67 protein-coding genes (2 of these 67 running past the window's edge) are annotated in these 53,213 nt (G+C 70.7%); 58 read left to right on the plus strand and 9 right to left on the minus strand.

The features are described from left to right. Both rfbC and rfbA read right to left on the minus strand, forming a co-directional pair. A protein-coding gene (gene rfbC, locus ACGFSC_RS03295) for a dTDP-4-dehydrorhamnose 3,5-epimerase (protein WP_359897519.1) crosses the window boundary here: on the minus strand, positions 1–409 show its 5' portion. 191 nt of this gene lie to the left of the window's left edge; the window shows 409 of its 600 coding nt (coding positions 1–409); it begins with the start codon at positions 407–409; the stop codon falls past the left edge of the window. Beyond that, entirely contained in the window at positions 406–1,281 is an 876-nt protein-coding gene (gene rfbA / locus ACGFSC_RS03300; RefSeq protein ID WP_359897518.1) for a glucose-1-phosphate thymidylyltransferase RfbA, read from the minus strand. The genes rfbC and rfbA overlap by 4 nt, the downstream gene beginning before the upstream one ends. 81 nt (positions 1,282–1,362) lie before the next feature. Here rfbA and rfbB point away from each other — a divergent pair, with 81 nt between their 5' ends. From rfbB to ACGFSC_RS03330, 6 genes are all read left to right on the plus strand, one after another. After that, the gene (gene rfbB, locus ACGFSC_RS03305) at positions 1,363–2,340 is read left to right on the plus strand and encodes a dTDP-glucose 4,6-dehydratase (protein WP_359897517.1); all 978 of its coding nucleotides are present in this window, start codon (positions 1,363–1,365) and stop codon (positions 2,338–2,340) included. Continuing rightward, positions 2,337–3,272 (plus strand): dTDP-4-dehydrorhamnose reductase, encoded by a 936-nt coding sequence (gene rfbD, locus ACGFSC_RS03310; protein WP_380351760.1) that lies wholly within the window; start codon positions 2,337–2,339, stop codon positions 3,270–3,272. The genes rfbB and rfbD overlap by 4 nt, the downstream gene beginning before the upstream one ends. Beyond that, complete coding sequence (locus tag ACGFSC_RS03315) at positions 3,269–4,606, plus strand: lipopolysaccharide biosynthesis protein (RefSeq protein WP_392862281.1); 1,338 nt, start codon at positions 3,269–3,271, stop codon at positions 4,604–4,606. Before rfbD ends, ACGFSC_RS03315 begins: the two co-directional genes overlap by 4 nt. Before the next feature lie 68 nt (positions 4,607–4,674). Continuing rightward, positions 4,675–5,364: a glycosyltransferase family 2 protein gene (locus ACGFSC_RS03320; RefSeq protein ID WP_359897515.1), complete on the plus strand. Its 690-nt coding sequence runs from the start codon at positions 4,675–4,677 to the stop codon at positions 5,362–5,364. Next, positions 5,361–5,759 (plus strand): DUF2304 domain-containing protein, encoded by a 399-nt coding sequence (locus ACGFSC_RS03325; protein WP_359897514.1) that lies wholly within the window; start codon positions 5,361–5,363, stop codon positions 5,757–5,759. The genes ACGFSC_RS03320 and ACGFSC_RS03325 overlap by 4 nt, the downstream gene beginning before the upstream one ends. A 4-nt stretch (positions 5,760–5,763) precedes the next feature. Continuing rightward, positions 5,764–6,669 (plus strand): glycosyltransferase, encoded by a 906-nt coding sequence (locus tag ACGFSC_RS03330; RefSeq protein WP_359897513.1) that lies wholly within the window; start codon positions 5,764–5,766, stop codon positions 6,667–6,669. Between the two features lie 87 nt (positions 6,670–6,756). Here ACGFSC_RS03330 and ACGFSC_RS03335 read toward each other — a convergent pair whose 3' ends face one another. Then, a complete protein-coding gene (locus ACGFSC_RS03335; protein WP_359897512.1) occupies positions 6,757–8,373 on the minus strand; it encodes a hypothetical protein in 1,617 nt (538 codons plus the stop codon). Between the two features lie 432 nt (positions 8,374–8,805). On the opposite strand from ACGFSC_RS03335, the gene ACGFSC_RS03340 reads away from it, so the two are divergent. From ACGFSC_RS03340 to glmM, 37 genes are all read left to right on the plus strand, one after another. After that, positions 8,806–10,617 (plus strand): hypothetical protein, encoded by a 1,812-nt coding sequence (locus tag ACGFSC_RS03340; protein WP_359897511.1) that lies wholly within the window; start codon positions 8,806–8,808, stop codon positions 10,615–10,617. 392 nt (positions 10,618–11,009) lie between these two features. Then, a complete protein-coding gene (gene rpsJ, locus ACGFSC_RS03345) occupies positions 11,010–11,318 on the plus strand; it encodes a 30S ribosomal protein S10 (protein ID WP_012785157.1) in 309 nt (102 codons plus the stop codon). 14 nt (positions 11,319–11,332) lie between these two features. Further along, positions 11,333–11,980, plus strand: coding sequence for a 50S ribosomal protein L3 (rplC, locus tag ACGFSC_RS03350; protein ID WP_189916064.1), 648 nt, complete (start codon positions 11,333–11,335; stop codon positions 11,978–11,980). 5 nt (positions 11,981–11,985) lie between these two features. Continuing rightward, positions 11,986–12,663: a 50S ribosomal protein L4 gene (rplD, locus tag ACGFSC_RS03355; RefSeq protein ID WP_359897509.1), complete on the plus strand. Its 678-nt coding sequence runs from the start codon at positions 11,986–11,988 to the stop codon at positions 12,661–12,663. Further along, the gene (gene rplW / locus ACGFSC_RS03360) at positions 12,663–12,980 is read left to right on the plus strand and encodes a 50S ribosomal protein L23 (RefSeq protein ID WP_030280768.1); all 318 of its coding nucleotides are present in this window, start codon (positions 12,663–12,665) and stop codon (positions 12,978–12,980) included. The genes rplD and rplW overlap by 1 nt, the downstream gene beginning before the upstream one ends. 43 nt (positions 12,981–13,023) lie before the next feature. After that, positions 13,024–13,860, plus strand: a complete 837-nt coding sequence (gene rplB, locus ACGFSC_RS03365) for a 50S ribosomal protein L2 (protein WP_320440637.1) — start codon at positions 13,024–13,026, stop codon at positions 13,858–13,860. Positions 13,861–13,871: 11 nt separating this feature from the next. Further along, positions 13,872–14,153, plus strand: coding sequence for a 30S ribosomal protein S19 (gene rpsS, locus ACGFSC_RS03370; protein ID WP_030055821.1), 282 nt, complete (start codon positions 13,872–13,874; stop codon positions 14,151–14,153). A 57-nt stretch (positions 14,154–14,210) separates the two neighbouring features. After that, on the plus strand, positions 14,211–14,558 hold the full coding sequence (gene rplV / locus ACGFSC_RS03375; RefSeq protein ID WP_030055822.1) for a 50S ribosomal protein L22: 348 nt from the start codon (positions 14,211–14,213) through the stop codon (positions 14,556–14,558). Then, the gene (rpsC, locus tag ACGFSC_RS03380) at positions 14,558–15,382 is read left to right on the plus strand and encodes a 30S ribosomal protein S3 (RefSeq protein WP_359820416.1); all 825 of its coding nucleotides are present in this window, start codon (positions 14,558–14,560) and stop codon (positions 15,380–15,382) included. The genes rplV and rpsC overlap by 1 nt, the downstream gene beginning before the upstream one ends. Positions 15,383–15,387: 5 nt before the next feature. Next, a complete protein-coding gene (gene rplP / locus ACGFSC_RS03385) occupies positions 15,388–15,807 on the plus strand; it encodes a 50S ribosomal protein L16 (RefSeq protein WP_030055824.1) in 420 nt (139 codons plus the stop codon). After that, entirely contained in the window at positions 15,807–16,031 is a 225-nt protein-coding gene (gene rpmC, locus ACGFSC_RS03390; protein WP_063348970.1) for a 50S ribosomal protein L29, read from the plus strand. Before rplP ends, rpmC begins: the two co-directional genes overlap by 1 nt. Beyond that, positions 16,031–16,303 (plus strand): 30S ribosomal protein S17, encoded by a 273-nt coding sequence (gene rpsQ, locus ACGFSC_RS03395; RefSeq protein WP_030055826.1) that lies wholly within the window; start codon positions 16,031–16,033, stop codon positions 16,301–16,303. The genes rpmC and rpsQ overlap by 1 nt, the downstream gene beginning before the upstream one ends. 102 nt (positions 16,304–16,405) lie before the next feature. After that, complete coding sequence (gene rplN, locus ACGFSC_RS03400) at positions 16,406–16,777, plus strand: 50S ribosomal protein L14 (RefSeq protein WP_030393301.1); 372 nt, start codon at positions 16,406–16,408, stop codon at positions 16,775–16,777. 15 nt (positions 16,778–16,792) lie between these two features. Continuing rightward, positions 16,793–17,104, plus strand: a complete 312-nt coding sequence (gene rplX, locus ACGFSC_RS03405) for a 50S ribosomal protein L24 (RefSeq protein WP_030055828.1) — start codon at positions 16,793–16,795, stop codon at positions 17,102–17,104. Further along, a complete protein-coding gene (rplE, locus tag ACGFSC_RS03410) occupies positions 17,104–17,673 on the plus strand; it encodes a 50S ribosomal protein L5 (protein ID WP_030393302.1) in 570 nt (189 codons plus the stop codon). Before rplX ends, rplE begins: the two co-directional genes overlap by 1 nt. A 4-nt stretch (positions 17,674–17,677) precedes the next feature. Then, entirely contained in the window at positions 17,678–17,863 is a 186-nt protein-coding gene (locus ACGFSC_RS03415) for a type Z 30S ribosomal protein S14 (RefSeq protein WP_030393303.1), read from the plus strand. A 268-nt stretch (positions 17,864–18,131) separates the two neighbouring features. Beyond that, positions 18,132–18,539, plus strand: coding sequence for a 30S ribosomal protein S8 (rpsH, locus tag ACGFSC_RS03420; RefSeq protein WP_033824224.1), 408 nt, complete (start codon positions 18,132–18,134; stop codon positions 18,537–18,539). Between the two features lie 22 nt (positions 18,540–18,561). Further along, positions 18,562–19,101 (plus strand): 50S ribosomal protein L6, encoded by a 540-nt coding sequence (gene rplF / locus ACGFSC_RS03425; RefSeq protein ID WP_030393304.1) that lies wholly within the window; start codon positions 18,562–18,564, stop codon positions 19,099–19,101. 3 nt (positions 19,102–19,104) lie between these two features. After that, positions 19,105–19,488: a 50S ribosomal protein L18 gene (rplR, locus tag ACGFSC_RS03430; RefSeq protein ID WP_030280785.1), complete on the plus strand. Its 384-nt coding sequence runs from the start codon at positions 19,105–19,107 to the stop codon at positions 19,486–19,488. 48 nt (positions 19,489–19,536) lie between these two features. Further along, positions 19,537–20,160 carry a 30S ribosomal protein S5 gene (gene rpsE / locus ACGFSC_RS03435; protein ID WP_030055834.1) on the plus strand — a complete coding sequence of 208 codons (624 nt, stop codon included), beginning with the start codon at positions 19,537–19,539 and terminating at the stop codon, positions 20,158–20,160. Continuing rightward, on the plus strand, positions 20,160–20,342 hold the full coding sequence (gene rpmD, locus ACGFSC_RS03440) for a 50S ribosomal protein L30 (RefSeq protein ID WP_030055835.1): 183 nt from the start codon (positions 20,160–20,162) through the stop codon (positions 20,340–20,342). Before rpsE ends, rpmD begins: the two co-directional genes overlap by 1 nt. A gap of 2 nt (positions 20,343–20,344) precedes the next feature. Further along, the gene (gene rplO, locus ACGFSC_RS03445) at positions 20,345–20,797 is read left to right on the plus strand and encodes a 50S ribosomal protein L15 (protein WP_255752515.1); all 453 of its coding nucleotides are present in this window, start codon (positions 20,345–20,347) and stop codon (positions 20,795–20,797) included. 310 nt (positions 20,798–21,107) lie between these two features. Continuing rightward, positions 21,108–22,418 (plus strand): preprotein translocase subunit SecY, encoded by a 1,311-nt coding sequence (gene secY, locus ACGFSC_RS03450; RefSeq protein ID WP_359820423.1) that lies wholly within the window; start codon positions 21,108–21,110, stop codon positions 22,416–22,418. After that, entirely contained in the window at positions 22,418–23,071 is a 654-nt protein-coding gene (locus ACGFSC_RS03455; RefSeq protein WP_359897508.1) for an adenylate kinase, read from the plus strand. The genes secY and ACGFSC_RS03455 overlap by 1 nt, the downstream gene beginning before the upstream one ends. 117 nt (positions 23,072–23,188) lie before the next feature. After that, positions 23,189–24,028, plus strand: a complete 840-nt coding sequence (map, locus tag ACGFSC_RS03460; RefSeq protein ID WP_359897507.1) for a type I methionyl aminopeptidase — start codon at positions 23,189–23,191, stop codon at positions 24,026–24,028. A 131-nt stretch (positions 24,029–24,159) separates the two neighbouring features. Then, on the plus strand, positions 24,160–24,585 hold the full coding sequence (mscL, locus tag ACGFSC_RS03465) for a large conductance mechanosensitive channel protein MscL (protein WP_359897506.1): 426 nt from the start codon (positions 24,160–24,162) through the stop codon (positions 24,583–24,585). A 194-nt stretch (positions 24,586–24,779) separates the two neighbouring features. Continuing rightward, a complete protein-coding gene (gene infA, locus ACGFSC_RS03470; protein ID WP_003956442.1) occupies positions 24,780–25,001 on the plus strand; it encodes a translation initiation factor IF-1 in 222 nt (73 codons plus the stop codon). Between the two features lie 32 nt (positions 25,002–25,033). After that, positions 25,034–25,147, plus strand: coding sequence for a 50S ribosomal protein L36 (gene rpmJ, locus ACGFSC_RS03475; RefSeq protein ID WP_003956441.1), 114 nt, complete (start codon positions 25,034–25,036; stop codon positions 25,145–25,147). Between the two features lie 176 nt (positions 25,148–25,323). Further along, complete coding sequence (rpsM, locus tag ACGFSC_RS03480) at positions 25,324–25,704, plus strand: 30S ribosomal protein S13 (RefSeq protein WP_350511311.1); 381 nt, start codon at positions 25,324–25,326, stop codon at positions 25,702–25,704. A gap of 72 nt (positions 25,705–25,776) precedes the next feature. Beyond that, a complete protein-coding gene (gene rpsK, locus ACGFSC_RS03485; protein WP_030232513.1) occupies positions 25,777–26,184 on the plus strand; it encodes a 30S ribosomal protein S11 in 408 nt (135 codons plus the stop codon). Between the two features lie 129 nt (positions 26,185–26,313). After that, the gene (locus ACGFSC_RS03490) at positions 26,314–27,336 is read left to right on the plus strand and encodes a DNA-directed RNA polymerase subunit alpha (RefSeq protein WP_049649049.1); all 1,023 of its coding nucleotides are present in this window, start codon (positions 26,314–26,316) and stop codon (positions 27,334–27,336) included. Between the two features lie 127 nt (positions 27,337–27,463). Beyond that, on the plus strand, positions 27,464–27,943 hold the full coding sequence (rplQ, locus tag ACGFSC_RS03495) for a 50S ribosomal protein L17 (protein ID WP_359897505.1): 480 nt from the start codon (positions 27,464–27,466) through the stop codon (positions 27,941–27,943). An 82-nt stretch (positions 27,944–28,025) separates the two neighbouring features. Next, the gene (truA, locus tag ACGFSC_RS03500; RefSeq protein WP_359897504.1) at positions 28,026–28,937 is read left to right on the plus strand and encodes a tRNA pseudouridine(38-40) synthase TruA; all 912 of its coding nucleotides are present in this window, start codon (positions 28,026–28,028) and stop codon (positions 28,935–28,937) included. Positions 28,938–28,978: 41 nt separating this feature from the next. Then, positions 28,979–30,637: an ATP-binding cassette domain-containing protein gene (locus ACGFSC_RS03505; RefSeq protein WP_359897503.1), complete on the plus strand. Its 1,659-nt coding sequence runs from the start codon at positions 28,979–28,981 to the stop codon at positions 30,635–30,637. 241 nt (positions 30,638–30,878) lie between these two features. Further along, positions 30,879–31,322, plus strand: coding sequence for a 50S ribosomal protein L13 (gene rplM, locus ACGFSC_RS03510; protein ID WP_030055846.1), 444 nt, complete (start codon positions 30,879–30,881; stop codon positions 31,320–31,322). A 45-nt stretch (positions 31,323–31,367) separates the two neighbouring features. Then, positions 31,368–31,877: a 30S ribosomal protein S9 gene (gene rpsI / locus ACGFSC_RS03515; protein WP_350503556.1), complete on the plus strand. Its 510-nt coding sequence runs from the start codon at positions 31,368–31,370 to the stop codon at positions 31,875–31,877. Between the two features lie 165 nt (positions 31,878–32,042). Further along, positions 32,043–33,407 (plus strand): phosphoglucosamine mutase, encoded by a 1,365-nt coding sequence (glmM, locus tag ACGFSC_RS03520; RefSeq protein ID WP_359897502.1) that lies wholly within the window; start codon positions 32,043–32,045, stop codon positions 33,405–33,407. A gap of 65 nt (positions 33,408–33,472) precedes the next feature. Here glmM and coaA read toward each other — a convergent pair whose 3' ends face one another. Next, complete coding sequence (coaA, locus tag ACGFSC_RS03525; protein WP_359897501.1) at positions 33,473–34,468, minus strand: type I pantothenate kinase; 996 nt, start codon at positions 34,466–34,468, stop codon at positions 33,473–33,475. Positions 34,469–34,567: 99 nt separating this feature from the next. On the opposite strand from coaA, the gene glmS reads away from it, so the two are divergent. Continuing rightward, a complete protein-coding gene (gene glmS, locus ACGFSC_RS03530; protein ID WP_359897500.1) occupies positions 34,568–36,424 on the plus strand; it encodes a glutamine--fructose-6-phosphate transaminase (isomerizing) in 1,857 nt (618 codons plus the stop codon). 37 nt (positions 36,425–36,461) lie between these two features. On the opposite strand, the gene ACGFSC_RS03535 is transcribed toward glmS, so the two are convergent. Beyond that, a complete protein-coding gene (locus ACGFSC_RS03535) occupies positions 36,462–37,019 on the minus strand; it encodes a Uma2 family endonuclease (RefSeq protein ID WP_359897499.1) in 558 nt (185 codons plus the stop codon). Positions 37,020–37,190: 171 nt separating this feature from the next. On the opposite strand from ACGFSC_RS03535, the gene ACGFSC_RS03540 reads away from it, so the two are divergent. The 5 genes from ACGFSC_RS03540 (at position 37,191) to ACGFSC_RS03560 (ending at position 42,150) form a co-directional block, all read left to right on the plus strand. Then, positions 37,191–38,666 carry an NAD(P)H-hydrate dehydratase gene (locus tag ACGFSC_RS03540; RefSeq protein WP_359897498.1) on the plus strand — a complete coding sequence of 492 codons (1,476 nt, stop codon included), beginning with the start codon at positions 37,191–37,193 and terminating at the stop codon, positions 38,664–38,666. Positions 38,667–38,806: 140 nt separating this feature from the next. Then, positions 38,807–40,006, plus strand: a complete 1,200-nt coding sequence (gene alr, locus ACGFSC_RS03545) for an alanine racemase (protein WP_359897497.1) — start codon at positions 38,807–38,809, stop codon at positions 40,004–40,006. Then, positions 40,003–41,238: an alpha/beta hydrolase gene (locus ACGFSC_RS03550; RefSeq protein ID WP_359897496.1), complete on the plus strand. Its 1,236-nt coding sequence runs from the start codon at positions 40,003–40,005 to the stop codon at positions 41,236–41,238. Before alr ends, ACGFSC_RS03550 begins: the two co-directional genes overlap by 4 nt. Positions 41,239–41,323: 85 nt before the next feature. Then, positions 41,324–41,821: a tRNA (adenosine(37)-N6)-threonylcarbamoyltransferase complex ATPase subunit type 1 TsaE gene (gene tsaE / locus ACGFSC_RS03555; protein WP_359897495.1), complete on the plus strand. Its 498-nt coding sequence runs from the start codon at positions 41,324–41,326 to the stop codon at positions 41,819–41,821. A 134-nt stretch (positions 41,822–41,955) separates the two neighbouring features. Continuing rightward, positions 41,956–42,150 carry a hypothetical protein gene (locus ACGFSC_RS03560; protein ID WP_359897494.1) on the plus strand — a complete coding sequence of 65 codons (195 nt, stop codon included), beginning with the start codon at positions 41,956–41,958 and terminating at the stop codon, positions 42,148–42,150. 40 nt (positions 42,151–42,190) lie between these two features. Here the strand turns inward: ACGFSC_RS03560 and ACGFSC_RS03565 are convergent, their stop codons facing one another. After that, a complete protein-coding gene (locus tag ACGFSC_RS03565; protein ID WP_359897493.1) occupies positions 42,191–42,757 on the minus strand; it encodes a hypothetical protein in 567 nt (188 codons plus the stop codon). A gap of 154 nt (positions 42,758–42,911) precedes the next feature. Between ACGFSC_RS03565 and tsaB the strand changes: the two genes are divergently transcribed. The 5 genes from tsaB to ACGFSC_RS03590 are packed head-to-tail and all read left to right on the plus strand — an operon-like array spanning position 42,912 to position 46,410. Then, positions 42,912–43,568, plus strand: coding sequence for a tRNA (adenosine(37)-N6)-threonylcarbamoyltransferase complex dimerization subunit type 1 TsaB (gene tsaB, locus ACGFSC_RS03570; protein ID WP_359897492.1), 657 nt, complete (start codon positions 42,912–42,914; stop codon positions 43,566–43,568). 23 nt (positions 43,569–43,591) lie between these two features. Further along, entirely contained in the window at positions 43,592–44,080 is a 489-nt protein-coding gene (gene rimI / locus ACGFSC_RS03575; protein ID WP_359897586.1) for a ribosomal protein S18-alanine N-acetyltransferase, read from the plus strand. Then, positions 44,073–45,164 (plus strand): tRNA (adenosine(37)-N6)-threonylcarbamoyltransferase complex transferase subunit TsaD, encoded by a 1,092-nt coding sequence (gene tsaD, locus ACGFSC_RS03580; RefSeq protein WP_359897491.1) that lies wholly within the window; start codon positions 44,073–44,075, stop codon positions 45,162–45,164. The genes rimI and tsaD overlap by 8 nt, the downstream gene beginning before the upstream one ends. Continuing rightward, positions 45,161–45,421 (plus strand): hypothetical protein, encoded by a 261-nt coding sequence (locus ACGFSC_RS03585; RefSeq protein ID WP_359897490.1) that lies wholly within the window; start codon positions 45,161–45,163, stop codon positions 45,419–45,421. The genes tsaD and ACGFSC_RS03585 overlap by 4 nt, the downstream gene beginning before the upstream one ends. Before the next feature lie 50 nt (positions 45,422–45,471). After that, on the plus strand, positions 45,472–46,410 hold the full coding sequence (locus ACGFSC_RS03590; protein WP_359897489.1) for a polysaccharide deacetylase family protein: 939 nt from the start codon (positions 45,472–45,474) through the stop codon (positions 46,408–46,410). A gap of 21 nt (positions 46,411–46,431) precedes the next feature. On the opposite strand, the gene ACGFSC_RS03595 is transcribed toward ACGFSC_RS03590, so the two are convergent. Together ACGFSC_RS03595 and ACGFSC_RS03600 are read right to left on the minus strand one after the other, a co-directional pair. Beyond that, on the minus strand, positions 46,432–47,616 hold the full coding sequence (locus ACGFSC_RS03595) for a class I SAM-dependent methyltransferase (protein ID WP_359897488.1): 1,185 nt from the start codon (positions 47,614–47,616) through the stop codon (positions 46,432–46,434). 41 nt (positions 47,617–47,657) lie between these two features. Next, complete coding sequence (locus ACGFSC_RS03600; RefSeq protein ID WP_359897487.1) at positions 47,658–47,987, minus strand: hypothetical protein; 330 nt, start codon at positions 47,985–47,987, stop codon at positions 47,658–47,660. A gap of 491 nt (positions 47,988–48,478) precedes the next feature. Here ACGFSC_RS03600 and groES point away from each other — a divergent pair, with 491 nt between their 5' ends. The 3 genes from groES to ACGFSC_RS03615 all read left to right on the plus strand — a co-directional run bounded on the left by groES (position 48,479) and on the right by ACGFSC_RS03615 (position 51,657). Next, complete coding sequence (gene groES, locus ACGFSC_RS03605) at positions 48,479–48,784, plus strand: co-chaperone GroES (RefSeq protein WP_014136232.1); 306 nt, start codon at positions 48,479–48,481, stop codon at positions 48,782–48,784. A 116-nt stretch (positions 48,785–48,900) separates the two neighbouring features. Beyond that, positions 48,901–50,526: a chaperonin GroEL gene (gene groL, locus ACGFSC_RS03610; protein ID WP_359897486.1), complete on the plus strand. Its 1,626-nt coding sequence runs from the start codon at positions 48,901–48,903 to the stop codon at positions 50,524–50,526. 132 nt (positions 50,527–50,658) lie between these two features. Further along, positions 50,659–51,657, plus strand: coding sequence for a LysR family transcriptional regulator (locus ACGFSC_RS03615; RefSeq protein ID WP_359897485.1), 999 nt, complete (start codon positions 50,659–50,661; stop codon positions 51,655–51,657). Between the two features lie 99 nt (positions 51,658–51,756). Here the strand turns inward: ACGFSC_RS03615 and ACGFSC_RS03620 are convergent, their stop codons facing one another. Continuing rightward, positions 51,757–52,083: a WhiB family transcriptional regulator gene (locus ACGFSC_RS03620; protein WP_049654358.1), complete on the minus strand. Its 327-nt coding sequence runs from the start codon at positions 52,081–52,083 to the stop codon at positions 51,757–51,759. Positions 52,084–52,645: 562 nt separating this feature from the next. Between ACGFSC_RS03620 and ACGFSC_RS03625 the strand changes: the two genes are divergently transcribed. After that, on the plus strand, positions 52,646–53,213 hold the 5' portion of the coding sequence (locus ACGFSC_RS03625) for a response regulator transcription factor (protein WP_014136228.1). Its footprint extends 44 nt past the window's final position; only the first 568 of its 612 coding nucleotides appear in the window; it begins with the start codon at positions 52,646–52,648; the stop codon falls past the right edge of the window.

The raw sequence follows: 53,213 nt of genomic DNA on the forward strand, positions 1-53,213 counted from the left end.
TCGCCGAGCAGAGGTAGGTCAGCGTGGCGTCGTCGGTGAGGGCGCAGAAGCCGTGGCCGAGGCCCTCCGGGATGTAGACGGCCTTGCGCTCGGTGTCGTCCAGCCGGACGAACTCCCACTTGCCGAAGTTCGGCGAGCCGACCCGCAGGTCGACGATGACGTCCAGCACCGCGCCGCGGGTGCAGGCCACGTACTTGGCCTGGCCGGGCGGGACGTCGGCGAAGTGGATGCCGCGGACGACGTCCTTGGCGGAGAGCGACAGGTTGGCCTGGGCCAGGTTCAGCGGGTGGCCGACGACCTCGGCGAGGCGGTCGAAGCGGTACCACTCGGTGAAGTGGCCGCGGGCGTCGCCGTGCACCTGAGGGGTGATCTCGAAGGCGCCCTCGATGGAGAGCTCACGGAACTTCACTTGGCGGCCGCCTCTTCGAGCAGGCCCACCAGGTACTGGCCGTAGCCGCTCTTCAGCAGCGGCTCGGCGAGCTCGCGCAGCTGGGCGTCGTCGATCAGCCCGGCCCGCCAGACGGCCTCCTCGATGCAGCCGATCTTGAAGCCCTGGCGCTCCTCGATGACCCGGACGAACTCCGAGGCCTGGACCATCGACACGAACGTGCCGGTGTCCAGCCAGGCGGTGCCGCGGTCGAGGATCGTCACGTGCAGGTCGCCGGTGCGCAGGTAGGCGTCGTTGACGGCGGTGATCTCCAGCTCGCCGCGGGCGCTCGGCTCCAGCGTGCGGGCGATCTCGACGACCCGGTTGTCGTAGAAGTACAGGCCGGGGACGGCGTAACGGGACTTGGGCTCGGTCGGCTTCTCCTCGATGGAGATGACCTGGCCGGTCCCGTCGAACTCGACCACGCCGTACGCGGTCGGGTCGGCCACGGGGTACGCGAAGACCCGGCCGCCCTTGATGTCGGAGTGCTCGGTGAGCGCGGTGCCCAGGCCGGTGCCGTGGAAGATGTTGTCGCCGAGGATCAGGGCCACCGGCTCGTCGCCGATGAAGTCCGCGCCGAGCACGAAGGCCTGGGCGATGCCCTCGGGCTTCTCCTGGACGGCGTACTGGAGCTTCAGGCCGAACTGGGAACCGTCGCCCAGCAGTCGTTCGAACTGGTCCCGGTCGTTCGGGGTGGTGATGATCAGGATTTCGCTTATCCCGGCCATCACCAGGGTCGAGAGGGGGTAGTAGATCATCGGCTTGTCGAAGACCGGGAGGAGCTGCTTCGACACCGCACGGGTCAGGGGCCACAGCCGCGAGCCGGTGCCGCCGGCCAGGAGGATTCCACGCATGGGTGCACCCTATTCGAGATCGGTGAACGCGGGAGGGGCCGGGTCGGGAGGGCGTTCGGGCGGCGGTAGACTACGCGCATTATGCGCATCCTCGTGACCGGCGGCGCCGGATTCATCGGTTCGGAGTTCGTCCGTCAGCTCCTCGGGGCTGACGAGAATGCCCGGATCACGGTCTTTGACAAGCTCACCTACTCGGGCGTCCTGGAGAACCTCGCTCCGGTGGCCGACCACAAGGGCTACACCTTCGTCCAGGGCGACATCTGCGACGCGGACGCCGTCGACCAGGTCATGCCTGGACACGACGTGGTGGTGCACTTCGCCGCCGAGTCCCACGTGGACCGTTCGATCGCCGGCGCGGGCCCGTTCGTGCTGACCAACGTCGTCGGCACCCAGGTGCTGCTCGACGCGGCCCGCAAGCACGGCGTCGGCCGCTTCGTCCACATCTCCACCGACGAGGTGTACGGCTCGATCAACGAGGGCTCCTGGACCGAGACCTGGCCGCTCGAGCCGAACTCCCCGTACTCGGCCTCCAAGGCCTCCTCCGACCTGCTGGCGCTGGCCTACCACCGCACCCACGGCATGGACGTCGTGGTGACCCGCTGCTCCAACAACTACGGGCACTACCAGTTCCCGGAGAAGGTCATCCCGCTGTTCACCACCAACCTGATCGACGGCAAGAAGGTGCCGCTGTACGGCGACGGTGGCAACGTCCGCGACTGGCTGCACGTCTCGGACCACTGCCGGGGCATCGAGCTGGTCATGCGCGGCGGCCGCGCCGGCGAGGTCTACAACATCGGCGGCGGCACCGAGGCGACCAACAAGGAGCTGACCGGCCTGCTGCTGGAGGCCGCCGGCGCCGGCTGGGACATGGTCGAGCACGTCGCGGACCGCAAGGGCCACGACCTCCGCTACTCGATCGACATCAGCAAGATCCGCGAGGAGCTCGGCTACGAGCCGCAGGTCCGCTTCGAGGACGGCCTCGCCGCGACCATCGCCTGGTACCGCGAGAACCGCGCCTGGTGGGAGCCGCTGAAGCAGAAGGCGGCCCTGGCCAAGTGACCGCGAACGCCGCCGCGCCCGTGCGCTGGCTGGTCACCGGCGCGGCCGGGATGCTCGGGCAGGACCTGCTGTCGGTGCTGGGCGCCGACGGGACCGCCGAGATCACCGCGCTGCGCCGGGCGGACCTCGACATCACCGACGCGGCGGCCGTCCTGGCCGCCGTCGAGGGCCACGACATCGTGGTCAACTGCGCCGCGTGGACGAACGTCGACGGTGCGGAGACCGAGGAGGCAGCCGCCACCGCCGTCAACGGCACCGGCGTGCGCCACCTGGCCGCGGCCTGCGCCAGCACCGGCGCGCGGCTGCTGCACGTCTCCACCGACTACGTCCTGCCGGGCGACGCCACCGAGCCCTGCCCGGAGGACGCCCCGACCGCTCCGGTGAACGCGTACGGCCGCAGCAAGCTGGTGGGGGAGCAGGCGGTCGCCGAACTCCTCCCCGAGCACGGCTACATCGTGCGCACCGCCTGGCTGTACGGCGAGCACGGCCCGAACTTCGTGGCCACCATGCTCAAGCTCGCCGCCCAACGGGACACCCTGGACGTGGTGGACGACCAGCACGGCCAGCCGACCTGGTCGTACGCGCTGGCCGGCCGCCTGGTCGAGCTCGGCCGGGCCGCGCTCGCCGGGCAGGCCCCGGCCGGGGTCTACCACGGCACCGCGAGCGGCCGCACCACCTGGTGCGGACTGGCCGGCGAGACCTACGCGCTGAGCGGGCTGGACCGGGAGCGGATCCGCCCGACCACGTCGGAGGCCTTCGTCCGCCCGGCCGCCCGCCCCGCCTTCAGCGTGCTGGCCCACGACCGCTGGGCCGCCGCCGGACTGGCGCCGCTGCCCGAGTGGCGGGCCATGCTGGCCGAGGCGCTGTCCCGGCCCGTCTTCGCCGAACTGGCCGCAACGGCCCGGACCACCGAGAGCGACAGACCTCAGTGAAGAACGCACTGACGAAGGTGGCTGCCGCGCTACCGCCGGGAACCCTGGCGGTGGCCGGCGGCACCGTCGTCCTGGGTGCCGCCAACTACATCCACCTCGGGGTGGCGGGCCACAGCCTGTCCGTCGACGACATGGCGAACGTCTCGCTGCTGTGGACGATCGTGATGTCCGTCGGCATCGGCGTCTTCTTCCCGATCGAGCAGGAGCTCACCCGGATCGTCGCGGCGCGCGCGGCGCTCGGCCACGGTGCCGCGCCGGTCCTGCGCCGGGCGGCCCTGCTCACCGGCGGGATCCTCGGGGCGACCCTGATCGTCCTCGGCGCCGCCTCCGGCCCGATCGCCCGGTCGATGTTCCACGGCGACCGCTCGCTGGTGCTGGCGCTCGGCGGGGCCTTCACCGGCATGGCCGTCTGCTACCTCACCCGTGGCGTGCTGGCCGGCCTCGGCCGCTTCGGCGCGTACGGCACCCAGCTCGGCCTGGACGGCGGCCTGCGGATCGGCCTGGCCTTCGCCTGCGGCGTGGCCGGGGTGCACTCGGCGCTCGCGTTCAGCCTGATCCTGGCCGTCGCGCCGATCCTCGCCACGATCGCCACGCTGCCGCCGCTGCTGCGCGCGGTGAAGCCCGGTGAGCAGGTCGGCTGGTCCGAACTCTGCTCCGGGCTGGGCCTGCTGATCTGCTCGACGCTGCTCTCGCAGGTCGTGGTGAACGCGGCCGTGGTGAGCACCAAGCTGCTCGCGCCCTCGGACTCCGCGCTGATCGCCGCCCTGCTCAACGCGCTGGTGCTGGCCCGGGTGCCGCTGTTCGTCTTCGGTTCGCTCCAGGCCTCGCTGCTGAACGGCCTCTCCGCCGCGATCGCGGTCGGGGACCGGGCGGCCTTCACCGGGATGCTCAAGAAGATCGGCGTCGTGGTGGGCGCGCTCGGCGTGCTCGGCGGGATCCCGGCGGTCGCCCTCGGCCCGTGGCTGATCCAGGTGCTGTTCGGCGCCAAGCCGGTGCTCGGCTGCCTCGACTTCTTCTGGTTGTCCGCCGGAACCGTGGCGTACATGTTCGCGATGGTGCTCGGCCAGGCGCTGATGGTATTCAAGCGGCACAACCTTCAGCTGCTCTGCTGGGCGCTCGGCACCGCGGTCCTCGCCGGGGTGACCTTCCTGCCGGGCGAGGTGTCCACCCGCGTGATCCTTGCGTACACGGCGGGTTCCGTGGCCACCGTCCTCGGTATGCTGGCGGTGCTGAGGCAGAGTTTCGCCCGTTCGGCGACGAATTCCGCCGGCCTCGTCCAGCAGCCGGGGGACCCGAACGCCGCGGTGCTGAGCAGCCGGACGGCCGGTGAATGACCGTGTCCGCCCCTCATCTTCAGATCGCCGCGCAGCAGCGCGGGCCAGACCCCATTCATGGAGCCTCCGTGTCCCAGTACGACGATGTTTGGCTGGTGATCCCGGCCTACAACGAGGGCCAGGTGATCGCCGACGTTGTGGAGGGGGCGCGAAAGACGTTCCCGAACATCGTGGTGGTCGATGACGGCAGCGGCGACGACTCGGCCAAGCACATCATGGAGACGGGCGCGCACCTGGTGCGCCACCCGGTCAACCTCGGTCAGGGCGCCGCCCTCCAGACCGGCCTGGCCTACGCCCTGGCCCAGCCGGGCGCCAAGTACTTCGCCACCTTCGACGCGGACGGTCAGCACCAGACCGCCGACGTCGAGAAGATGGTCGCCCTGCTGCGGGAGGGCGACACGGACGTGGTCCTCGGCTCGCGCTTCATCGAGCAGAACGGGCAGGTGCCGTGGATCAAGCGGGTCGTCCTGCGCACCGCGGCGACCGTCAGCCCGACCGCCCGCAAGCTCAAGCTGACCGACTCCCACAACGGCCTGCGGGTGCTGAACCGCGAGGCCGCCGGCCGGCTGCGGATCACCATGAACGGCATGGCACACGCGTCGGAGATCGTCAGCTTCCTCGCCGGCTCGGACCTCCGGGTCGCCGAGCTCCCGGTGGACATCCTGTACACCGACTACTCACGCGCCAAGGGTCAGTCCCTGATCAACGGCGTCAACATCATCTTCGACATCTCGCTGCGGGAGCGTAGCCGCCGATGAAATTCTTCTGGATCCAGCTGGTTCTCATTCTCGGCTCGGTCACTCTCGCCTACATGTTCATCCGGCGTTGGGACCGTGCCAACACCCGCGCCTGGAAGCGCATCGCGTTCTCGGTCTTCGTGGTCGTGAACATCTACGCGGTGCTGCGTCCCACCGACGTGACCTGGCTGGCCCACCAGCTCGGCGTCGGCCGCGGCACCGACCTGGTGCTGTACGGGATGGTGCTGGCGATGGGCTTCCTGACCCTGAACACCTTCCTGCGCTTCCGCTCGCTGGAGAAGAAGCTCACCGATCTGGCGCGCACCGTGGCCATCAACGAGGGCGCCCGCCTGAACGAGGAGCGCTTCGACCTGGACCTGCCGGTCTCGGCTCCGGTCGACCGCAGCAAGGCCTGATCCCGTGGCGACCTTCGAGTTCATGCTGCCGTACTACGGCGACGTGGCGCTGATGCAGGCCGCCGTGCGGAGCATCCTCGCGCAGACCGACCCGGACTTCCGGCTGACGGTCATCGACGACGGCAAGGAGCCGGACGTCCCGGGCTGGTTCGCCACGCTCGGCGACGACCGGGTGGGCTACCTGCGCAACGAGCAGAACCTCGGCATCACCAAGAACTTCCAGAAGTGCGTGGAGCTGTCCAAGGCCGACCACGTGGTCATCATGGGCTGCGACGACCTGCTGCACCCGCACTACCTGGAGACCGTCCGGTCGATCCTCAAGGCCAACCCGGACCTGGGCATGGTGCAGCCGGGCGTCGAGGTCATCGACGGCAACGGCGAGGTCAGCCGTTCCGGCCTGGCGGACAACGTCAAGGAGAAGATCTACGCGCCGACCGTCAAGGGCCGGCGGCTGATGGGCGGCGAGGAGCTGGCCGCGAGCGTGCTGCGCGGCAACTGGCTCTACTTCCCGTCGATCTGCTGGCGGGGCGAGGCGCTGCGCGCGGTCAACTTCCGTGACGAGTACTCGGTGATCCAGGACCTGGCCCTGGTCGTCGACCTGCTGGAGCGCGGCGAGCAGATGATGGTGGACAACACCACCGTCGTCTTCCAGTACCGCCGGCACGCCGTCAGCGAGTCCTCGGTGCAGGCCTTCTCCGGCACCCGGTTCACCGAGGCGGAGCGGTACTTCAACGCGGTGGCCGAGCGGATGGACGCCCGCGGCTGGCCGAAGGCCGCCCGGGCGGCCCGGTTCCGCAGCGCCTCCCGGCTGCACGCGCTGACCATGCTGCCGGGCGCGCTGAAGCGCGGTCAGCGGGACGGCGCCAAGGTCCTGGTCCGCCACGCGCTGACCGGCGGAGAGCGGCACTGACCGCTCGTAGGTCCTGATACGGCACTGGGCCGGTAGTCCGAACTCGGACTACCGGCCCAGTGCCGTTCGCGGGCGCCTCGCCGCGGGTTACCAGGGCGCGCCCGAGGGGCCGAGCGGGTCGGGCTGCCGCGGCGGGTACGGGTTGACCTTCGGGCACGCGAGCTTGCCGGTGTCGGGCACCGGCTCCAGCAGGTTGCTGATGTCCGTCGGCTGGTCGCACTGGCCGTTGGGCGCGTAGCGCGAGCAGTGCCCCTTGGTGTCGGCGGTGCTCTGCGCGATCCAGGCCAGCGCGCCGGGGCCCCAGTGCGGGTCGGGCATGTACTTGCTGGCGGTGGCGGAGCCGGCCATGCCGAAGAGCAGGCCCAGCGAGCAGATGGCGCCGATGGCCACACCGCGCGGGTTGAGGCGCAGCGGGAGCCGGCGTCCGGTCTCCGCGGCCGTCTCGGCGGCGGGGGCCGCCGGGGCGCCCTGGCGGCGGCGGACGATCAGGTAGCACGCCAGCCCGACGAGGACCAGCAGGCAGTAGAGCAGCTGCGCGCTGGTGCGCGGGTAGAGCATGACGGCCTGGTCGCGCTCCATGTGGGAGGCGTACCAGTAGCGCATCAGCAGGGCGCTCGCCGTGCACGCGGCGGCGGTCAGCACGGTGGCCCGGCCGATCCCGAGGGCCAGCGCCACGCCCAGGCCGACCAGCAGGAGGATCGTGAAGAGGCCGACCCCGCCGATCTCGCCGGGGACCGGCCAGGTGCTCTGGCCGTCGGTGCCGGGGAGGTCGTCGCGCCACATCGCGAAGTAGGTGGGCTCGGTGTAGGTGTCGAAGTAGCAGTAGCGGTCGACGGTGCTGCCGGCGGACCCGAGCAGCCGGACCAGGTAGAGGCCGGCGACGACCAGGAAGACCCCGGCGGCGGCGCCGATCGCGCACAGGGCGTTGAGCAGGCCGGGGGTACCGCCGGTGCGGCGGGCGCGCAGCAGCAGCACCAGGGTGAGCACCACCACTCCGGCCGCGGACCACACGAACCAGCCGGAGTAGAGGAGGAACAGCAGCCCGATCCCGAGGCCGAGCACGGCGCCGCGGACGGCGGCGGTGCGGCGCGGGAGGTCCGGGGCGCGCTGGAGGAGCTGCATCAGCTTCGCCACCACGGGGAGGAAGGCGACGAGCACGAAGGTGGTGTACGGCTTGTACGGCTGCGCCATCGGCAGGGCGGCGGTGACGCCGATCCCGAGCGCCCAGAGCGGGGGCAGCAGCAGGCGCCAGGACAGGTAGGCGAGCGGGCCCAGCAGCGCGGTGAACGCCAGGTCGGCGAGCTTGAGCGCGTAGCCCACCTGGCCGTGGGTGAGGTGCTCGGCGATGAAGGCGACGATGTGCGGGAACAGCGGAGGGTAGGCGCCGTCGAGGGACTTGCCGTCCATCAGGGCGCCGACCCAGGCCTGGAGGCTGCCGGAGTCGCCGTGCTGGGCGTACAGCGGCCAGTTGGTGTCGCGCAGCGCGAGCGAGACGCCGGCGGCCAGGACGCCGGAGGACAGGCCCGCGACCGCGGCGGCGGCGAACCGCACCGGGACGTCCGCCCAGCGGCGCATCGCCGGCACCAGGACCAGGACGACGAGGCCGACGAGCAGCAGGAGCCGGAGCTGGAGCGCGGCGAGGCCGCTGACCTGGCCGATCCTCGACATGGGGTTCAGGTGGACGGTCCATGCCAGACCGGTCATGAACAGCGCCGCCGTGGCCGCGGTCAGGATCTCCGCGGCCCAGAGGACAGCGGGGAGGCGAAGAGCGGCTGCCCGTCTCCTCTGGCTGGGCGGTATGCCCTGATGCCTGCCCGAGGCGGGGGCGGGCTGGACGCTCGTCGTCACTGTTCGGTCCTTCTGCTTCCCGCAGCACGTGGACGCGGGGGCGGTGTGTGGTTTCGGTGGCCGGACACCGCGATTCTGCCAGCACCTCGATCGGGGGATCAGCGCGGGCTGAACCACCGTTCCCCGGCGGGTCGTTGTCGTCCAGGGGCGAGGAGTGCGTTGGCTCCGGCCGATCACCGCGTGGCACACTGCCGATGCGCTTCGACGCGTGGTGGCAGGACCCGTGGCGCGCCGTCCGGAACCGGCCATGACGAGATCGTCAACTCATACAAGTAGGGAAGTGTCTCGGTGCAGCCGCTGATCGACTCTGCCCACACGTCCGACGGGCCGCGCCGGGGTGAGGGCGGCGACGGGAGCGCGCCCGGCACCCCGGCCCAGGTCGTGCCGGTCCGGCTGCGGGCGCTCGCCGCCCACCGCTGGTTCTGGCCGGCGGCCCTGCTGCTCGGGTACGGCGCGCAGGTGGCGTTCCGCCTGGTGCTGTCGATCCACAACTACTTCCCGTCGGTGCACGCCGACGAGGACTCGTACCTGGTGATAGCGCGGGTGCTGGCCGGCCGGCCGACCACCGAGATGCCGGTCGGCGTGGTGATCCCGGGCGGTTACCCGCTGCTGATCTCGCCGGCGCTGCGGATCGCCGACAACCCGGCCACCGCGTACCACCTGGTGATGGGCATCAACGCGGTGCTCAACGCGCTGGTGTTCCCGCTGGCCGTGGTGGCGGCGCGCCGGCTGGGCCTGTCCCGGCCGCAGGCGTACCTGGTGGGCACCGCCGTGGCGGTGGTGCCGCCGGTGGTCTTCTACTCCCAGTTCGTCATGTCGGACACCGTGCTGCCGGTGCTCCTGCTGGCCTGGGTGCTCGCGATGCACGGCTGGCTCTCGCCCGGCACGGCGCGCCGCCGCGCGCTGTACGCGGCGGGGATGGGCCTGGCGGCCGGTTACACGATGGCCACCCACGACCGGGGCGGCGTGGTCGTGGCGCTGACGGCGCTGGTGCTGGTCGTGGTGCTGGTCCTCGGCTGGGCGCCGCGGCTCGCCTCGCTGGCCGGCGTCGGCGCGCTCGGGGTGTCGTACCTGGGCGCCAAGCTGCTGGCCGGCTTCGTCGAGAGCCGGTTCAAGGACGTGCCGCCGAGCGACGTCGGCAACAAGGTCTTCGAGAACCTCGAGGACAGCAAGTACATCGGCACGATCGTCGCCCGCACGTTCGGGCAGCTGTGGTACTTCATGACCTCCACGTACGGCTTCGGGGCGATCGCCCTCGTGCTGTGCGTGGTGGTGGTGTTCCGGCGCCGGTACTCGGTGGCCGAGCGGGTGGTGGCCTTCACCATGGTGGCGATGCTGTTCGGCACCGCGCTGGCCTCGGCGGCCGGCCTGGCGGACAACGACCGGACCGACAACTGGGTGTACGCCCGGTACTGCGCGGTGCTGGTGCCGCTGTTCCTGGTGGTCGGCCTGACCGCGCTGTTCCGGGCCGGGGTCCGTGCGCTGCTGTGGATGGCGCTGGTCGGCACGGTGGTGATCGGTGTCATCCAGCTGTCGGTCGGCGCGTACGCGGGTGCCGCGCTCAAGCTCTGGATCAGCCCGTGGACGGTGCCGGACGCGATGTTCCTGGCCTCGACCTGGGACGGCCTGCACATGATCCGGACGAGCTTCGGCGCGCTGGCGGTGCTGGCCGCCTGCCTGCTGCTGCGGGTGGCCGGCGGGCGCCGGGTGGTCGCCGCGGTGGTGGCCTGCCTGACGCTGTTCGCGGCCTACGCGACGGTCGCCATCACCGACAACGTCTCCGAGCCGCACGCCAAGTTCCGCAAGTACCAGGCGGTCGGCGTGGCCAAGGAGGCGGGCCTGCGCAAGGGCGACAACGTGGTCCTGGACTGGGACCTCGACTGGGACACCCGGATGGCGATGGCCTACGAGGTCTACTGGGGCCGGGTCTGGACGGACGACGTCAAGGGCGGCAACACCCCGCCGGAGAAGGCCACCGCGTTCCTGGCGGCCACCGGCAAGGACGCCCCGCCGGAGGCCAGCTGGCCGGATCCGAAGCCCGGCTGGCACGTCGCGAAGTACAACAAGGACCGCGGCTGGGTGCTCTGGCGCAAGGACTGACCAGGGCGTTCACCCCATCGGGGCCGGTGAGGAGCGCCTCACCGGCCCCGATTGGCATCCGGGCTGCTCCATGTGGCAGTATGTCCAAGTTGCTCGGTTGAGTGCCGATGCTGCGCGCCTCCCGCCGGGAGGACTGGAAGCGAGTCCCATGTACTCGTCGTTCCCGTGATGGCCGTCAAGCGTGAGTTCTACGCCACGGCAGCTGCGGGGCGAAAGTACGGGAATCTTCCGGGAAGCGTGAGCGGGGCCTCGACCCGGCGCCCCCAACCCCGAAAGTTCTAAACCGACGAAGTGATTCGTTGGTTTTTTGCAAGCGCGAGTGCGACACGCCCGAGCGCGGGGGTCGGAGGGTTGTCGTGCAGTGACTAAGGACAAAGGACTACTGAGTAGCCATGGCGGGACAGAAGATCCGCATCCGGCTCAAGGCCTACGACCACGAGGTCATCGACTCTTCGGCGAAGAAGATCGTCGAGACGGTGATCCGTACTGGTGCGCAGGTCGCGGGCCCGGTGCCGCTGCCCACTGAGAAGAACGTGTACTGCGTCATCCGCTCGCCGCACAAGTACAAGGACTCGCGCGAGCACTTCGAGATGCGTACTCACAAGCGTCTGATCGACATCCTCGACCCCACGCCGAAGACGGTTGACTCGCTGATGCGTCTCGACCTGCCGGCCGGCGTCGACATCGAGATCAAGCTCTGAGAGGCGCACCGAAGATGGCTAAGCAGATTAAGGGCATCCTGGGCGAGAAGCTCGGCATGACCCAGGTCTGGGACGAGAACAACCGGGTCGTCCCGGTGACCGTCGTCAAGGCTGGGCCCAATGTCGTGACCCAGGTCCACACCGCCGACAGCCCGGCCGGCTACGACGCCGTCCAGATCGGCTTCGGCGAGATCGACCCCCGCAAGGTGAACAAGCCCCTCGCGGGTCACTTCGCCAAGGCCGGTGTCACCCCGCGCCGCCACCTGGTCGAGCTGCGTACCTCGGACGCGTCCGAGTACACCCTGGGCCAGGAGATCACCGCCGAGCTGTTCGAGGCGGGTGTCAAGGTCGACGTGACCGGCACCTCCAAGGGCAAGGGCTTCGCCGGTGTCATGAAGCGCCACAACTTCCGGGGCCTCGGCGCCGGTCACGGCGTGCAGCGCAAGCACCGTTCGCCCGGTTCCATCGGTGGCTGCGCCACCCCGGGCCGCGTGTTCAAGGGCCTGAAGATGGCCGGCCGGATGGGTCACGAGCGTGTGACCACCCAGAACCTGACCGTGCACGCGGTTGACGCGGAGAAGGGTCTGCTCCTGATCAAGGGTGCGATCCCGGGCCCGAACGGCGGCCTCGTCCTCGTCCGCACCGCGGCGAAGGGGCTGTGAAGGATATGAGCACCATTGACATCCTGTCGCCCTCGGGTGACAAGACCGGCAGCCTCGAGCTGCCGGCCGAGATCTTCGACGCGAAGGTCAGCGTTCCGCTGATGCACCAGGTCGTCGTGGCGCAGCTCGCTGCGGCCCGTCAGGGCACCCACAAGACCAAGACTCGTGGCGAGGTCCGTGGCGGCGGCAAGAAGCCGTACCGCCAGAAGGGCACCGGCCGCGCCCGTCAGGGCTCGACCCGTGCGCCGCAGTTCGCCGGCGGTGGCGTCGTGCACGGTCCCGTGCCGCGCGACTACTCGCAGCGGACCCCGAAGAAGATGATCGCCGCCGCTCTGCGCGGTGCGCTCACCGACCGGGCCCGCCACAACCGCATCCACGTCGTCACCGACGTGGTCGCGGCCGAGGTGCCGTCGACCAAGGCCGCCAAGGGCCTGTTCGGCAAGATCACCGAGCGCAAGAACGTCCTCCTGGTCGTCGAGCGCGAGGACGAGCTGGGCCTGAAGTCCGCTCGTAACCTGCCGCACGTGCACATCCTGGACGCCGGTCAGCTGAACACCTACGACGTGCTCGTCTCCGACGATGTGGTCTTCACCCAGGCCGCCTTCGAGCGTTTCGTGGCCGGTCCGGCCGCGTCCGCCAAGGCCGTTGCCGCTGAGGGCGAGCTCGAAGGGAGCGCCGCCTGATGAGCGACGTTACGAGCAAGACGTTCACGGACCCCCGTGACGTCCTGGTGAAGCCGGTCATCTCCGAGAAGAGCTACAGCCTTCTCGACGAGAACAAGTACACGTTCATCGTGTCGCCGGGCGCCAACAAGACCCAGATCAAGCAGGCCGTCGAGGCGGTCTTCTCGGTCAAGGTCGAGGCTGTCAACACGATCAACCGTCAGGGCAAGCGCAAGCGCTCCAAGACGGGCTTTGGCAAGCGCAAGGACACCAAGCGCGCCATCGTGACGCTGGCCGAGGGCAACCGCATCGACATCTTCGGTGGTCCGGTCTCCTAACGGAGATCGTGATCGTCGATAAGGACGAGGACGAGAGAGCCAAATGGGCATCCGCAAGTACAAGCCGACTACGCCGGGCCGTCGTGGCTCCAGCGTGGCCGACTTCGTAGAGATCACGCGGTCCACGCCGGAGAAGTCGCTGGTTCGCCCCCTGCACAGCAAGGGCGGCCGTAACAACGCCGGTCGGATCACCGTTCGCCACCAGGGTGGCGGTCACAAGCGCGCCTACCGCGTGATCGACTTCCGTCGTCACGACAAGGACGGCGTGCCGGCCAAGGTCGCGCACATCGAGTACGACCCGAACCGCACCGCGCGCATCGCGCTCCTGCACTACGCGGACGGCGAGAAGCGCTACATCATCGCGCCGCGCGGCATCGCGCAGGGTGACCGGATCGAGAACGGCGCTGGCGCCGACATCAAGCCGGGCAACAACCTGCCGCTGCGCAACATCCCGGTCGGTACCACCATCCACGCGGTGGAGCTGCGTCCCGGTGGCGGTGCCAAGCTGGCCCGCTCCGCCGGCTCCGGCATCCAGCTGCTGGCGCGTGAGGGCAAGATGGCGCACCTGCGCATGCCCTCCGGCGAGATCCGCCTGGTGGACGCGCGCTGCCGCGCGACCGTCGGCGAGGTCGGCAACGCCGAGCAGTCGAACATCAACTGGGGCAAGGCCGGCCGTATGCGCTGGAAGGGCGTTCGCCCGACCGTGCGTGGTGTGGCCATGAACCCGATCGACCACCCGCACGGTGGTGGTGAGGGTAAGACCTCCGGTGGTCGCCACCCGGTCTCGCCGTGGGGCCAGAAGGAGGGTCGTACCCGTCGCCCGAAGAAGGCGTCGGACGCTCTCATCGTGCGCCGCCGCAAGACCAACAAGAAGCGCTAGGAGCAGGTCAGATGCCGCGCAGTCTCAAGAAGGGCCCCTTCATCGACGGCCACCTTCTCAAGAAGGTGGACGCGCAGAACGAGGCGGGTACCCAGAACGTCATCAAGACCTGGTCCCGTCGCTCCGTGATCTTCCCGGCCATGCTCGGCCACACGATCGCGGTTCACGATGGTCGCAAGCACGTCCCGGTGTTCGTCACCGAGTCGATGGTCGGCCACAAGCTGGGCGAGTTCGCTCCGACCCGCACCTTCCGCGGCCACGTCAAGGACGACCGCAAGTCGAAGCGTCGCTAGTCGCCTGAGCTTCACCGCCAGAACGACTCAATGACTTACTCCATTAAGGGGACAACCATGGAAGCCAGGGCCCAGGCGCGGTACATCCGCGTCACGCCCATGAAGGCCCGCCGCGTGGTGGACCTCATCCGTGGCCTGCCGGCCACGGAGGCCCAGGCCGTCCTGCGTTTCGCTCCGCAGGCCGCCACCGTGCCGGTCGGCAAGGTGCTCGACAGCGCCATTGCCAACGCCGCGCACAACTACAACCACTCCAACGTGGACGACCTCGTCATCAGCGAGGCGTACGTTGACGAGGGTCCGACCCTGAAGCGGTTCCGCCCGCGTGCCCAGGGCCGCGCCTACCGGATCCGCAAGCGGACCAGCCACATCACCGTGGTCGTCAGCAGCAAGGAAGGGACCCGGTAATGGGCCAGAAGGTTAACCCGCACGGGTTCCGCCTCGGCATCAGCACGGACTTCAAGTCCCGCTGGTACGCCGACAAGCTGTACAAGGACTACGTCAAGGAAGACGTTGCCATTCGTCGCATGATGACGAAGGGCATGGAGCGCGCCGGCATCTCGAAGGTTGAGATCGAGCGCACCCGCGACCGCGTCCGCGTCGACATCCACACCGCCCGCCCCGGCATCGTCATCGGTCGCCGTGGCACCGAGGCCGACCGCATCCGCGGCGACCTCGAGAAGCTGACCGGCAAGCAGGTCCAGCTGAACATCCTCGAGGTCAAGAACCCCGAGCTGGACGCCCAGCTCGTGGCTCAGGGCGTCGCGGAGCAGCTGTCCTCGCGCGTCTCCTTCCGCCGTGCCATGCGCAAGTCGATGCAGGGCACCATGAAGTCCGGCGCCAAGGGCATCAAGGTCCAGTGCTCCGGTCGTCTCGGCGGCGCCGAGATGAGCCGTTCGGAGTTCTACCGCGAGGGTCGCGTGCCGCTGCACACCCTGCGTGCGAACGTCGACTACGGCTTCTTCGAGGCCAAGACCACCTTCGGCCGCATCGGCGTGAAGGTCTGGATCTACAAGGGCGACGTCAAGAACATCGCCGAGGTCCGCGCTGAGAACGCCGCTGCCCGCTCGGGCAACCGCCCGGCCCGTCCCGAGGGTGGTCGTCCCGCCCGCGGTGGCGACCGCCGTGGTGGCGAGCGCGGTGGCCGTGGCCGTCGCCCCGCCGCTGCCGAGGCCCCCGCGGCCGCGGCCGCCGAGGCTCCGGCTGCCGAGAACACCGGAACGGAGGCCTGACCCCAATGCTGATCCCCCGTCGGGTCAAGCACCGCAAGCAGCACCACCCCAAGCGCCGCGGCGCTGCCAAGGGTGGCACCGAGCTCGCGTTCGGCGAGTACGGCATCCAGGCCGTCACCCCGGCCTACGTGACGAACCGGCAGATCGAGTCCGCTCGTATCGCCGTCACCCGTCACATCAAGCGTGGCGGCAAGGTCTGGATCAACATCTACCCGGACCGTCCGCTCACCAAGAAGCCGGCCGAGACCCGCATGGGTTCCGGTAAGGGTTCGCCCGAGTGGTGGATCGCGAACGTGCACCCGGGTCGGGTCATGTTCGAGCTGTCGTACCCCAACGAGAAGGTGGCTCGTGAGGCGCTGACCCGCGCAGCTCACAAGCTCCCGATGAAGTGCCGGATCATCCGGCGCGAGGCAGGTGAGAGCTGATGTCGGCCGGCACCAAGGCTGCTGACCTCCGCGAGCTGGACAACGAGGGTCTCGTTGCCAAGCTCCGTGAGGCCAAGGAGGAGCTGTTCAACCTCCGCTTCCAGGCGGCGACCGGGCAGCTCGACAACCACGGACGGCTGAAGCTCGTCCGCAAGGACATCGCGCGGATCTACACCCTGATGCGCGAGCGCGAGCTGGGCATCGAGACGGTGGAGAACGCCTGATGACTGAGAACACCAACGAGACGCGCGGTTTCCGCAAGACCCGTGAGGGTCTCGTCGTCAGCGACAAGATGGACAAGACCGTCGTCGTCGCCGTCGAGGACCGCGTCAAGCACGCTCTGTACGGCAAGGTCATCCGCCGTACGAACAAGCTGAAGGCGCACGACGAGGCGAACGCCTGCGGCATCGGCGACCGGGTCCTCCTCGCGGAGACCCGCCCGCTGTCCGCGACGAAGCGCTGGCGCGTCGTCGAGATCCTCGAGAAGGCCAAGTAACGAAGCCGATGTGGTACGGCCGTATGTGCAGCGGGTCCCTGCGGGACGCCGGTGTGAGCAGCGGCCGGCCCGTCAGCTCTCGTTGACGATCAGGAGAAAGCTGTGATCCAGCAGGAGTCGCGACTGCGTGTCGCCGACAACACGGGCGCGAAGGAAATCCTTTGCATCCGCGTTCTCGGTGGCTCCGGTCGTCGCTACGCCGGTATCGGGGACGTCATCGTCGCGACCGTCAAGGACGCGATCCCCGGCGGTTCGGTGAAGAAGGGTGACGTCGTCAAGTGCGTCGTCGTCCGTACCGTGAAGTCGCGTCGTCGTCCGGATGGCTCGTACATCCGCTTCGACGAGAACGCCGCGGTTGTTCTGAAGAACACCGATGGTGACCCCCGTGGCACCCGCATCTTCGGCCCGGTGGGCCGCGAGCTGCGCGACAAGAAGTTCATGAAGATCATCTCGCTTGCGCCGGAGGTGCTCTAACTCATGGCGAACAGCATGAAGATCAAGAAGGGTGACCTGGTTCAGGTCATCACCGGCAAGGACCGCGGCAAGCAGGGCAAGGTCATCCAGGCCATGCCCGCCGAGAACAAGGTCCTGGTCGAGGGTGTGAACCGGGTCAAGAAGCACACCAAGCCGGGCCCGGGCACTCAGGGTGGCATTGTCACCGTCGAGGCCCCGGTGCACGTCTCCAACGTCCAGCTGGTCGTGGAGAAGGACGGCAAGAAGGTCGTCACCCGCGTTGGCTACCGCTTCGATGACGAGGGCAACAAGATCCGCGTTGCCAAGCGAACCGGTGAGGACATCTGATGTCTGAGACGACTGTTGAGAAGGTGACCCCCCGTCTCAAGGAGCGTTACAACTCCGAGATCAAGGGTCAGCTGCAGGAGCAGTTCTCGTACGAGAACGTCATGCTGACGCCCGGCCTGGTCAAGGTCGTCGTCAACATGGGTGTCGGCGAGGCCGCCCGTGACAGCAAGCTGATCGAGGGCGCGATCCGAGACCTGACCGCGATCACCGGTCAGAAGCCGGCCGTGACCAAGGCTCGCAAGTCCATCGCGCAGTTCAAGCTGCGCGAGGGCCAGCCGATCGGCACGCACGTCACCCTCCGCGGTGACCGCATGTGGGAGTTCCTGGACCGTCTGGTTTCGCTGGCCCTGCCGCGAATCCGTGACTTCCGCGGCCTCTCCCCGAAGCAGTTCGACGGCCGTGGCAACTACACCTTCGGTCTGACCGAGCAGGTTATGTTCCACGAGATCGACCAGGACAAGGTCGACCGTCAGCGCGGTATGGACATCACCGTCGTGACCACCGCTCAGACCGACGACGAGGGCCGGGCGCTCCTGCGCGCTCTGGGCTTCCCGTTCAAGGAGGCGTGAGCCAATGGCGAAGAAGTCCCTCATCGCGAAGGCCGAGCGGAAGCCGAAGTTCGGCGTCCGGGCCTACACCCGGTGCCAGCGCTGCGGCCGTCCGCACTCGGTGTACCGCAAGTTCGGCCTGTGCCGTGTCTGCCTCCGTGAGATGGCGCACCGCGGCGAGCTGCCGGGCGTGACCAAGAGCTCCTGGTAATCAAGGCGCTTTAGGCACACAGCGAAGCAGAGGTGCCCGATCCCACACCGGCCCGTTTTGGGCCTGCCGTACGGATTCCCGTAAGGTAGTGGGGTCGGGCCCCCTGCCACGGCTTCCCCATGGACGTCCGTGGCCCTCTCAAGGGAGGGCTCGCACCCAGTCTTACGACGTCGCAGGTCCCCTGCGCTTGTGCCCCTGACGAACTCGGAAGAGTGCGTAAGGGGGACCTGGCGCGGAGAAACCGCGGCGAGAGAGGCCTGAGGCCATCATGACCATGACCGACCCCATCGCAGACATGCTCACGCGTCTGCGTAACGCGAACTCGGCGTACCACGACACCGTGGCGATGCCGGCCAGCAAGATCAAGGCGCACGTCGCCGAGATCCTGCAGCAGGAGGGGTACATCTCCTCCTACAAGGTTGAGGAGCCCGTCGAGGGCGAGGTCGGCAAGAAGCTGACCATCGAGCTCAAGTTCGGCCCCAACCGTGAGCGCTCCATTGCCGGCATCAAGCGCATCAGCAAGCCGGGTCTGCGCGTTTACGCAAAGTCCACCAACCTGCCGAAGGTTCTCGGCGGCCTGGGCGTGGCGATCATCTCCACGTCCTCCGGCCTCCTGACCGACAAGCAGGCCGCCAAGAAGGGCGTAGGCGGAGAAGTTCTCGCCTACGTCTGGTAATTCGGGAAACGGAGGTACAGCAATGTCGCGCATTGGACGGCTGCCCATCCAGGTCCCCGCTGGCGTGGACGTCACCATCGATGGCCAGACGGTCTCGGTGAAGGGCCCGAAGGGCTCCCTCACCCACGTCGTCGCCGCGCCGATCGAGATCGGCAAGGGCGAGGACGGCATTCTGGCTGTCACCCGCCCCAACGACGAGCGTCAGTCGAAGGCCCTGCACGGCCTGACCCGCACGCTGGTGGCGAACATGATCACCGGCGTGACCGCGGGCTACCGCAAGTCGCTGGAGATCAGCGGTGTCGGCTACCGAGTTCTGGCGAAGGGCTCCGACATGGAGTTCCAGCTGGGCTACAGCCACCCGATCCTCGTCGAGGCGCCCGAGGGCATCTCCTTCGTCGTCGAGTCGGCCACCAAGTTCCACGTGGACGGCATCGACAAGCAGAAGGTCGGCGAGGTCGCCGCGAAGATCCGCAAGCTGCGCAAGCCGGACCCGTACAAGGCCAAGGGTGTCAAGTACGCGGGCGAGGTCATCCGCCGCAAGGTCGGAAAGAGTGGTAAGTAAGCGATGAGTGTCTCTGTCAAGATCGGCAAGGGCAACGCCTACAAGAGCGCCGCTCGCAAGCGCCGCGCGATCCGCGTTCGCAAGCGCGTCGTCGGCACCGAGGTGCGTCCGCGCCTCGTCGTGACGCGCTCGAACCGTCACATGGTCGCCCAGGTCATCGACGACGCCAAGGGTCACACCCTGGCGTCGGCGTCCACCCTCGACGTGTCCATCAAGGGCGCCGAGGGCGACAAGACCGAGCTGGCCAAGAAGGTCGGGAGCCTGGTCGCCGAGCGCGCCAAGGCCGCCGGCATCGAGTCGGTCGTCTTCGACCGCGCGGGCAACCGGTACGCCGGCCGCATCGCCGCCCTGGCGGACGCGGCCCGCGAGGCCGGGCTCGACTTCTAAGCCGCTCGTCGACTCTGTCGACGGACGTAAACGAGAGAGGTAATTCCAATGGCTGGACCCCAGCGCCGCGGTAGCGGCGCCGGCGGTGGCACCGGCGGTGGCGAGCGGCGCGACCGTAAGCGTGACGACCGGGGCAACGCCCCCGCCGTCGAGAAGACCGCTTACGTCGAGCGCGTCGTCGCGATCAACCGTGTCGCCAAGGTTGTCAAGGGTGGTCGTCGCTTCAGCTTCACCGCGCTGGTCGTGGTGGGCGACGGTGACGGCACCGTGGGTGTCGGTTACGGCAAGGCGAAGGAGGTTCCGGCCGCCATCGCCAAGGGTGTTGAGGAGGCCAAGAAGAACTTCTTCAAGGTCCCCCGTATCCAGGGCACCATCCCGCACCCGATCCAGGGTGAGAAGGCCGCCGGCGTCGTGCTGCTGAAGCCCGCCGCCCCCGGTACCGGTGTTATCGCCGGTGGTCCGGTGCGCGCCGTCCTGGAGTGCGCCGGCATCCACGACATCCTGTCGAAGTCGCTCGGCTCGGACAACGCGATCAACATCGTGCACGCCACGGTGGCCGCTCTGAAGGGCCTCGTGCGCCCCGAGGAGATCGCCGCCCGTCGTGGTCTGCCGCTGGAGGACGTGGCCCCCGCCGCTCTGCTGCGGGCGCGTGCTGCTGGGGTGAGCGCCTGATGGCTCGCCTGAAGATCACGCAGACCAAGTCGTACATCGGCAGCAAGCAGAACCACCGTGACACCCTGCGTTCGCTTGGTCTCAAGCGCATGCACGACGTGGTGGTCAAGGAGGACCGTCCCGAGATTCGCGGGATGGCCCACACGGTCCGTCACCTGGTGACGGTTGAGGAGGTGGACTGATCATGGGCGACAACCCGATCAAGATCCACAACCTGCGTCCCGCCCCGGGTGCCAAGACCGACAAGATCCGCGTGGGTCGTGGTGAGGGCTCCAAGGGTAAGACCGCTGGTCGTGGTACCAAGGGCACGAAGGCCCGCTACCAGGTTCCGCAGCGCTTCGAGGGTGGCCAGATGCCGCTCCACATGCGCCTGCCGAAGCTGAAGGGTTTCAAGAACCCGTTCAAGATCACCTTCCAGGTCGTCAACCTCGACAAGCTGGCCGAGCTCTACCCGCAGGGTGGAGAGGTCACGGTCGAGGACCTGGTCGCCAAGGGCGCGGTTCGCAAGAACTCCCTCGTCAAGGTGCTCGGCACCGGCGAGATCTCGGTTGCCCTGCAGGTGACGGTCGACGCCGTCTCCGGCTCGGCCGCCGAGAAGATCACCGCCGCCGGCGGTACGGTCACCGAGCTCGTCTGAGCCCGCTGACAACCGGCTTCGAGCCCCGCACCTCCTCCGGGAGGTGCGGGGCTCGCGCCGTTCCCGGGGATATCCGGCCGGACGGCGCTCGTTCTTTTGTGTGGCAAACCCGGGCATCCCGTACCCCATGAGTGGGGGAGGGGTGGTACGCGCTTCTTCCGAGTGGCTGCGCACTGTTAGAGTCCGTGGAGTTCCCTTGTAGGCTGCGCGTAGGCTCGCCTGTGCCGTCTGTACGGGAGCCCGAACCGCCAAACTCCCCATTCAGGACCGACCCTCCCGCCGACGACGCGCGGGAGGCGCAGGAGGCACCGTGCTCAGTGCGTTCGCGCGGGCGTTCCAGACGCCCGACCTGCGCAAGAAGCTGCTGTTCACGCTGGGCATCATGGTGCTGTTCCGCCTGGGCTCGCACATCCCGATCCCGGGCGTGAGCTTCACGGCCGTGAACGAGTGCGTGAAGGAGACCAAGAACAGCGGCCTCTTCGGACTCGTCAACCTGTTCAGCGGTGGCGCGCTCCTCCAGCTGACGATCTTCGCCCTCGGCATCATGCCGTACATCACGGCGAGCATCATCCTCCAGCTCCTCACCGTCGTGATCCCGCGACTGGAGATGCTGAAGAAGGAGGGACAGGCCGGCCAGGCCAAGATCACCCAGTACACCCGCTACCTGACCATCGCGCTCGCCGTGCTCCAGGGCACCGGCATCGTGGCGACGGCCTCCAGCGGTGCGCTGTTCTCCGGCTGCCCGCTGGCCAACCAGATCGTCCCGGACACCGGCGTGTTCCGGATCGCCGTCATGGTGCTCACCATGACCGCCGGCACGACGGTCATCATGTGGCTCGGCGAGCTGATCACCGACCGCGGCATCGGCAACGGCATGTCGCTGCTGATCTTCACCTCGATCGCGGCCCAGTTCCCGTCCTCGATGTGGGCGATCAAGCAGTCCGGCACCATCGGCGGCGGCTGGGTCGAGTTCCTCTCGGTGGTCGCGGTCGGCGTCATCGTCGTGATGCTGGTCATCTTCGTCGAGCAGGCCCAGCGCCGGATCCCGGTCCAGTACGCGAAGCGGATGATCGGGCGCCGCGCGTTCGGCGGGACCTCGACCTACATCCCGCTCAAGGTGAACCAGGCCGGTGTCATCCCGGTCATCTTCGCCTCGTCGCTGCTGTACATCCCCGCCCTGGTGGTCCAGCTGACCAACAGCCAGGCAGGCTGGGCCACGTGGATCCGGACGAACTTCGTCAAGGGTGACCACCCGATCTACATGGCCACCTACTTCCTGCTGATCGTCTTCTTCGCGTTCTTCTACGTCGCCATCTCCTTCAACCCCGAAGAAGTTGCCGACAACATGAAGAAGTATGGTGGGTTCATCCCGGGTATCCGGGCCGGCCGACCGACGGCCGAGTACCTGAACTACGTGCTGACCCGTATCACGTGGCCGGGTTCGCTCTACCTGGGCCTGATCGCGTTGATCCCGATGATCGCCCTGGTCGCCTTCGGACAGCAGACCAACTTCCCGTTCGGCGGCACCAGCGTGCTCATCGTCGTCGGCGTCGGACTCGAAACTGTGAAGCAGATCGAGAGCCAGCTCCAGCAGCGCAATTACGAAGGGTTCCTCCGCTGATGCGTATCGTCCTCGTTGGTCCTCCCGGGGCCGGGAAGGGTACTCAGGCGCACCTGCTCGCCAAGACCCTGTCCATCCCGCACATCTCCACCGGCGACCTGTTCCGTGCCAACATCGGCCAGGGCACCCCGCTGGGGCTCGAGGCCAAGGGCTACATGGACGCCGGCCGCCTGGTACCGGACGAGGTCACCATCGGGATGGCCAAGGACCGCATGCTCCAGGCGGACGCCGAGAACGGCTTCCTGCTCGACGGCTTCCCCCGCAACCTGGGCCAGGCCGAGGCGCTCGACGAGTTTCTCGCCGAGAAGGGCATCAAGCTGGACGGCGTCCTGGACCTGGAGGTCCCCGAGGACGAGGTCGTCAAGCGGATCGCGGGCCGTCGCCTGTGCCGCAAGAACGGCAGCCACGTGTTCCACGTCGCGTACAACCCGCCGAAGGAGGAGGGTGTCTGCGACGAGTGCGGTGGCGAGCTCTACCAGCGCTCCGACGACACCGAGGCGGCGGTGCGCACCCGCCTGGAGGTCTACCACACGGAGACCGAGCCGATCATCGGCTACTACAAGGAGCAGGGGCTGCTGGTGACCATCCTGGCCCTCGGCAAGGTGGACGAGGTCACCTCCCGCGCCATCGAGGCGCTGAAGCGGGACAGCTGAGTCTCTCGGCGAACGTACGACGGTACGGCCGGGTCGCCCGCCCCTCGCGGGTGGCCCGGCCGTTTCGGCGTCGTACGGTGGTAGCAGTGGTAATCCGGACTTGGAAGGCGTGACCAGATGGTGGAGATCAAGACCCCCGAGCAGATCGCGAAGATGCGAGCGGCCGGGCTGGTCGTCGCCGAGGCCCTGAAGGCCTGTCGCGAGGCGGTCGTCCCCGGGGTGACCACCCAGGAGCTCAACGACGTCGCGGACAAGGTCATCACCGGCCACGGTGCCACCTCGAACTTCCGGGCCCACCACGGCGGGCTCTGGTTCCCGGGCGTGATCTGCGCCTCGGTGAACAACGAGGTCGTGCACGGCATCCCCGGCGAGCGGGTGCTCCAGGAGGGTGACGTCATCTCGATCGACTGCGGCGCCATCCTGGACGGCTGGCACGGCGACTCGGCCATCACGGTGGCGGTCGGCGAGGTCAGCCCGGAGGTCGAGATGCTGAGCCGGGTCACCGAGGGCTCGATGTGGGCCGGCATCGCCCAGATGAAGAAGAACAACCGCCTGGTGGACGTCTCCAAGGCGATCGAGGGCTTCATCCGTCGCCAGCCGCTGCCGCCGAAGGGCAAGTGGGGCATCACCGAGGGCTACGGCGGCCACGGCATCGGCACCGCGATGCACATGGAGCCGCACGTGCTGAACTACGTCGAGCGCGGCCGCGGCAAGGGCCCGAAGCTGGTCCCCGGCACCGTGCTGGCGATCGAGCCGATGGTCTCGCTCGGCACCCCGCACACCACCGTGCTGGACGACGAGTGGACGGTCGTCACCAACGACGGCACCTGGGCCTCGCACTGGGAGCACTCGGTGGCCGTCACCGAGCAGGGCCCGCTGGTGCTGACCGCCTTCGACGGCGGCAGGGCGGAGCTGGCCAAGCTGGGCATCACCGCAGCTCCGGACCCCCTCGCGTAGTCGCCACGGCGCCCAACTGCCGCTGCTGACAAGGGATCAGAGCCCTGGAGGTTTGGACCTCCAGGGCTTTTGTCCTATTTTTATCGGCTGGCAGGGTCCGTAGTGGCTCACGAGCGAGCAGGAGAGAGTAAGTGCTCAAGGGATTCCGCGACTTCATGATGCGCGGCAACGTCGTCGACATGGCGGTCGGTGTGGTCATCGGTGCCGCGTTCACCGCGGTGGTGACCGGCTTCGTGTCCGCCTTCCTCACCCCGTTGGTGGGCGTGGTGGTCGGTGCGGCCGGCGACTTCAGCTCGTACAAGGCGCACATCGCGGGGGTGACCTTCCCGTACGGGCAGTTCCTCAACGTGCTGATCGCGTTCTTCATGACCGCCGCGGTGCTGTACTTCTGCGTGGTGCTGCCGATCACCAAGGCGACCGCGCGCTACATGCCGAAGAAGCCGAAGACGCCGAAGCGTCCCTGCCCCGAGTGCCTGACCGAGATCCCCGAGGCCGCCCGCCGCTGCTCGGCCTGCACCGCCCACGTCGAGCCGCTGGTGGTCGTCGCCAAGGCCTGACGCGACGGGTGTGACGGTGACCGCTTTCCGGGACCCCCGTTTTGGTCCGTCGGACGCGCTGGCGTAGGATGGACCGTCGGCTCACTCGTAGCGTGCTTCAGCGCGCCCTCTTCCCCCCGGGGGAGGGGTGAACCCAGGTTCGCACGAGCGTTCCGCATACGGTAGCCGGTCCCGGAAGGTGGATCTCGCAGTTCATGGCTAAGAAGCAAGGCGCCATTGAGATCGAGGGCACCGTGATCGAGTCTCTGCCGAACGCGATGTTCAAGGTCGAGCTGCAGAACGGTCACAAGGTCCTCGCGCACATCAGTGGCAAGATGCGCATGCACTACATCCGCATCCTGCCGGACGACCGGGTCGTCGTGGAGCTCAGCCCCTACGACCTCACGCGCGGGCGGATCGTCTACCGCTACAAGTAAGAACGTCAGATCTAGACCCGGAGAACCTGAACATGAAGGTCAAGCCGAGCGTCAAGAAGATCTGCGACAAGTGCAAGGTGATCCGCCGTCACGGCCGGGTCATGGTGATCTGCGACAACCTGCGCCACAAGCAGCGCCAGGGCTGATCTCTCCCCAGCATTTCTCGTAGTACTTCGCGCGACGCGAAAACGTCATAAGCGGGCTGCCCGATCCGTTCCGTCCGGAACGGACTGCCACCCCCGGTCAGAGGCCGGGGCTCCCTCACCGTGAGGTGTCGGAGTAGGTAGCACGCAAGACCTCTGAAAAAGCACAGGAGCCTTGAATGGCACGCCTCGCCGGCGTTGATCTCCCCCGTGAGAAGCGGATCGAGATCGCCCTCACCTACGTGTACGGCATCGGCCGTACCCGCGCCCAGCAGACCCTGGCCGAGACCGGTGTGAACCCGGACGTCCGCGTCCGCGACATCACCGAGGACGACCTGGTCAAGCTGGGTCAGTACATCGACGCCAACTACACGGTCGAGGGTGACCTCCGCCGTGAGGTGGCCGCCGACATCCGCCGCAAGGTCGAGATCGGCTGCTACGAGGGTCTGCGTCACCGCCGTGGCCTGCCGGTCCGCGGCCAGCGCACCCACACCAACGCGCGTACCCGCAAGGGCCCGCGTCGCGCGATCGCCGGCAAGAAGAAGCCGGGCAAGAAGTAGTCCGTCCCGTAACCGGACATCCCTCCGGCCCGCGGGTCAGCGGACCGACCACCTCAGTAGGAGAACAGACTTATGCCCCCCAAGGGTCGTCAGGCTGCCGGCGCGAAGAAGATCCGCCGCAAGGAAAAGAAGAACGTCGCTCACGGCCACGCGCACATCAAGAGCACGTTCAACAACACCATCGTTTCGATCACCGACCCCGCGGGCAACGTGATCTCCTGGGCCTCCGCCGGCCACGTCGGCTTCAAGGGCTCGCGCAAGTCCACCCCGTTCGCCGCGCAGATGGCCGCCGAGGCCGCTGCCCGTCGCGCGCAGGAGCACGGCATGCGCAAGGTTGACGTCTTCGTGAAGGGTCCGGGCTCCGGCCGCGAGACCGCGATCCGTTCGCTCCAGGCCACCGGCCTGGAGGTCGGCTCGATCCAGGACGTCACCCCCACCCCGCACAACGGCTGCCGTCCGCCGAAGCGCCGCCGCGTCTGACGCAGCGCCTTCGGGCACGCAGGTGATGTTTTAAACCTCGTACGGGCTCCCGTTCTCCACGGGAGCCCGTACGCTTGGTCCTGTCGGCATCAAATAGTGGGTGCCGAAGACAACCGGAGGATTTCCCCCATGCTTATCGCTCAGCGTCCCTCGCTGACCGAAGAGGTCGTCGACGAGTTCCGCTCCCGGTTCGTGATCGAGCCGCTGGAGCCGGGCTTCGGCTACACCCTCGGCAACTCCCTGCGCCGCACGCTCCTGTCGTCGATCCCGGGTGCCGCTGTCACCAGCATCCGCATCGACGGCGTCCTGCACGAGTTCACCACCGTGCCGGGCGTCAAGGAGGACGTGACCGACCTCATCCTCAACATCAAGCAGCTGGTCGTCTCCTCGGAGCACGACGAGCCGGTCGTGATGTACCTGCGCAAGCAGGGCCCGGGTGTCGTCACCGCCGCCGACATCGCCCCGCCGGCGGGTGTCGAGGTGCACAACCCCGAGCTGGTCCTCGCCACGCTGAACGGCAAGGGCAAGCTGGAGATGGAGCTGACCGTCGAGCGCGGTCGCGGCTACGTCTCCGCCGTCCAGAACAAGGCCTCCGGCCAGGAGATCGGCCGCATCCCGGTCGACTCGATCTACAGCCCGGTGCTGAAGGTCACCTACAAGGTCGAGGCCACCCGTGTCGAGCAGCGGACCGACTTCGACAAGCTGATCGTCGACGTCGAGACCAAGCCCGCCATGCGTCCGCGCGACGCCATGGCCTCGGCCGGCAAGACCCTGGTCGAGCTGTTCGGTCTCGCCCGCGAGCTGAACATCGACGCCGAGGGCATCGACATGGGCCCGTCCCCGACGGACGCCGCCCTGGCCGCCGACCTGGCGCTGCCGATCGAGGAGCTGGAGCTCACCGTCCGCTCCTACAACTGCCTCAAGCGCGAGGGCATCCACACCGTGGGTGAGCTCGTCGCCCGCTCCGAGGCCGACCTGCTCGACATCCGCAACTTCGGTGCGAAGTCGATCGACGAGGTCAAGGCGAAGCTGGCCGGCATGGGCCTGGCCCTCAAGGACAGCCCGCCCGGGTTCGACCCGACCGCTGCCGCCGACGCCTTCGGCGCCGACGACCTCGACGACTCGCACTTCGCCGAGACCGAGCAGTACTAAGAGAATTGGCCGCGGGGGCGGTTCCACGGAGCCGCCCCCGTCGTCGCGAAAGTCGTACGGGCAACAGTGCCCGTACGCCCGCTGCGGTACCTGATACGGCCGTAGTCGGAGATCCAAGGAGAAATCCATGCCGCGTCCCACCAAGGGTGCCCGCCTCGGCGGCGGCCCGCACCACGAGCCGCTGCTGCTCGCCGGTCTGTGCCGGGAGCTGTTCCAGTACGGCCGCATCACCACGACCGAGGCCAAGGCCCGTCGGATGCGCCCGCTGGCGGAGAAGCTGATCACCAAGGCGAAGAAGGGCGACATCCACAACCGTCGCCTGGTGCGCAAGACCATCACCGACATCTCGGTGCTGCACACCCTCTTCACCGAGATCGCGCCGCGCTACGAGAACCGCCCGGGTGGCTACACCCGCATCACCAAGATCGGTCCCCGTCGTGGCGACAACGCCCCGATGGCCGTGATCGAGCTGGTCGAGGCGCTGACCGTCGCGCAGACCGCCGTCGGCGAGGCCGAGGCCGCCACCAAGCGCGCCGTCAAGGAGGCCGACGAGGCCGCTGCCGTCGAGACCAAGGCCGACGAGGCCGAGGCCGCCGAGCAGGCCTGACGCCTCTAGGTGTTCCGCGGGCCCGTTTCCCCAGCAGTGGGGGAGCGGGCCCGTTCCTCATCCCCGGGAGATGTGAGAAGCAGTGGTCAACGATTGCGCCGAGCAGCCGCAGGTGAAGGACGGCCCGGCCGACGGGTACGTCCGGGTCCGGCTCGACCTCGCCTACCAGGGCGCCGAGTTCTCCGGCTGGGCCCGCCAGAAGGGCGGCCGGCGGACGGTCCAGGAGGAGATCGAGACCGCGCTGCAGATCGTCACCCGCAGCCCGGAGCTGTTCCCGCTGACGGTGGCCGGCCGCACCGACGCCGGGGTGCACGCCCGCGGCCAGGTCGCCCACGTCGACCTGCCCGCCGAGCTGTGGGAGGCGCACCGGGAGAAGCTGCTGCGCCGGCTGGCGGGCCGGCTGCCCGGGGACGTCCGGATCTACCGGGTCGGCGAGGCGCCGGCCGGGTTCGACGCCCGTTTCTCGGCGGTCTGGCGCCGGTACGCGTACCGCGTCGCCGACCACCCGGGCGGGGTGGACCCGCTGCTGCGCGGCCACGTGCTCTGGCACGACCGCCCGCTGGACGTGGACCGGATGAACGAGGCGGCGAAGCTGCTGCTCGGCGAGCACGACTTCGCCGCGTACTGCAAGAAGCGCGAGGGTGCCACCACCATCCGCACCCTGCTGGAGCTGCACTGGGACCGCGTCCCGGTGGACTCCTACGCGGCCCAGGAGGGCTCGCTCGCGGTCGCCACCGTCCGGGCCGACGCCTTCTGCCACAACATGGTCCGGGCGCTGGTCGGCGCGATGCTGCTGGTCGGCGACGGGCACCGGCCGGTGGAGTTCCCCGGCGAGGTGCTGGCGGGCGGGGTGCGCAACTCCGCCGTCAACGTGATCCGGCCGTACGGGCTCACGCTGGAGGAGGTCGGCTACCCGCCGGACGACCAGCTGGCCGAGCGCAACCGGGCGGCCCGGCGGATGCGGACCCTGCCCGGGCAGCCGGCCGTCGGGTAATCCGTTTTGGCCCGGCGCGTCCGCTTGGGAGAATCGCTCCCATGGGACACGTCGAGATTTCGCACCTGGAGTACTACCTGCCGGACGGGCGCGTGTTGTTCGACGACGCGTCCTTCCGGGTCGGAGAGGGCGCCGCGGTCGCCCTGGTCGGTGCCAACGGCGCCGGCAAGACCACCCTGCTGCGCATGATCGCGGGGGACATCCAGCCGCACGGCGGCTCGGTGACGATCAGCGGCGGGCTCGGCGTGATGCGCCAGTTCGTCGGCACCACCGGCCGCGAGGACCAGTCGTCCACCCCGGGCGCGCTGCCGGCCGACGCCTCGGTGCGCGACCTGCTGGTGTCGGTCGCCCCCGAGCGGATCGCCAAGGCCGCCCGCGCGGTGGACGCCGCCGAGCTGGCGATGATCGCCCAGGACGACGAGAAGACGCAGATGGCCTACGCCCAGGCGCTCTCGGACTGGGCCGACGTCGGCGGCTACGACTACGAGACGGACTGGGACGTCTGCACCACGGCGGCCCTCGGGGTGCCGTTCGACAAGGCCCAGTGGCGGGGCCTGAACACCCTCTCCGGCGGCGAGCAGAAGCGGCTCGTCCTGGAGGCGCTGCTGCGCGGCCCGGAGGAGGTGCTGCTGCTCGACGAGCCGGACAACTACCTGGACGTCCCGGGCAAGCGCTGGCTGGAGGAGGCCATCAAGACCACCTCGAAGACGGTGCTGTACATCTCGCACGACCGCGAGCTGCTCTCGAAGACCGCGGACAAGATCATCGCCGTCGAGTCCGGCGCCGCCGGCAGCAGCGTCTGGGTGCACGGCGGCGGCTTCGACAGCTTCCACGAGGCCCGCAAGGACCGCTTCGCGCGCTTCGAGGAACTGGGCCGGCGCTGGGACGAGGAGCACGCCAAGCTCAAGAAGCTGGTCGTCACCCTGCGCCAGGCGGCCTCGGTCAGCCACGCGCTCGCCACCCGCTACGCCGCCGCCCAGACCCGGCTGAAGAAGTTCGAGGAGGCCGGCCGCCCGGAGGAGCCCCCGCGCGAGCAGAGCATCACCATGCGGCTCAAGGGCGGGCGCACCGGCATGCGCGCCTTCACCCTGGAGCAGCTGGAGCTCACCGGCCTGATGCAGCCCTTCGACCTGGAGGTCTTCTACGGCGAGCGGGTCGCGGTGCTGGGCGCCAACGGCGCCGGCAAGTCGCACCTGCTGCGGCTGCTGGCCGGTGACACGACGGTCGGGCACACCGGGGACTGGAAGCTCGGCGCCCGGGTCGTACCCGGCCACTTCCGGCAGACCCACGCCCACCCGGAGCTGTTCGGCCGCACCGTGCGGTCGATCGTCGAGGAGGAGCACGCGCTCAGCCGCGGCGCCGCGATGGGGGCGCTGCGCCGCTACGAGCTGGACCGCCAGGAGGAGCAGAAGTTCGAGTCGCTGTCCGGCGGGCAGCAGGCCCGGCTGATGATCCTCAAGCTCGAACTCTCCGGCGTGACGGCCCTGTTGCTCGACGAGCCGACCGACAACCTGGACCTGGAGAGCGCCGAGGCCCTGCAGACCGGCCTGGAGGCCTTCGAGGGCACCGTGCTGTGCGTCACCCACGACCGCTGGTTCGCCAGGACCTTCGACCGCTTCCTGGTGTTCGGGGCGGACGGCCGGGTGTACGAGTCGTCGGAGCCGGTCTGGGACGTGACCCGGGTGGAGCGCGAACGCTGAGTCGCGACCGGCCCGGCCGGGAGGGGTCCAGCCGATTTTTGACCCCTCAGGGTCGGGCCGGTAACCTGGACGCTTGATGTGCGTATTGGCTCGCTCTATCTCACGTGAGAGGTCGGTACGCCGGAGACATCAGGTCGTCGACCAGCGGTCCCCCTTGAATTGCGTCCAAGGTTGGCCAGGCTGCTCTGCCGTCCGGGTGCTCCTGTCAGGACTCACTCACTGAAAAGCGAAGGCTACGACCGTGCGTACGTACAGCCCCAAGCCCGGCGACGTCCAGCGTCAGTGGCACGTCATCGACGCGACCGACGTCGTGCTCGGCCGCCTGGCCTCCCAGGCCGCCAACCTCCTCCGGGGCAAGCACAAGGCGATCTACGCGCCGCACGTTGACACTGGTGACTTCGTCATCATCATCAACGCCGACAAGGTGCACCTGTCCGGTAACAAGAAGACCCAGAAGCTGGCCTACCGCCACTCGGGCTTCCCGGGCGGTCTGCGCTCGGTGCGCTACGACGACCTGCTGGCGAACAACCCGGAGAAGGCCGTCGAGAAGGCCATCAAGGGCATGATCCCCAAGAACAGCCTGGGCCGCCAGATGCTCTCCAAGCTGAAGGTCTACTCGGGCGACCAGCACCCGCACGCTGCCCAGCAGCCGGTGCCGTTCGAGATCACCCAGGTCGCGCAGTAATTCGGCCACCAAGCCCCCCAACACTGAAAAGAGCTGAGGAACATCGTGGCCGAGACCACTGAAACCCTTGAGGTCGACTTCGACGAGGCCGTTGAGGCCGTCGAGGGCGAGTACACCTCCGAGGAGAGCTACACCTCCGAGTCCCTGGCCGGCCGCTTCGGCGAGGCCACCCCGGGCGCCGGCCTCGGCCGTCGCAAGGAGGCGATCGCCCGCGTGCGCATCGTCCCCGGCACCGGCCAGTGGAAGATCAACGGTCGCACCCTCGAGGGTTACTTCCCGAACAAGGTGCACCAGCAGACCGTGAACGAGCCCTTCAAGCTCCTTGAGCTGGACGGCCGTTACGACGTCGTCGCCCGCATCAGCGGTGGTGGCGTGTCCGGCCAGGCCTACGCGCTGCGCCTCGGCGTCGCCCGTGCCCTGAACGAGGCCGACGTGGACAACAACCGCGCCGCCCTGAAGAAGGCCGGCTTCCTGATGCGTGACGCCCGTGCCGTCGAGCGCAAGAAGGCCGGTCTGAAGAAGGCCCGCAAGGCGCCGCAGTACAGCAAGCGCTAATCGCCTCCCCGGGGGTGCGCTCCGCCCTGGCGGCGCACCCCCTGGTTGTGCGAAACCGTCGCCCCGGAGTACCTCGAGTACTCCGGGGCGACGTGTTCCCCGGCTACTGTGCGGCGGCCGGGATCTTCGGTTGGGTTCCGAGCAGTGGTGATGGAGGACGGGACAGTGGGACGACTCTTCGGTACGGACGGCGTGCGCGGGGTGGCCAACGAGGGCCTGACGGCGGAGCTGGCGCTCGGTCTGTCGGTCGCGGCGGCCCATGTGCTCGGCGAGGCCGGCGCCTTCGACGGCCACCGGCCGGTCGCGGTGGTCGGCCGTGACCCGCGCGCCTCGGGCGAGTTCCTGGAGGCCGCCGTCATCGCCGGTCTGGCGAGCGCCGGCGTCGACGTCCTGCGGGTCGGCGTCCTGCCCACCCCGGCCGTGGCGTACCTCACCGGCGCGCTCGGCGCCGACTTCGGCGTGATGCTGTCCGCCAGCCACAACGCCATGCCGGACAACGGCATCAAGTTCCTCGCCCGCGGCGGCCACAAGCTGGACGACCGGATCGAGGACGCGATCGAGTCCCACTACCGCAAGCACACGCTCGGCGACGAGGACTGGAACCGTCCGACCGGCGCGGCCGTCGGCCGGGTGCGCGAGTACACCGAGGGCTTCGACAAGTACGTCGCCCACCTGATCGGCGTGCTGCCCAACCGCCTGGACGGCATCAAGGTCGTCATCGACGGCGCCCACGGCGCGGCCGCCTACGTCGCCCCCGAGGCCTTCGCCCGGGCCGGTGCCGAGGTGGTCCACACCCTGGGGGCCGAGCCCACCGGCCTCAACATCAACGACGGCGTCGGCTCCACCCACCTGGACCGGCTGCGGGTCGCGATGAAGGAGCACAAGGCCGACCTGGGCATCGCCCTGGACGGCGACGCGGACCGCTGCCTGGCCGCCGACGCCGAGGGCGCCGAGGTGGACGGCGACCAGATCATCGCCATCCTCGCGGTCGCCATGAAGGAGGCCGGCACCCTGCGCCGCAACACCGCGGTGGCCACCGTGATGTCCAACCTCGGCTTCAAGCTGGCGATGGAGCGCGAGGGCATCGAGCTGGTGGAGACCGCCGTCGGCGACCGCTACGTGCTGGAGGCGATGAAGGAGCACGGCTTCGCGCTGGGCGGCGAGCAGTCCGGCCACGTGATCCTGCTGGACCACGCCACCACCGGTGACGGCACCCTGACCGGCCTGATGCTGGGCGCCCGGCTGGCCGCCACCAAGCAGCCGCTGGCCGACCTGGCCGCCGTGATGACCCGGCTGCCGCAGGTGCTGATCAACGTCAAGGGCGTCGACAAGTCCCGGGTGCGGACCAGCACCGAGCTGACCGCCGCGGTCGCCGCGGCCGAGGCCGAGCTGGGCTCCACCGGCCGGGTGCTGCTGCGCCCGTCGGGCACCGAGCCGCTGGTCCGGGTGATGGTCGAGGCCGCCGACCCGGCGCAGGCCGAGGCGGTCGGGCAGCGGCTGGCCGACGCGGTGCGCACCCACCTGGGCTGAGCCCCGGAGACGGCGAAGGGCCCCCGCGCGACGCGGGGGCCCTTCGTGTCGTGCCCGGCGGGCGCTCAGAGCTTGCGCAGCAGCGCCCGGCGGACCTTGTGGTCCGAGCCCTTCTGGAGGATCAGGGTGGCGCGGCCGCGGGTCGGCAGCACGTTCTCCAGCAGGTTGGGCTTGTTGATGGTGCGCCAGACCTGCCGGCCGTACTCCATCGCCTCCTCCTCCGGCACCTCGGTGAAGCGGCGGAAGTAGGAGTTCGGGTCCTGGAAGGCGGTCTGCCGCAGCTTGCGGAAGCGGTCCAGGTACCAGTGCTCGATGTCGTCGGTCCGGGCGTCGACGTAGATCGAGAAGTCGAAGTAGTCGGCCACCGCGAGGCGGGTGCGGCCGTCGGAGCCGGGCAGGGCCGGCTGGAGCACGTTCAGGCCCTCGACGATCAGGATGTCCGGGCGCTCCACGGTCAGCCGCTCGCCCTGCACGATGTCGTACACCAGGTGCGAGTAGACCGGCGCGCTGACCCGCTCCTTGCCCGCCTTCACGTCCGCGACGAAGCGCATCAGCGCCCGGCGGTCGTACGACTCCGGGAAGCCCTTGCGGGCCATCAGGCCGCGCCGGCGCAGCTCGGCGTTGGGGAGCAGGAAGCCGTCGGTGGTGACCAGCTCGACCCGGGGGTGCTCGGGCCAGCGGGCGAGCAGCGCCTGGAGCAGGCGGGCGGTGGTGGACTTGCCGACCGCCACGGAGCCGGCCACGCCGATGATGAACGGGGTGCGGGTGCGTTCGGTGTCCGGGGTGTCCAGGAAGGTGCCCAGCGTGCCGCGCAGCTCGTGCGTGGCGTGGATGTACAGGTTCAGCAGGCGGGACAGCGGCAGGTAGACGTCGCGGACCTCGTCCAGGTCGAGGGCGGTGCCGAGGCCGCGCAGCCGTTCCACCTCCTCGGCGGTCAGCGGCAGTGGCGTACGCTCGCGCAGCGCGCTCCACTCGGCCCGGCTGAGGTCGACGTAGGGGGACGGCGACGGGCCGGGCGTGGCGGCGCCCCGCGTACAGAGTTCGGTCAGCACATGCTCCATTGTGAGCCGTAGCGGCGTTCACGGTGGCTGTGGTGTCGGTCACGCAGCGTTCGCGCGCGAGGGGGAAACGGCCACAGAACCGCCCTTATGCTGGCACGCATGTGCGGAATTGTTGGATACGTGGGCGCTCAGTCCGCCCTCGACGTAGTAATCGCAGGCTTGCAGCGACTGGAGTACCGGGGCTACGACTCGGCCGGTGTCGCGGTGCAGGTCCAGGACTCCGAGGGGCAGTGGAGCCTGGCCACCGACAAGCGGGCGGGCAAGCTCGCCAATCTGGAGAAGTCGCTCGCCGAGACCCCTCTGCCCGGCGGCACCACCGGCATCGGCCACACCCGCTGGGCCACCCACGGCGGCCCGACGGACGCCAACGCCCACCCCCACCTGGACGACCACCAGCGGGTGGCCGTGGTGCACAACGGCATCATCGAGAACTTCGCGCAGCTGCGCGCCGAGATCGCCGAGCGCGGCCACACCCTCCGGTCCGAGACCGACACCGAGGTCGTCGCCCACCTGCTGGGCGAGGCCTACGCGGGTGACCTCGCCGAGGCCATGCGGGTGGTCTGCCGTCAGCTGGAGGGCGCCTTCACCCTGGTCGCCGTGCACGCGGACGCGCCGGACGTGGTCGTCGGTGCCCGCCGCAACTCGCCGCTGGTGGTCGGCCGCGGCGAGGGCGAGAACTTCCTCGCCTCGGACGTCGCCGCCTTCATCGCCCACACCCGCGAGGCGATCGAGCTGGGCCAGGACCAGGTGGTCGAGCTGCGCCGGGAGGGCGTGACCGTCACCAACTTCGACGGCACCCCGGCCGACGTGCGCGAGTACCACGTCGACTGGGACGCCTCGGCCGCCGAGAAGGGCGGCTACGACTACTTCATGCTCAAGGAGATCGCCGAGCAGCCGAAGGCGGTCGCCGACACCCTCCTCGGCCGGATCGGCACCGACGGCCGGCTGACCCTGGACGAGCTGCGGATCTCCGACGCCGACCTGCGCTCGGTCGACAAGGTCGTCATCGTGGCCTGCGGCACGGCCTTCCACGCCGGCATGATCGCCAAGTACGCGATCGAGCACTGGACCCGCATCCCCTGCGAGGTCGAGGTCGCCTCCGAGTTCCGCTACCGCGACCCGATCATGGGCCCGGGCACGCTGGTCATCGCCATCTCGCAGTCCGGCGAGACCATGGACACCCTGATGGCCCTGCGGCACGCCCGCGAGCAGGGCGCCAAGGTGCTGGCGATCTGCAACACCAACGGCTCCACCATCCCGCGCGAGTCGGACGCGGTGCTGTACACCCACGCCGGCCCGGAGGTCGCGGTCGCCTCGACCAAGGCGTTCCTGACCCAGCTGGTCGCCTGCTACCTGGTCGCCCTGTACCTGGGCCAGGTGCGCGGCACCAAGTGGGGCGACGAGATCTTCGCCGTCATCAAGGAGCTCGGCGACGCGCCGAAGCAGGTCGAGCAGGTCCTGGAGACCATGGAGCCGGTGCGCGAGCTGGCCCGCTCGCTGGCCGACGCCCGCTCGGTGCTGTTCCTCGGCCGCCACGTCGGCTTCCCGGTGGCCCTGGAGGGCGCGCTCAAGCTCAAGGAGCTGGCGTACATGCACGCCGAGGGCTTCGCGGCGGGCGAGCTCAAGCACGGCCCGATCGCGCTGATCGAGGAGGGGCTGCCGGTCGTGGTGGTCGTGCCCTCGCCGCGCGGACGCTCGATCCTGCACGACAAGATCGTCTCCAACATCCAGGAGATCAGGGCCCGCGGTGCCCGCACGATCGTGATCGCCGAGGAGGGCGACGAGGCCGTCGTCCCGTACGCGGACCACCTGATCCGCATCCCGGCCACCCCGGTGCTGCTCCAGCCGCTGGTCGCCACCGTCCCGCTCCAGGTCTTCGCCTGCGAGCTGGCCACGGCCAAGGGCCACGAGGTCGACCAGCCGCGCAACCTGGCGAAGTCGGTCACCGTCGAGTAGTCGCTCGGCGGCACGGCGCCCCTGCGGTGGCTGCGTCCTACCGCAGGGGCGCCGTGTCGAGCGTGAAGGAGAACGGGGCGGGGAGCTTGATGCACCTGCCGAATTCGGTTTCGTGAAGGGTGGTGTAGTCGCCGTTCCTCGGATCCGTGAACAGCGTCACCCTGCCTTCGCTGCGGTCGATGAGCAGGTAGCACGGAATGCCCGCAGCGGCGTAGCCCAGGCGCTTGGCCTCGCGGTCCTTGTGCGGGTTGATCGAGGTGACTTCAAGGACCAGTTCGACTCCCACCGCGGATGACCACGAATCCTGAGCGCGGAAATGGCCGACCGGAGCGACCGTGGCGTCCGGGATGAAACGGCCCTTGGGGGTGATCAGTCCCTTCCCGCCGCTGACGTACAGGTCCTCGGCTGCCTCACGCGCAACAGCGCGGGCGAACCGGGCGATGGCGTCCTCATGGTCGCCGTCCGGCGGTGGCGTCACGACGATCTCCCCTTCGATGAGCTCGGCCTTGAAACCGGGTGGGGTGTCCAACTCCAGAAACGCCTGGAGGAGGCTGTCCTCGCCCAGCGGGTGCTCGACTGCCGGCATGGCGACCATGGCCCTTCTCCCTCCTGTGGGTCCGTGCCGAGCCACAAGGTAGGCGTACGGACCGGCACCGGCGGGGGATCGAAGTGGTTGTCACTCGAAAGTGTGCCGCAGGCCCGGCTCCCGCGGGGCGGTGGCGCGGGCTAGCGTCGGAGGCAGCCGACCGCTGAAGGAGTTCTCCCCATGCGTCATGCACACCCTGTGGAAACCGTCCGGGCCGCCGAGGCCGAGCTGATGGCGCGGCTGCCGGAGGGCACCCTGATGCAGCGGGCGGCCGCGGGGCTGGCCGCGACCTGCGCGCGGCTGCTGACGCGGCGTCGGGGGCGGGTGTACGGCAGCCGGGTGACGGTGCTCGCGGGCAGCGGGGACAACGGGGGTGACGCCCTGTACGCCGGGGCCGCGCTGGCCCGGCGCGGGGCGCGGGTGACGGCGGTGCTGCTGGCGCCGCAGAAGGCCCACCCGGGCGGGCTGGCCGCGCTGCGGGCCGCCGGCGGGCGGGTGACGGCGGAGCGGGAAGTCGGCCTGGCCGACTTCTCGCGCGCGGACCTGGTGCTGGACGGGATCGTCGGCATCGGCGGCCGGGGCGGGCTGCGCCCGGAGGCCGTGCCGTACGCGAGGGCCGAGCGGCACGGGATCGTGGTGGCGGTGGACCTGCCGAGCGGGGTGGACGCCGACACCGGGGAGGTGCCGGGCGCCGCGCTGCGGGCCGACGTCACGGTCTGCTTCGGCACGTACAAGCCCGGGCTGCTGGTCGACCCGGGGGCCTCGTACGCGGGGGCCGTGCAGCTGGTCGGCATCGGGCTGGAGCCGCCCGCCGCGCGGGTGACGGCGCTCCAGCACGCGGACGTGGCGGCGCTGCTGCCGGAGCCGGGCGCGGAGAGCGACAAGTACCGGCGCGGCGTCGTCGGGGTGGCGGCCGGCTCGGCGACCTACCCGGGGGCGGCGCTGCTGGCGGTGGCCGGGGCGCTGCACGGCGGCGCGGGCGCCGTCCGGTACGTGGGCACGGCGGCCGAGGAGGTGGTGCGGCGCTTCCCGGAGGTGCTGGTCACCGAGGGCGGGCCGGCCGGCGCCGGACGGGTGCAGGCCTGGGTGGTCGGGCCGGGCGGCGGCGAGGGGGCGCGGCAGGCGCTGACCGAGGCGCTGGCGAGCGACGTCCCGGTGCTGGTGGACGCCGACGGGCTGACCGAGCTGGGCCGGCTCGGCCCGGACGCGCTGGCCGGCCGCACCGCGCCCACCCTGCTCACCCCGCACACCGGCGAGGCCGCCCGGCTGCTCGCCGGCGCCGACGGCGGCACACCGCCGGCCGCCGACGACCTGGCCGCGGCCCGGCTGGCCACCGCCCGACGGCTGGCGGCCGGCTACCGCGCCACGGTGCTGCTGAAGGGCTCCACCACGGTGGTCGCCGATCCGGGCGGGGCCGTCCGGGTGAACCCCACCGGCACCTCCTGGCTGGCCACCGCCGGCAGCGGCGACGTGCTGGCCGGGCTGGCCGGCTCCCTGTTGGCGGCCGGCCTCGCGCCGCTGGACGCCGCGTCGGCGGCCGCCTACCTGCACGGCCTGGCCGGCCGCGAGGCGGCGGGCGTGCCGGGCGCCCCGACGACGGCGCTCGCGGTGGCCGGGGCGCTCCCGGCGGTGTGGCGGGCGGTCCGCGCGGGGTGACCGCCGGAACCGGGACATCCGGTTGCGGCGTCCTGAACGGGGTGAACGGGCGGTCCGCCGCACGTCGGCGCGTCGTAGGGGTCCGCCGCGCCGCCGGGCCGTTCGGCGAGGACTCCGGGACGTCTGGGAGACTGACCCTGATGACAACTGCGAACACGACCGGCACAGCCACCCGCACCGACGGCCTCCGGGCCGAGGCGACCATCGATCTCGCCGCCCTGCGCGGCAACCTCGCCGCCCTGCGCGAACGCGTCGGCGGCGCGGCGGTGATGCTCGCCGTCAAGGCGAACGCCTACGGCCACGGCGCGGTCGAGTGCGCCCGGGAAGCGGTCGCGAACGGGATCGGCTGGCTCGGCTGCGCGACGCCGGACGAGGCGCTGGCGCTGCGGGCCGCGGGCATCCGCCCGGAGCAGGCCCGCATCCTGTGCTGGCTGTGGACGCCGGGCGGGCCCTGGCACGAGGCGCTGCGCGCGGACCTGGACATCTCGGTCAGCGGCCAGTGGGCGCTGGACGAGCTGCTGCCCGCCGTCCGCGAGACCGGCATCCCGGCCCGGGTGCACCTGAAGGCCGACACCGGCCTCGGCCGCAACGGCTGCCAGCCGCACGACTGGCCGCGGCTGGTGGCCGACGCCCGCCGGGCCGAGACGGAGGGGCTGCTGACGGTCGTCGGCGTGTGGTCGCACTTCGCCGCGGCGGACGAGCCGGGCCACCCGTCGATCCAGGCCCAGCTGGACTCCTACCGCGCCGCGCTGGCCACGGCCGAGGCCGCCGGGCTGCGCCCCGCGGTCCGGCACCTGGCGAACTCCCCGGCCGCCCTGCTGCTGCCCGAGTCGCACTTCGACCTGGTCCGCACCGGCCTGGCCGCGTACGGGCTGTCGCCGGTGCCGGAGGTGGGCTCGCCGGCCGACTTCGGGCTGCGCCCGGTGATGGCGCTGACCGCGCGGCTGGCGCTGGTCAAGCACGTCCCCGGCGGGCACGGGGTCAGCTACGGCCACCACTACACGACGCCGGGCGAGACCACCCTGGGCCTGGTCCCGGTCGGCTACGGCGACGGCATCCCCCGGCACGCCAGCGGTACCGGCCCGGTGCAGATCGACGGCAAGTGGCGCACGGTGGCCGGCCGGGTCGCGATGGACCAGTTCGTGGTGGACCTCGGCGGCGACACCCCGGCGATCGGCGACGAGGTGCTGCTGTTCGGCAACGGCGAGCGCGGCGAGCCCACCGCGGAGGACTGGGCCCGCGCCTGCGGCACCATCTCGTACGAGATCATCACCCGGATCGGCGCCCGGGTGCCCCGCCGCTACCTCGGCGGCAGCCACCCGGAGGGCCCGTCGGCATGACCGGCGCACCGGCCGAGGGCAGTCCGGTCGCGGCGGTCGCCAAGGCGGCCGGCGCCGCCTCCGGGGTGAGCCGGGCGGGTGTGATCGGGATCTCGGTCGGCGTACTGGCGGCCGGGGCGGCCGCGGGCGTCGCGGTGGAGCGGCTGACCGTAGGCCGGGCGATGCGCCGCCGGGCCCGGGCCGAGCTGGACGCGAACGCCCCGTACGGCTCGCTGCGCGGCCGTCCGAGGACGGTGGCCGCGCCGGACGGCACCGAGCTGTACGTCGAGCTGGACGGCACCGGCTGGAGCGGGCCGGACGGGGACGGCGCCGGCGCCGAGCCGCTGACCGTGGTGTTCTGCCACGGCTACTGCCTCAACCAGGACAGCTGGCACTTCCAGCGGGCCGCGCTGCGCGAGGGCATGCGGCTGGTCCTCTGGGACCAGCGCAGCCACGGCCGCTCCGAGCGCTCCCGTTCGTACCTGGCGGGCGAGCCGGCCGGCATCGACCAGCTGGGCGGCGACCTCAAGGCCGTGATCGACGCCGTCGCCCCGACCGGGCCGCTGGTGCTGGTGGGCCACTCGATGGGCGGCATGACGGTGATGGCGCTGGCCGACCAGCACCCGGAGCTGTTCCGCGAGAGGGTCGCCGGGGTGGCGCTGATCGGCACCCTCGCCGGGGACTGGAACGAGGTCAGCCTCGGCCTGCCGAGGGCCGGCGCGAAGCTGTTCAGGAAGGTCGCGCCCGGCATGGTGAAGCTGCTGGGCCGCCAGGTCGACCTGGTCGAGGCGACCAGGCGGCTGGGTTCGGACGTGGCCGCCGTGTTCTACCGGAGGTTCTCCTTCGGCGGCCGGGACGTCGACCCCGGCGTGGTGCGCTTCGCCGAGCAGCTGCTGGACGCCACCCCGATCGACGTGGTCGCCGAGTTCTACCCGGTGTTCGGCGCGCACGAGAAGTACGAGGCGCTGGCCGCCCTGCGGGGCCTGCCCGCGCTGGTGCTGGCTGGGACGAAGGACCTGCTGACGCCCTCGACGCACAGCGAGGCGATGGCCGCGCGGCTGCCCGGCGCCGAACTGGTCCTGGCCGAGGGCGCCGGGCACCTGGTGATGCTGGAACGCCCGGAGCTGGTGGACCACGAGCTGGCGCGGCTGCTGCGCCGGGCCGCCGGCTTCGCCGGGGCGGCGCCGCTGCCCGCGGCCGTCCTCGACCTGGCCCGGGAGCGGGTCGCGGAAGCCGTCGTCGACCCCGTGTGAGCCCCGGTGGCGCGCGGATGTGGCACGGTAGCGGTGGCGGCCGGTGGTCGGTGCGCCGGTACGGACCGAAGGGCAAGACACGCGCATGGGCTCGCACGCCACTCTCACCGTCCCCACCCCGGAGCGGATGGGCCGGCTCGGCCGGGAGCTGGCCGCGCTGCTGCGGCCGGGTGACCTGGTGCTGCTCTCCGGGGAGCTGGGCGCGGGGAAGACCACGCTGACCCGGGGCCTGGGGGAGGGCCTGCAGGTCCGCGGGGCGGTGACCTCGCCGACCTTCGTGATCGCCCGGGTGCACCCCTCGCTGGTCGGCGGCCCGGCGCTGGTGCACGTGGACGCGTACCGGCTGGGCGGGGACCTGGACGAGATGGAGGACCTCGACCTGGACGTCTCGCTGCCCGAGTCGGTGGTCGTGGTCGAGTGGGGCGAGGGCAAGGTCGAGCGGCTGTCCGAGGACCGGCTGGAGGTCCGGATCGAGCGCGCCATCGGCGGCACGGCGGACGGGGACGACCAGGACCCGCGCCGGGTGGTGCTGACCGGGATCGGCCCGCGCTGGGCGGACGCGGCGCTGGCGGACCTCGGATAGCGGACGGGCGCCGAGGGGGGCGACGACGTCCCGCTGACATCTTGCCGACAGGCTGTCGGCAAGATGTTGCGGGCGGGGTGCCGGGCGTGGTGGGATGGGTGCTGCGGTTAGGTCTGCCTAACTAGGGAGGCGCCATGTCGAGCACCACCCCCGCCCCGAAGCGCGCGGTCCCCGCCGCCGGGGCCGGAGAACCGGCCCGTCGCGCTCCGGGAGAGCCGATGCGGGCGCTGCTGGCCGCCTGCGCGGCCGCCGAGGCGGTGTCCACCCCGCCCGAACCGCGGCCCCGACAGGACGAACGGCCCGAGGCGCAGGCGCCCCGGGCCGCGTGAGGCCGGTCCTTCCGGGCCGGGCCGTTCCGGGCCGTCCGGGTCAGGCGATCACGACCACCTTGGTGTCCTTGGGCGCGAAGTCCCAGAGCAGCTGCCCCTCGGCGCGCCCGCTGCGGATGCCGCCGGTCTTGGCGCTCGGGTCGGTGGTCGGCGTCGCGCCGTCCACCGCCGCGCTGAAGCCGAACACCACGCCGTTCTGCTGCGCGAAGCGCACCACGTGCTCGATCTGCTTGCCGTCCGTCCCGGTGGTGGTCTGGGTGCGGCTGTACACGGCGTAGCTGCCCGGGGCCGGCTCGACCGAGCCCGGGGTGACCGGGAAGGCGGCCGCGACCTGCGGGGTCTTCTTCGGGTCGACCAGCCAGACGTAGTGGCTGCCGACCGAGTAGACCACCCGGATGCCGGTGCCCGAGGTGGTCGGCAGCGCCGGGACGGTCGGGGTGGCCGAGGCGGTCGGCGCCGCGGCGGTGGCCGTGCCGGTCGCCGTGGTGGTGGCCGTGGGCCTGGGGCCGCCGGCCCGGTCCTGGGCGCCGTTGGCCTGGAAGGCCAGCAGGCTCACCACCGCCAGGGCCCCCAGGGTCAACCCCGTGACCACCACTCCAGGACCCATCTTCGCCACGTTGCCGCTCCCGCCGCCGTCCCTTTACGTACGGCCCCATCGTGCCAGGTTCATCCGCGCGGGTCGCAGCGCCTCGGATGTGTGTTCCCGGCTGGTACACCTTGCCGATCGGCCGGTCGGCCCAACGCGGTCTAACCTTGACCCCGTGCTGCTGCTCGCGTTCGACACCGCTACCCCCGCCGTCACCGCCGCCGTCCACGACGGCACGGCCGTCCTCGCCGAGACCCACCAGGTCGACGCCAGGCGCCACGGCGAACTGTTGCTGCCCGCGATCGACGGGGTGCTGCGGGCCGCCGGGGTGGACAAGCACCGGCTGACCGGCATCGCGGTCGGCGTCGGCCCCGGCCCGTACACCGGCCTGCGGGTCGGCCTGGTGACCGCCGCCGCGCTCGGCCACGCGCTCGGGCTGCCGGTGCACGGCGTCTGCACCCTGGACGCGATCGCCTTCCAGGCCCGCGCCGAGGGCCTGGCCGGGCAGCCGTTCACGGTCGCCACCGACGCGCGCCGCAAGGAGGTCTACTGGGCCTCGTACGACGCCGAGGGCCGCCGCACCGAGGGCCCCGGCGTGGACCGCCCGGCCGAGCTGCCCCCGCAGGAACGCTCCGTCGGCGCCGGCGCGCTGCTTTACCCCGACGCCTTCCCGGGCGGGCACGGCCCCGAGCACGTCTCGGCCGGCGCCCTGGCCGGTTTCGCCGCCGCCGAGCTGGCCGCCGGGCGCGAGCTGCTGCCGAACCACCCGCTGTACCTGCGCCGCCCGGACGCCCAGGTCCCGGCCGGCTACAAGGCGGTGCTCCCGGCGTGAACCACGGCACCACCCTGCGCCCGATGCGCTGGTGGGACATCGCGCCGGTGCTGGAGCTGGAGCTGCGGCTCTTCCCCGAGGACGCCTGGTCCGCCGGGATGTTCTGGTCCGAACTGGCCGACTCCCACCCCGGCGGCACCCGCCACTACACCGTCGCGGCCGCCCCGGACGGCACGATCGTCGGCTACGCCGGCCTGATGGCGATCGCCGGTGAGGGCGACGTCCAGACCATCGCCGTCGACGCGCGCCACCAGGGATCCGGCCTCGGCGCGGCGCTGCTCACCGACCTGATCCGGGAGGCCGCCCGGCGCGAGTGCGCCGAGCTGCTGCTGGAGGTGCGGGTGGACAACCCGCGCGCCCAGCGGCTGTACGAGCGCCACGGCTTCGAACCGGTGGGCATCCGGCGCGGCTACTACCAGCCCGCCAACGTCGACGCGCTGGTGATGCGCCTCGACTCCCCGAGCACTGACAGCACTGACCCGAAGGACATTGAGGACACCCGCCATGGCTGACGAACCGCTCGTCCTCGGCATCGAGACCTCCTGCGACGAGACCGGCGTCGGCATCGTGCGCGGCACCACGCTGCTGGCCGACGCGGTCGCCTCCAGCGTCAACGACCACGCCCGCTTCGGCGGCGTCGTCCCGGAGATCGCCAGCCGCGCGCACCTGGAGGCGATGGTCCCGACCATCCAGCGCGCCCTGGACACCGCCGGGATCAAGGCGAGCGACCTGGACGGCATCGCCGTCACCGCGGGCCCCGGCCTGGCCGGCGCGCTGCTGGTCGGCGTCAGCGCCGCGAAGGCGTACGCCTGGGCCCTGGACAAGCCGCTGTACGGGGTCAACCACCTCGCCTCGCACATCTGCGTCGACCAGTTGGAGCACGGCCGGCTGCCCTCGCCGACGATGGCCCTGCTGGTCTCCGGCGGGCACTCCTCGCTGCTGCTCAGCGAGGACATCACCAGCGACGTCCGCCCGCTCGGCGCGACCATCGACGACGCGGCCGGCGAGGCCTTCGACAAGGTCGCCCGGGTGCTCGGCCTCGGCTTCCCCGGCGGCCCGATCGTCGACCGCACGGCCCGCGACGGCGACCCGAAGGCGATCGCCTTCCCGCGCGGCCTGACCGGCAAGAACGACCCGGAGTACGACTTCTCCTTCTCCGGCCTGAAGACCGCCGTCGCCCGCTGGGTGGAGGCCAGGCGCCGGGCCGGCGAGGAGGTGCCGATCGCCGACGTGGCGGCGTCCTTCCAGGAGGCGGTCACCGACGTGCTCACCCGCAAGGCCGTCAAGGCGTGCAAGGACAGCGGCGTCGACCACCTGATGATCGGCGGCGGCGTGGCGGCCAACTCGCGGCTGCGCGAGATGGCCCAGCAGCGCTGCGACCGGGCCGGCATCCGGCTGCGGGTGCCCCGGCCGGGCCTGTGCACCGACAACGGCGCGATGGTCGCGGCGCTCGGCGCCGAGATGGTGTGGCGCGACCGCACGCCGTCCGCCTTCGACCTGTCCGCCGACTCCTCGCTGCCGGTGACCGAGGTCCACGTGCCCCACACCGACGTCCACGGCCAGGCCTACGACGCCCTCGGCGGTGGCGCGGCATGACCGTCGCCGCGATGTGGGAGGCCCGGGCCGCCGACGGGTGCGGGCCCGAACTCGCTGCCTGGGCAAGGGAGTCGGCGCTGCCCCGGCTCCGCGGCTCGGCCGGGCTGGAGCGCCTCGAACTGCTCACCGCCCCGGGCGGGCGGGTGCTGCTGATCACCTGGTGGAACGGCGAGCCGGTGCCCGTCGCCGACCCGCCGGCCGAGCTGCTCGGCCGCCCGGTGCACCGCTGGTCCTTCACCAGCGAGCACGTGGAGTAGCCCCGTACCGGGAACCGCAGGACCGGCCGTTACCGTGCATAGCTGAGAGAATGCTGGACGGGAACCGGGAGCGCGCAGCGGTGATCAGGAACGGGCGGAGCAGGACCAGGACGTACGCGGCGGGGGCGGTGGCCCTGCTGGCCCTCGCCACCGGGTGCGGCGACAACGGGGGCGGCGGCAGCGCCGCCCCGGCCGCCGCGACCACGCCGGCCGCGCCCCGGTCCTCCGGCGCCGCGCCGACCGCGGCCGCGACCACCGCCGCCGCGGCCGGCGCCCCGGCGGGAGCGGGCGCGGCGGCCTGGGCCAAGTGGAACCTCACCCCGCTCGCCCCCGCCCCGGCGCCGCCCGCCGACAGGCCGATAAAGCTCGAACGGACGGGCCCCGTCCCGGTGTTCAGCGACGTGAAAACGAGCGACAAGGTCGTCTTCATCACCATCGACGACGGGGCCGAGAAGGACCCGAAGTTCGTCGAGATGCTCACCGACCTCAAGGTGCCGATATCGATGTTCCTGACCCGGGACATCGTCAAGAACGACTACGGCTACTTCAAGCCGCTCCAGGCCCTGGGCAACCACGTCCAGAACCACACCGTGGACCACCCGGTGATGAGCAGGATCCCGGCGGAGAAGCAGAAGTCCGAGATCTGCGACGCGCAGTCCGCGCTCACCCAGCAGTACGGCGCCGCCCCGCTGCTGTTCCGCCCGCCGTTCGGCGACGGCGCCAACACCCCGACGCTCAACACCTCGGTCCAGCAGTGCGGCCCGCGCGCGATGGTGCTCTGGCGCGAGTCGATGCAGATCCACGACATGCAGTACCAGGCGGGGGACAAGCAGCTGAAGCCCGGCGACATAATCCTGGCGCACTTCCGCGGCCCCAAGGAGCTCAAGGGCGCCACGATGACCCAGATGTTCGGCGACCTGCTGGCCCGGATACAGGAGCAGGGCTTCTCGGTGGCGCGGCTGGAGGACTACATCCAGCCACCCGTGTGACCGAGGCCGCGGGTCGACCCCCTAGGACGCCGCGACCGGCTGTCCCAGCATCATCAGCGGCCCGTTGTCGGTGCGGCTGAGGATCACCGTGACGCTGTTCGGCCCGGAGGGCTTGAGCTGGCGGCGCAGCTCCTCCGGGGTGATCGCCATCCCGCGCTTCTTGATCACCACCGTGCCGACCGCCCGCTCGCGCAGCAGCGCCTTCAGCTTCTTGATGTGGAACGGCAGCACGTCGGTGAGCTCGAAGGCGTGCGCGTACGGGGTGGCGACCAGCTCGTCCGAGGTCAGGTAGGCGATCTTCGGGTCGATCAGCCGGCCGCCCACCTGCCCGGCCACCTCGGCCACCAGGTGGGCCCGGATCACCGCGCCGTCCGGCTCGTACAGGTACCGCCCGACCGGGCCGGCCGGCGGGTCGGGCAGGTCGCCGCCGGTCAGGCTGGCGCCCTGCGGCAGCAGGGTGGCGCGGTGCGGGCTCGCGGCCCTGGTGCCGAACCAGAGCACCGCCTCCTTGACGTCGCCGTGGTCGGAGACCCACTCGGCCTCGGCGTCCCGCGGCACGGCCTCGTGCGGGATGCCCGGCGCGACCTTCAGCGCGCCGATCGGGGTCCGCCGGCCGGCCTCGATCGCCCAGGAGAGCGGCGGGGCGTACGCCTCCGGGTCGAACACCCGGCCGCGCGAGGTGCGCCGGGCCGGGTCGGTGAACACCGCGTCGTAGCCGGTGACGTCCACCTCGGCGACGTCCGCGCAGCGCACCTCGACCAGCTCGGACAGGCCCAGGGCGGCGGCGTTGGCCGCGGTGGCGGCGCAGGCCGCCGGGTCCTTGTCGACGGCCAGCACCTCGATGCCCGCCCGGGCCAGCGCCAGCACGTCCCCGCCGATGCCGCAGCACAGGTCCGCCAGCCGTCGGACGCCCAGCGCGGCGAACCGCTGCGCCCGCCACTCGGCCACGCTGCGCCGGGTGGACTGCTCGACCCCGTTGGGCGTGAAGTACATCAGGTCGGCGTCCGCCCCGAACTTCGCCCGCGCCCGCTGCCGCAGCCGCGCCTGCCCGAAGGCCGCCGAGACCAGCTCCGCCGGATGCTCCCGGCGCAGACGGGTCGCCAGCGCCAGCTCCTCCTCGGGGGTGAACTCGCGCAGTTCGGCGAGCAGGGCCTGGCCCTCGGGCGTCAGCAGCGGCTGGAGGTTCTCGGTGTCCACGGGGGCCATTCTCGCCGCTCGGCCGGTCGGTCACCGCAGCGGTGCGGCGGTCACCGGCCGATGACGGGGATGCCGGAGGCGAGCCAGCCCACGAGCACGCCCAGCGGTGCCGCGGCCACCGCGGCGTACGGCGTGATCCGGTAGCCGAGCCGCCGGGTGCCCCGGAAGGTCAGGGTCAGCAGCACGAGCAGGACCACGACGCCGAAGACGTCCAGGGCCACCGTCCCGGGGCCGTACAGGGCGAGCAGCTTCAGCACGTTGAGCACGAGCGATCCGAGGAACACCGCGACGGCGGTCACCGCGAGCACCACCGCAGCGAGCACCAGGTCCGCCGCCCAGTGGATCCGCGGCGGCGCGGACGGGGCGGCCGCTCGGATCACCGGAACGCCCCCGGGACGAGCGGCGGCGCGGGCGGGGCGTCCTTCGCGCCGGAGGGGCCGACGCGTACCGGGGTGTCCGTCATGGCAGGAGTCTGCCCGAGGGAGCGCCGTCCGTACATGGGTACGGGAATCCGGACGCCCGCTCGACTTCCGGTGGGCGGGGCGGCGGGTCCGTCGGCGGGCCGGCCGACGGGTGCGACGGGCCCGCGCACAGGGGTCGGACGCACCGGGATCGAGGTCACGGCAGGAGTCCGCGGGGGCCGGGCCGGGGCGCACGCGAGTGCGGCTGCTCACCCGCGGAACCGGGAGTCCCAGGGCGCGTCGTTGGCACTCTGGTTGACTGAGTGCTAACACGGCCCTATGGTCGTCCTTGGCACTCCCCACCGGGAGAGTGCTAACGCGACGACGTGTGTCTGACCCCCGCGACGGCAGGCCCGCAGGATCGCCCTACCCGTTAGAAAACCCCGTAATCTCCGAAGGGGAGCTCGGACGTGACCACCAGCAGCAAGGTTGCCATCAAGCCGCTCGAGGACCGCATTGTGGTCCAGCCGCTCGACGCCGAGACCACCACGGCCTCCGGCCTGGTTATCCCGGACACCGCCAAGGAGAAGCCCCAGGAGGGCGTCGTCCTGGCCGTCGGCCCGGGCCGCTTCGAGGACGGCCAGCGTCTGCCGCTCGACGTCGCCGTGGGTGACATCGTCCTGTACTCGAAGTACGGCGGCACCGAGGTGAAGTACCAGGGCGAGGAGTACCTGGTGCTTTCCGCCCGCGACGTCCTCGCGATCATCGAGAAGTAAGACGTTCCGACCCGCCCCGGATCCGTGTCCCAAGTGACAGGGGCCCGGGGCGTGGTTGTTGGTTCACGTAGTTCGGCGGCCGGTGGGCCGGCCGCAGCCCCGAGGGAATAGGGAACATGGCGAAGATCCTGCAGTTCGACGAGGACGCCCGCCGCTCGCTGGAGCGCGGTGTCAACAAGCTGGCCGACACCGTCAAGGTGACCATCGGCCCCAAGGGCCGCAACGTCGTCATCGACAAGAAGTTCGGCGCCCCGACCATCACCAACGACGGTGTCACCATCGCCCGCGAGGTCGAGCTGGACGACCCGTACGAGAACCTTGGCGCGCAGCTCGTCAAGGAGGTCGCCACCAAGACCAACGACGTCGCGGGTGACGGCACCACCACCGCCACCGTGCTGGCCCAGGCCCTGGTCAACGAGGGTCTGCGCAACGTCGCCGCCGGTGCCGGCCCGGCCGCCCTGAAGAAGGGCATCGACAAGGCCGTCGCCGCCGTCTCCGAGCACCTGCTCTCGATCGCCCGCGAGATCGAGGGCAAGGACGACGTCGCCGCCGTCGCGTCGCTCTCCGCCCAGGACACCCAGGTCGGCGAGCTGATCGCCGAGGCGATCGACAAGGTCGGCAAGGACGGTGTCATCACCGTCGAGGAGTCGAACACCTTCGGCGTGGAGCTGGACTTCACCGAGGGCATGCAGTTCGACAAGGGCTACCTGTCGCCGTACTTCGTCACCGACGCGGAGCGGCAGGAGGCGGTCCTGGAGGACCCGTACATCCTGATCAACCAGGGCAAGATCTCCTCCATCCAGGAGCTGCTGCCGCTGCTGGAGAAGATCCTCCAGGGCGGTGCCTCCAAGCCGCTGCTGATCATCGCCGAGGACGTCGACGGCGAGGCGCTGTCGACCCTGGTCGTCAACAAGATCCGCGGCACCTTCAACGCCGTCGCCGTCAAGGCCCCGGGCTTCGGCGACCGCCGCAAGGCGATCCTCGGCGACCTGGCCGTCCTGACCGGCGGCACGGTCATCTCCGAGGAGGTCGGCCTCAAGCTCGACCAGGTCGGCCTGGACGTGCTGGGCACCGCCCGCCGCGTGACCATCACCAAGGACGAGACCACCGTCGTCGACGGCGCCGGTGACTCCGAGGCCGTGGCCGGCCGCGTCGCCCAGATCAAGGGCGAGATCGCCGCGACCGACTCCGACTGGGACCGCGAGAAGCTGCAGGAGCGCCTGGCCAAGCTGGCCGGCGGCGTCTGCGTCATCAAGGTCGGCGCCGCCACCGAGGTGGAGCTGAAGGAGCGCAAGCACCGCCTGGAGGACGCCATCTCGGCGACCCGTGCCGCGGTCGAGGAGGGCATCGTCGCCGGCGGTGGCGCCTCCCTGGTCCACGCCGCCAAGGTGCTGGACGGTGGCCTGGGCCTGTCGGGCGACGAGGCGACCGGTGTCGCGGTCGTCCGCAAGGCGCTGCACGAGCCGCTGCGCTGGATCGCCCAGAACGCCGGCCTGGAGGGCTACGTCATCACCTCCAAGGTCTCCGAGCTGGAGGCCGGCCAGGGCTACAACGCCGCCACCGGTGAGTACGGCGACCTGGTGAAGGCCGGCGTCATCGACCCGGTCAAGGTCACCCGCTCCGCCCTGGAGAACGCCGCCTCGATCGCCTCCCTGCTTCTCACCACCGAGACCCTCGTGGTGGAGAAGAAGGAGGAGGAGGCCGACAACGGTCACGGCCACGGCCACGGCCACTCGCACTGAGGCTCCGACGCCTGACCGGAGGCCCGGTCCGCGCCCCGCGAGGGGTGGCGGGCCGGGCCTCCGGCGTTCACCTTCACCGTTCAACTATCAGTAGAATTTTGCAGAATGCAAAGATTGCCTTATAACTGAGGCATGATCGAGGCCCGCCATCTGCGCGTCCTGCGTGCCGTCGCCCGCACCGGCTCCTTCTCCGCCGCCGCCCGCGAGCTGGGGTGTACGCAGCCCGCCATCAGCCAGCAGATGAAGGCGCTGGAGAAGTCGGTGGACACCCCGCTGGTGGTCCGCTCGGGCCGCGGGATGCAGCTCAGCGAGGCCGGCCGGGTCCTGCTCAAGCATGCCACCGGAATCCTCGCCGGGCTCTCGGCCGCCGAGGAGGAGGTGGCCGCGATCGCCGGGCTGCGGGCCGGGCGGGTGCGGCTGGTCTCCTTCCCGACCGCGAGTTCCACCCTGGTGCCGCCCGCGGTCGCCCGCCTGCGGGACGGCCATCCGGGGGTGCGCGTGTCGCTGGTCGAGGCGGAGCCGCCGGAGTCGCTGGCGATGCTGCGCGGCGGCGAGTGCGAGATCGCGCTGGCCTTCCGCTACCCGCAGTCCGACGGCGCCGTCGCGCTCCCGGCGCCGGCCCACGGCACGCCGCGCGAGGCCCGGGCCGAGGCCAATCTGGAGGCGCAGCAGCTGACCGCGGGGTCCGACTGGTCCGATCTGGTGGTCACCCCGCTGCTGGACGACCCGCTGGTGGGCCTGCTGCCCGCCGGCCACGGGCTGGCGGGGCGGGGCGGGGCGGTGGGGCTGGCCGAGCTGGCGGGGGAGCAGTGGATCGCCGGCTGCCCGCAGTGCCGGGGGCACCTGGTGGAGCTGTGCGCCGGGGCGGGCTTCGAGCCGCGGATCGACTTCGCGACGGACGACTACCCGGCGGTGGTCGGCCTGGTGGCGGCCGGGCTGGGGGTGGCGGTGCTGCCCCGGCTGGCGCTCCGGTCGGTGCGTCCTGACGGCGTGTCGACGGTGCCGGTGCACACGGCCTCCGGGGCGCCCGCGGTTCGCCAGGTGGTCGCGCTGACCCTGCCGGACCTGGCGGAGGTGCCGGCCGTGGCGCTGATGCTGGAGCGGCTGGCGGGGGCGGCCGCCGATCGCTGACGGTGGGTGACGGGGCCGCGGGGGTCCGGTACGTAGGGTGAGCCAGAAGGCTGAAGCGCCGCGAAGGAACGTTTCTTCACGGCGCTCACGGAGTCGGGTCTAGCGCTGGGCGACCGCCGGCGGGGCCAGCGGGACCTCGACCAGTCGGTGCCGCGAGCGCCCCAGCATCTCCTCGCGCTCGTCCTCGGTCATCCCGCCCCAGACGCCGTACGGCTCACGGACCGCCAGCGCGTGCGCCGCGCACTCGGCGATCACCGGGCAGCGCATGCAGACCTCCTTGGCGCTGGCCTCGCGCGAACTGCGCGCGGCCCCGCGCTCGCCCTCGGGGTGGAAGAAGAGCGAGCTGTCCACGCCACGGCAGGCTGCGGAGAGCTGCCAGTCCCAGAGGTCCGCGTTGGGACCGGGGAGGCGGGAGAAATCTGCCATGGCTCATTCCCTTCAGAGGCTGTCGGCCGTCGGCCGGGCGTTCGGCGGGGCTGCTGCCGAGCGGTGCGGCGGGGCTTCGATGCACTGGTGTGGACACCTGGAAATATGACTTAAGGCAACTCCATGGACAAGTCACCCACACACTGGCACAACAGTCAATGACCATACGAAAGCTATAAAAACGGGCATAGTGGGCAAGGGCCCCGCCGGGCGCGGGCGTGGCAATCGGGTGGCCGACGGGCGCGCGACGTGCCGAATCGGTGTGCGGGTCGTACGCCCACCGCGCGCGAGCTGCGCAAAAGTGCGGCGTGTGCACCGCGATGCGGCTGATCGGTAATGGGTTGGCCACGTACAGTGGTGGAGATGGCCCCGAAGGCCGTAACTCATTCGAGTGACGGTCGTTGGAAGTGCGGAGGCGGTTAGCGGGCGCCGGACGTCGGGAACGATCGCGGGCAGGTTGGGGCGATCAGGACGGAGTCTGTCGCCGATCGGCCGTGTCGGAGAGGTTCGTACCAGCCAGGAGGCTCAACGTGACGCGGATCAGCTGCGGAGGACGACGGTCATGACTTCCGTTCTCGTTTGCGACGATTCCCCGCTCGCCCGCGAGGCGCTTCGCCGCGCGGTCGCGACCGTACCCGGTGTGGACCGGGTCACCACCGCGACGAACGGGGAGGAGGTCCTCCGCCGCTGGGTGGCCGACCGCTCCGATCTCGTTCTGATGGACGTCCGGATGCCCGGCCTCGGCGGGGTCGAGACGGTCCGGCGGCTGCTGTCCGCCGACCCCGGCGCGCGGATCATCATGCTCACCGTCGCCGAGGACCTCGACGGCGTCGCGCTCGCGGTGGCCGCCGGCGCCCGCGGGTACCTGCACAAGGACGCCTCGCGCGCCGAGCTGCGGGCCACCGTCACCCAGGCCCTCGCCGACCCGACCTGGCGGCTCGCCCCGCGCCGGCTGCGCAGCCCCGACATGGGCGCGGCGCCGACGCTGACGGCGCGTGAGATCCAGGTGCTGGAGGGCATGAGCCACGGCCGCAGCAACGCCGAGATCGGCCGTGAACTGTTCCTCTCCGAGGACACCGTCAAGACCCACGCCCGACGGCTGTTCAAGAAGCTCGGGGCCTCCGACCGGG

Origin of the sequence: Kitasatospora sp. NPDC048715, from assembly GCF_043198905.1 — a bacterium.
Taxonomy (GTDB): domain Bacteria; phylum Actinomycetota; class Actinomycetes; order Streptomycetales; family Streptomycetaceae; genus Kitasatospora; species Kitasatospora lactacystinica.

Excerpts from the sequence above, each read along its gene's own strand:
- rfbA (WP_359897518.1), bottom strand. The coding sequence starts at position 1,281 with ATGCGTGGAATCCTCCTGGCCGGCGGCACCGGCTCGCGGCTGTGGCCC.
- rfbB (WP_359897517.1), top strand. The coding sequence starts at position 1,363 with ATGCGCATCCTCGTGACCGGCGGCGCCGGATTCATCGGTTCGGAGTTC.
- ACGFSC_RS03325 (WP_359897514.1), top strand. The coding sequence starts at position 5,361 with ATGAAATTCTTCTGGATCCAGCTGGTTCTCATTCTCGGCTCGGTCACT.
- ACGFSC_RS03335 (WP_359897512.1), bottom strand. The coding sequence starts at position 8,373 with ATGACCGGTCTGGCATGGACCGTCCACCTGAACCCCATGTCGAGGATC.
- rpsJ (WP_012785157.1), top strand. The coding sequence starts at position 11,010 with ATGGCGGGACAGAAGATCCGCATCCGGCTCAAGGCCTACGACCACGAG.
- rplC (WP_189916064.1), top strand. The coding sequence starts at position 11,333 with ATGGCTAAGCAGATTAAGGGCATCCTGGGCGAGAAGCTCGGCATGACC.
- rplD (WP_359897509.1), top strand. The coding sequence starts at position 11,986 with ATGAGCACCATTGACATCCTGTCGCCCTCGGGTGACAAGACCGGCAGC.
- rplW (WP_030280768.1), top strand. The coding sequence starts at position 12,663 with ATGAGCGACGTTACGAGCAAGACGTTCACGGACCCCCGTGACGTCCTG.
- rplB (WP_320440637.1), top strand. The coding sequence starts at position 13,024 with ATGGGCATCCGCAAGTACAAGCCGACTACGCCGGGCCGTCGTGGCTCC.
- rpsS (WP_030055821.1), top strand. The coding sequence starts at position 13,872 with ATGCCGCGCAGTCTCAAGAAGGGCCCCTTCATCGACGGCCACCTTCTC.
- rplV (WP_030055822.1), top strand. The coding sequence starts at position 14,211 with ATGGAAGCCAGGGCCCAGGCGCGGTACATCCGCGTCACGCCCATGAAG.
- rpsC (WP_359820416.1), top strand. The coding sequence starts at position 14,558 with ATGGGCCAGAAGGTTAACCCGCACGGGTTCCGCCTCGGCATCAGCACG.
- rplP (WP_030055824.1), top strand. The coding sequence starts at position 15,388 with ATGCTGATCCCCCGTCGGGTCAAGCACCGCAAGCAGCACCACCCCAAG.
- rpmC (WP_063348970.1), top strand. The coding sequence starts at position 15,807 with ATGTCGGCCGGCACCAAGGCTGCTGACCTCCGCGAGCTGGACAACGAG.
- rpsQ (WP_030055826.1), top strand. The coding sequence starts at position 16,031 with ATGACTGAGAACACCAACGAGACGCGCGGTTTCCGCAAGACCCGTGAG.
- rplX (WP_030055828.1), top strand. The coding sequence starts at position 16,793 with ATGAAGATCAAGAAGGGTGACCTGGTTCAGGTCATCACCGGCAAGGAC.
- rplE (WP_030393302.1), top strand. The coding sequence starts at position 17,104 with ATGTCTGAGACGACTGTTGAGAAGGTGACCCCCCGTCTCAAGGAGCGT.
- ACGFSC_RS03415 (WP_030393303.1), top strand. The coding sequence starts at position 17,678 with ATGGCGAAGAAGTCCCTCATCGCGAAGGCCGAGCGGAAGCCGAAGTTC.
- rpsH (WP_033824224.1), top strand. The coding sequence starts at position 18,132 with ATGACCATGACCGACCCCATCGCAGACATGCTCACGCGTCTGCGTAAC.
- rplF (WP_030393304.1), top strand. The coding sequence starts at position 18,562 with ATGTCGCGCATTGGACGGCTGCCCATCCAGGTCCCCGCTGGCGTGGAC.
- rplR (WP_030280785.1), top strand. The coding sequence starts at position 19,105 with ATGAGTGTCTCTGTCAAGATCGGCAAGGGCAACGCCTACAAGAGCGCC.
- rpsE (WP_030055834.1), top strand. The coding sequence starts at position 19,537 with ATGGCTGGACCCCAGCGCCGCGGTAGCGGCGCCGGCGGTGGCACCGGC.
- rpmD (WP_030055835.1), top strand. The coding sequence starts at position 20,160 with ATGGCTCGCCTGAAGATCACGCAGACCAAGTCGTACATCGGCAGCAAG.
- rplO (WP_255752515.1), top strand. The coding sequence starts at position 20,345 with ATGGGCGACAACCCGATCAAGATCCACAACCTGCGTCCCGCCCCGGGT.
- ACGFSC_RS03455 (WP_359897508.1), top strand. The coding sequence starts at position 22,418 with ATGCGTATCGTCCTCGTTGGTCCTCCCGGGGCCGGGAAGGGTACTCAG.
- map (WP_359897507.1), top strand. The coding sequence starts at position 23,189 with ATGGTGGAGATCAAGACCCCCGAGCAGATCGCGAAGATGCGAGCGGCC.
- infA (WP_003956442.1), top strand. The coding sequence starts at position 24,780 with ATGGCTAAGAAGCAAGGCGCCATTGAGATCGAGGGCACCGTGATCGAG.
- rpmJ (WP_003956441.1), top strand. The coding sequence starts at position 25,034 with ATGAAGGTCAAGCCGAGCGTCAAGAAGATCTGCGACAAGTGCAAGGTG.
- rpsM (WP_350511311.1), top strand. The coding sequence starts at position 25,324 with ATGGCACGCCTCGCCGGCGTTGATCTCCCCCGTGAGAAGCGGATCGAG.
- rpsK (WP_030232513.1), top strand. The coding sequence starts at position 25,777 with ATGCCCCCCAAGGGTCGTCAGGCTGCCGGCGCGAAGAAGATCCGCCGC.
- ACGFSC_RS03490 (WP_049649049.1), top strand. The coding sequence starts at position 26,314 with ATGCTTATCGCTCAGCGTCCCTCGCTGACCGAAGAGGTCGTCGACGAG.
- rplQ (WP_359897505.1), top strand. The coding sequence starts at position 27,464 with ATGCCGCGTCCCACCAAGGGTGCCCGCCTCGGCGGCGGCCCGCACCAC.
- ACGFSC_RS03505 (WP_359897503.1), top strand. The coding sequence starts at position 28,979 with ATGGGACACGTCGAGATTTCGCACCTGGAGTACTACCTGCCGGACGGG.
- coaA (WP_359897501.1), bottom strand. The coding sequence starts at position 34,468 with ATGGAGCATGTGCTGACCGAACTCTGTACGCGGGGCGCCGCCACGCCC.
- glmS (WP_359897500.1), top strand. The coding sequence starts at position 34,568 with ATGTGCGGAATTGTTGGATACGTGGGCGCTCAGTCCGCCCTCGACGTA.
- ACGFSC_RS03535 (WP_359897499.1), bottom strand. The coding sequence starts at position 37,019 with ATGGTCGCCATGCCGGCAGTCGAGCACCCGCTGGGCGAGGACAGCCTC.
- ACGFSC_RS03540 (WP_359897498.1), top strand. The coding sequence starts at position 37,191 with ATGCGTCATGCACACCCTGTGGAAACCGTCCGGGCCGCCGAGGCCGAG.
- alr (WP_359897497.1), top strand. The coding sequence starts at position 38,807 with ATGACAACTGCGAACACGACCGGCACAGCCACCCGCACCGACGGCCTC.
- ACGFSC_RS03550 (WP_359897496.1), top strand. The coding sequence starts at position 40,003 with ATGACCGGCGCACCGGCCGAGGGCAGTCCGGTCGCGGCGGTCGCCAAG.
- tsaE (WP_359897495.1), top strand. The coding sequence starts at position 41,324 with ATGGGCTCGCACGCCACTCTCACCGTCCCCACCCCGGAGCGGATGGGC.
- ACGFSC_RS03560 (WP_359897494.1), top strand. The coding sequence starts at position 41,956 with ATGTCGAGCACCACCCCCGCCCCGAAGCGCGCGGTCCCCGCCGCCGGG.
- ACGFSC_RS03565 (WP_359897493.1), bottom strand. The coding sequence starts at position 42,757 with ATGGGTCCTGGAGTGGTGGTCACGGGGTTGACCCTGGGGGCCCTGGCG.
- rimI (WP_359897586.1), top strand. The coding sequence starts at position 43,592 with ATGCGCTGGTGGGACATCGCGCCGGTGCTGGAGCTGGAGCTGCGGCTC.
- tsaD (WP_359897491.1), top strand. The coding sequence starts at position 44,073 with ATGGCTGACGAACCGCTCGTCCTCGGCATCGAGACCTCCTGCGACGAG.
- ACGFSC_RS03585 (WP_359897490.1), top strand. The coding sequence starts at position 45,161 with ATGACCGTCGCCGCGATGTGGGAGGCCCGGGCCGCCGACGGGTGCGGG.
- ACGFSC_RS03590 (WP_359897489.1), top strand. The coding sequence starts at position 45,472 with ATGCTGGACGGGAACCGGGAGCGCGCAGCGGTGATCAGGAACGGGCGG.
- ACGFSC_RS03595 (WP_359897488.1), bottom strand. The coding sequence starts at position 47,616 with ATGGCCCCCGTGGACACCGAGAACCTCCAGCCGCTGCTGACGCCCGAG.
- groL (WP_359897486.1), top strand. The coding sequence starts at position 48,901 with ATGGCGAAGATCCTGCAGTTCGACGAGGACGCCCGCCGCTCGCTGGAG.
- ACGFSC_RS03615 (WP_359897485.1), top strand. The coding sequence starts at position 50,659 with ATGATCGAGGCCCGCCATCTGCGCGTCCTGCGTGCCGTCGCCCGCACC.
- ACGFSC_RS03620 (WP_049654358.1), bottom strand. The coding sequence starts at position 52,083 with ATGGCAGATTTCTCCCGCCTCCCCGGTCCCAACGCGGACCTCTGGGAC.